This window comes from Halobacillus litoralis (assembly GCF_020524085.2).
In the GTDB taxonomy this organism is placed as follows: domain Bacteria; phylum Bacillota; class Bacilli; order Bacillales; family Halobacillaceae; genus Halobacillus; species Halobacillus litoralis_E.
Map to the genome: position 1 here is coordinate 3,025,996 of NZ_CP129016.1, position 57,671 is coordinate 3,083,666.

The following is a 57,671-nucleotide window of genomic DNA, read 5'->3' on the forward strand; positions in this document are numbered from 1 at the left end:
GACATCAGGCCGTAAGATCTCCAGCTTATCCAGACAGTCTTTTCCGTTCCTCGCCGTGCCAACCACTTGAATCCGATAGTCTTTTTCTAATATATCTGTCAAAATACGCCTCATAAAGGCAGAATCATCGACAATTAAAACCCTAATCTGTTTCATCTCTCTACCTCTCAAAAACAAATCTCTTTAATTTATCTACGAACGAAAAGGCGGACGCCTGGACATGACTCTCGTTTAAATAAACACGCACCAACTCCTCAAGGGAGCGACTCACTTTACTTTTAGGACTGTCTATCACAAACGGCCGCTGTTTATTGACGGCTTCAAGTACTGCCCTGTCATCAGGTAAAATACCTAATAAATCGACGTCTGCTTCTAAGAATCTCTTGACCACAAGCGACATTCGCTCGAAAGTAGCCCTGCCATTTTTCTCATTAAGCGAACGGTTCACAAGAATTTTTATCGTGAGACTTTTGTCTTTATGTACAAGATGCTTGATCATTGCGTAACCGTCCGTAATTGAAGTTGGTTCAGGAGTAGTGACTACGATCGCCTCATGTGCTGAGCTGATAAAATGCAAGCTGTCTTGGGTGGCTCCAGCGCCCATGTCGAAGAGGATATAATCGAAGGACTGGCTCAGTTCTTCAAACTCGCTTTGAAAATAGGCAAACTTCTCTTGATCGAGTTCAAATATGTGAGATAGTCCCGAACCACCAGCAATATAAGATAAGGATTGTGGTCCTAGTTCAATAATATCACGAATCGACAGCTCTTCCCGATATAAGTCGACAAATGTCCTTTTTGGTGATTTCCCCATTAAAATATCGATGTTTCCCATGCCGATATCCAAATCAAAGATCAAAACCTTCTTGCCTTTTTTGATAAGCTGCAGTGCAAAGTTAATGCAGAAATTCGACTTCCCCACTCCACCTTTTCCACTGGCAATGGCTATGGTTTTAGCCTGTCGTTTCCCTTCTATTTTCTGCATTCGCCTGCGAAGGATTTCAGCTTGATCGTTCATCTGCAAACCCCTCCGTCACTTCTCTGGCAAGACCCATAGCCGAGGCTGCTTTAATGTCATCTGGTACATTTTGACCATCTGTTAAATATGCGACTCCTATACCATGTGTAAGGACCATATTTACGGCATTGCCCTTCCGTGCGGTTTCATCGGCTTTGGTGAAAATCAGCTGATGGATGGGTATTTCTTTGAATTGTGCGAGAATCTCGTTCATGTCGGTATATTTACTTGTCAATCCTAAGACGAGAAAGTTTTCCGAGCTCTCATCAAAATCAATCACCTTTTGAAGTTCGCCGATGAAAGCCGAATCCCTGAAATTCCTTCCTGCCGTATCGACAAGGACGAGGTCGAAATCTTGAAAACGTTCTTTCGCCCTTTTGTAATCCTCCATGCTATATGCAACTTCAAGAGGGATATCCAAAATTTCAGCGTATGTCTTCAGCTGATCTATGGCGGCAATTCGATAAGTATCTGTTGTAATAAAACCTACGTTCAGCTGATGATTTAAAGCGGCATCCGCCGCAAGTTTTGCTAGCGTAGTCGTCTTCCCAACACCCGTCGGTCCGACTAAATGGATAAATTTCTTATTAAAAGCAGGTTTCCCAAATGTCTTTTGTTTCATAGATTCATACAGTTCCAGTCTCAGGAGGGTCTCAAGCTCCGTAAAATCTTCAAAGCTGCTCCCCTTCTCTAATAGACGTTCAATCACATTCCCCGCGACATCTTCCGTCACTTCCTGACCTAAGAGGAACTGATAGGCCCTTTCAAGATTTTCAGGATAGGCTTCTTTACGATTTTGGATTATGGACCTTAGCTGTTTCAATTCCTCCATAATCTCATGATTTGGGTTGATTCGCGTTAAAGGGTCTTCCTTCTTCTCCATGGCTTTCGTCGCCTCAGGTACCCTTTGTTGGTGCTCATCAGAAGGGTCAATGGCAGCGATAACTTCTGTGATGTCTTTTTTGAAAAGCCCCAGAAATCCACCCGACTTTTTCACTTTGGAATTAAGGATCACAGCATCTGTTCCCAATTCAGTTCTTACTTTTTTCATAGCTTCCGGCATTGTCGCTGCTTGGAACTTTTTCACTCTCACGCTACATTCACCACCCCTACACTCTGGACTTCGACCGTTGGATCTAATTCGTTATAAGACAATACAACCACTTGCGGAAGGAAACGATCGAGAAGTTGTTTCACATACATCCGTACCGCTGGTGAGCATAGAAGAATGGCCGTCTCTTCTTGTAAGGACATTTGTTCCACTTGTTCTGCAATGGCTGTAATAATAGTCTGCTGACTTTCAGGATCAAGGGCTAAATAACTACCATGCTCTGTCTGCTGAATATGATCGGCAATGATTTTTTCGACTTTTCCAGAAACAGTAATGACTTTTACTAATTGACTATCATTTTTATACTGGTTTGTAATTTGCGCAGACAAAGCTTGTCTCGCATATTCAGCTAACAGCTCTGTATCATTGGTCATTTTGGCAAAATCAGCGAGCGTTTCAAAAATGACAGGCAGATTTTTCACAGATATATTTTCCCTAAGTAATTTTGCAAGTACTTTTTGTACATCTCCGACACGTAGCGGATCTGGCGTCACTTCTTCTACAAGAATTGGATAAGATTCTTTTAAGTGGTCGATGAGCTGCTGTGTTTCCTGCCTTCCGAGCAGCGCATGAGCCTGCTGTTTAATGACTTCGGTAATATGTGTCGATACGACAGATGGAGGATCCACCACCGTATAACCAGATAGTTCTGCTTCATCTTTCTGATCTTCGGTAATCCATTTTGCCGGAAGACCAAAGGCAGGTTCATGGGTTTCAATGCCCTCGATTCCATCACCATCACCTGGGCTCATCGCTAAATAATGGTCCAATAAAAGCTCTCCTTGAGCCACTTGGTTTCCTTTCACTTTAAGGCGATACTCATTAGGATTGAGCTGGATATTGTCTCTGATTCTTACTACAGGGATGACGATTCCAAGTTCAATCGCTAGCTGCCTCCGGATCATGACGATTCGGTCCAGGAGGTCGCCTCCTTGGTTCGTATCCGCAATCGGTATCAAGGCATATCCGAATTCAAACTCAATCGGATCCATGCTGATCAAGTTCACTACGCTTTCTGGCGATTTCATTTGATCGCCCTCCGCTTCATCCATTTCTTCCGGCTCATCAAATTCCGGCTCATTATCTTGTCGGGATAACCAATACCCACCAAAAGCCAGAACAGCTGAAATCAGAGTTGTCAGGAAAAATGGAATCGGAGTCAAACCAAGCAGGAAGATGGTTGCTGCAGCAATATAAAGCAACTTCGGATACCGGAGCAACTGACTGGTGACATCTGAACTCAAATTCCCTTCAGAGGCCACTCTCGTGACGACAATACCTGTCGCTGTCGATATGAGCAGGGCAGGAATCTGACTGACAAGCCCGTCTCCTACCGTCAGACGCATGTAGGTATCGATCGCTTCGCTGAAAGACATCCCCATCTGAACCATACCGATGATCAAACCAAAGATGATGTTGATCAAAACGATGATGATTCCAGCAATGGCATCTCCTTTAACGAATTTACTTGCCCCGTCCATCGCTCCATAGAAATCGGCTTCATTTTCAATTTTCGCCCTGCGTTCTTTTGCCTGGTGTTCATTGATCATTCCTGCATTAAGGTCTGCATCAATGCTCATCTGTTTCCCTAGCATCGCGTCCAATGTGAAACGTGCGGCAACCTCAGATACCCTCTCGGCACCTTTTGTGATGACGAGAAATTGGATAATGACTAAAATGACAAACACTACGAACCCGACAAGTGGGTTGCCGCCAATGACAAATGTTCCAAATGTCGCAATGACTCCCCCCGGCTTCCGCTTCTGAGAGAATGGAACGAGTGGTTGAAACGTTCAACCCAAGGCGGAATAAAGTAAGTAATAGTAACAAAGTCGGGAAGACGGCAAACTGAAGTGCCTCATCCATGTTCATAGACACAAGGATGACAATAAGGGCAAGGGTAATATTGATCAGTATGAAAAAGCTAAGGAGCCACCCAGGCAACGGTATGACAAGCATGACGATTATTAGAATCACGCCGATAAGTACAGATAGATCTCTTGCTGACATAAGGGTTTACTCCTTTCTTACATTTTTCTTTCTAATTGATAGACATAAGCCAATACTTCAGCTACAGCTTTATAAAACTGTTCATCAATCGGCTGATCGATTTCGGAATGCTGGTACAGTGCTCTTGCCAATGGTCTGTTTTCTACGGTGACTACATCATTCGATTTGGCCACTTCCTTGATTTTAAGTGCGATAAAATCCACACCCATGGCGACAACGTATGGAGCGTCTGACTTCGCTTCATCATATTTGATGGCGATGGCGTAGTGTGTGGGGTTGGTAATGACAACATCCGCATCCGGAACCTCACTCATCATTCTCGCAGCAGACATCTGCCGCTGCTTTTCCTTGATCTTAGCTTTAATTTGAGGATCACCTTCCATGTTTTTATGTTCATCTTTGATGTCTTTTTTTGACATGCGGATATTTTTTTCATGATCATATTTTTGGTAGGTATAATCAAGGACGGATAAAATCAACAAAGCTAAGGCTGAGGCCAGCCCCATAATGGTCGTAATCGTACCGAAGAATGACAGCGCATCTTCCACCGATTTTTGTGACATCATCATCATTTGGTCTTTGTTGACCCAAATGATGGCAAAGGTGATGACACCGACCATACTGATTTTCAAGAGCGATTTCAGAAGCTCAACCAATGCTCTTGCTGAGAAAATTCTTTTTGCCCCTTTGATAGGATCCAATTTTTTTAAATCCATTTTCAAAGGTTCTCCTGTAAACATAACCCCCACTTGAAGGAGGTTCGAAGCAATCCCAGCAACGACCGCTACACCCATGATCGGTGCGATGATTTTTGATATTTCCACCGTCATTTCTACAAACATAGCATGAGTCTGTTCTTGAGAAAGGTCTTTATGTATGTACTCATTGAAGGCCACTTTGTACATTCCCTTCAGTGTCCCCTCCATATAATCACCGAGCAGGAAAAGCGTTCCGAATATGAGGATCAGCAAAAATCCCGTATTCACATCTTGGCTTTTCGGGACCTGCCCCTTTTTTCTCGTATCTTCACGTTTCTTTGGTGTCGCTTTCTCTGTTTTTTCATCCGCAGCAAAATACTGGAGATCAAGCTTTAACCAAACCATTATCTTCAACCTCCAAATACATGCATAAGATCACGCATCGTTGTCAGCATCGTCTCAAATAGATTGCTTATGAGCATGACGTAAAATGTCATAGCAATGACAAGCACAGACAAGGCTACAAATATCTTCAAAGGCAAACCAACAACAAAGACATTCAGCTGAGGGACGGTTCTCGCAATAATTCCAAGCGCGATATCCACTAAAAACAGGCATCCTACAATCGGTATGGCCATGAGAAAGGCGATGACGAACATTTGATTAAAGGATTGAATAACGAAAATGATCCAACCTTCTTCTCTTAACGGTAAAAATTGATCGATAGCGATCAATTCATAGCTGTAAAACACACCGTCAATCATCAAGTGATGACCATCAACCGCTAAGATAAATAAGAGGGTTATGATATATAAGTACTGTCCAATCAATGGACTTTGAGCACCCGTCTGCGGGTCAATCACGTTCGCAATGGCAAAACCCATCTGAAAATCTATAAACCCTCCAGCGATTTGTATCGCGGAAAGAATGATGTATGCTAATAGACCGACACCGATCCCCACAGCCATTTCTTTGAACAATAAAAGAAAGTACTCCCCGTCAATGATCAATTCAGGTGCGGGAACCGTGAAATACATGATAGCAGCTAAGAAAAAGCTGAAAGCGACTTTATGTCTCGTCGGAACGGTCCGATATGAAAAAAAGAGGCAACGTAACAAAGAAAGACGTCACCCTGACTAAAATAAGTAAAAACGCTGGCACATTGGCCCATTCTATTGTATCCAGCATATTATCCCACCAGGATATTTAAGTTGTTAAAAATATTGGCTGTGAATTCAACCATATTGGTAAGCATCCAAGGGCCAAAGACAATGAGACCAATCATAACCGCTACGATTTTCGGTATGAAGGCAAGTGTCTGTTCCTGAATTTGCGTTGTAGCCTGAAAGATACTGACAAGTAATCCGATGGCTAGCGCCAAAACCAATAATGGGCCAGAGATAAGGAGAACGGTATAAATGCCTTCTTTAGCAAACGTGATCACCATATTACTGTTCATTCTTTAATCCTCCGTTCTTAGAAGCCTTCCAATAATGATTTTGATATTAAATACCAGCCATCGACTAAAACAAAGAGCAGAATTTTAAATGGCAGGGAGATCATGACCGGTGGCAGCATCATCATTCCCATGGACATAAGGACACTTGCGACAGCCATATCAATGACGAGAAACGGAACGAAGATCATGAACCCCATTTGAAATGCCGTTTTCAATTCACTGATGGCAAAGGCCGGGACAAGAGTCGTCAGCGGGACATCCTGGATGCTTTCAGGTGCTTCCAACCCTGAGTAATTCATAAATAAAGCAAGATCTTTTTGTCTCGTATGTTTTCCCATGAATTCTTTCATAGGTTCACTCGCTTCCTCGTAAGCTTCATCCAAAGTAATTTCTTCATTAAAGAGCGGTGTCAATGCTTGTTCGTTCACTTCCTGAAAAGTAGGAGCCATTATGAAGAAAGTGAGGAATAATGCTATACCAATGAGGACTTGATTGGGGGGCATGGATTGAGTAGCCAATGAAGTCCTGACAAAAGACAACACAATCAAAATTCTTGTGAAGCTTGTCATTAAAATTAAAATGCCCGGGGCCTGGGATAGGACCGTCAGCAGTAAAAGCAACTTGACCGAAGTTGCTACGCTTTCCGGGTCGGAACTTGAGAAGATATCAATGAATTCATTCATGCTCAGAATCCCTCCTCTTCTCATCCATGACTTTCTTCCTTTTACCTTTCATTTCGTTCAATTGATTTTCAAACAGCTGTTGAAATTGTATGGAAGAATCACTTCCTGATTCTTGCCTGTCTTTCCATTTTTCTGTCCATTTTTTTATGTTCAATTGAGGAGGAGATCCTCCATTGTTATCTTGATTCATCAACGTCTGCTTCGTCTCTTCTTCCGTAATTTCTGTAATGATCTGAACCGTTTCCCCCACTCCCAAAATAAAGACCTGTCCTCCAATACGAACGGCCTGGATGGAACGGTTCGGACCCAGGTTCATTCCTCCAAGATTCTCCATCGTACGGTTTTGGCTGAACATTTTATTTTTTTGGTTAAAGAATTTAAGCAGACCATATAAGAGAGCTACCACAAAAATCAATGCAAAGATCAACTTGACCACATTCCAGACTAGACTGCCCCCGGCATCCATTTCTACAGGGGAATTTGATGTTTGTTGATCCTCTTTTTGCCCACCTTCAGATGAAGGACAACCCTCAAGTTGAGGGTTCTCCAAACATTCAAAGGCTGTGGGCTGCGCAAGTCCCTGGACAGGAAATGCACTCATCATCAAGATGAACAGGATAACTGCAACTGTCACTCTTGTTGTATAAACCATGGGCACTCCTTCTTAACTCAACGCTTTTTGGATAGCCTCGATCACTCGATCAGCCTGGAATGGTTTAACGATAAAATCTTTCGCTCCAGCTTGAATGGCATCCACAACCATGGCTTGCTGCCCCATAGCTGAACACATAATGACTTTGGCATCCGGGTACTGGCCTTTGATTTCTTTCAATGCCGTAATTCCATCCATCTCAGGCATCGTGATATCCATCGTGACCAAATCCGGTTGCTCCTCTTTATATAGTTCTACTGCTTTCTTGCCGTCTTCCGCTTCTCCAGCAATTTCGTAGCCATTTTTCGTTAAAATATCTTTCACCATCATTCTCATAAATGCCGCATCGTCTACGATTAAAATTCTTTCTGCCATGTTAAATCCTCCCTAGTAATCCATTGTTTATCGTAATTTTGTCAAACGTTCTTTCGGACTCAAAATATCTGTCACCCGCACGCCGAAGTTCTCATCTATGACGACAACTTCTCCTTTGGCCATCAATTTTTCATTGACATGGATGTCCACGGGCTCTCCCGCTAATTTATCAAGTTCCAGCACTGAGCCTGATGATAATTCCAGTATTTCTCTGACAGAACGCTTCGTACGACCAAGCTCTACCGTTACTTTCAACGGAATGTCCATCAACATATCCAAGTTCTTTTGTTCAGACCCGTTCAATTGAACAGGGGCGAAACTTTGAAACTCTGCGGTTTGGACATTTGCGTCTTCAGCTGTCTGGCCGGATGGTCCTCCAACGTATTGTGGAGTATGAGAAGCCTCTGTTTTAGTAGAAGATTCATAGAATGTGTTGTCAGGCAGGCTGTGTCTCTGTTCTTCTTGTTTCTGAGAAGAAGACTGCTCTTGGACCGGTTCAGGTTCGTTCTTTGAAGAAGGTTCTTCTGAAGTCTTGAAACTCTCCTCAGCCGCGGTCTCTTCCTGCTGTGGATTCATTAATTCTTCCACAAGTTCTTTCGCAAAACTCACTGGAATGAGCTGCATGATATTTGAATCGATTAAGTTCCCTACTTGGAGCTGAAAGGAGACTTTTACAAGCACTTCCTCATCAGGAATCTTATGAGTACCTTCATCTTCCTCCAGATCCAGCACATCAATAGCCGGGGGTGAGATGTCCACTTTCTTGTTGAAAATTGTTGACATACTCGTAGCCGCGGAACCCATCATTTGATTCATCGCTTCTTGCACAGCACTCAATGCAATTTCATTCAGATGCTCATCCGGGTCAGTCCCGTCACCTCCAAGCATCAAATCTGCAATGATGGCGGCATCCTTCGTTCGTATGACCAGTACATTTTGCCCTGAAAAGCCGTGTGTATAGGTAACACCTACCGCTACATGCGGCTTCGGGAATTCATCATGTAAGTCTTTCCTTTCTAAGACTGAAATCTGCGGCGTTGTAATATCAACCTTTTGATTTAAAAGAGAAGATAGTGCAGTCGCTGAACTTCCGAAAGAAATGTTGCCAATTTCACCTAAGGCGTCTTCCTCCAACGACGAAATCGTTTCATCTCCTGTAAATTTCGAGAGGCCCTCTTCGTTGTCTTTGTCACCCCCGCCGTTCAAAAGCGCATCAATTTCATCCTGGGATAACATATCATCACTCATTTTCTCCGGCACCCCCTTGATATTCCTCTAATACTTGCACAGCCAGCTTATTCTTTGATTTCCCTGGCTGTATGTGAAATTTAACTTCATCATCCACCTTCAATTTCAGCGGTTGGTCGATAGGCTGGTCAAGCCGGATGACATCTTCTTTACTCAATCCTAAAAACTGTTCGATGCTCATATCAGCTTCTCCCAGGAGTGCCCGAACATCCAACTCCGCTTCCTTGATCGTATGGCTGATGGCTTGGACTTCTTCAGGGTCCCGTTCTTTCGGCTTTTCTTTTTGCATCCAGTAGTGGACGGATAACCTCGGGATAATAGGTTCTAGAACGACATGCGGAATGCATATATTGATCATCCCGCTTGTCTCTCCTATGGTTGTGTTCAATGAGACGACAACCACGGTTTCATTTGGTGAGACCATCTGAAGAAATTGCGGATTCACTTCAAATTCTTCCAGTAAAGGATCAATATCAACAATCGACCCCCACGCTTCTTGATAATTCTCTAAAGACCTTTCAAATAGATGAGACATGATCGTCGTTTCAATTTCTGTCAGGTTCTCTATTTTATTGACACTGCTTCCTTTCCCCTCCAAGCACACGATCCATCATGGCATAAGAAACGTTCGGGTTTGCTTCTAACAGGATCCGTCCTTCAAGGGGAGGCACGCTGAAAATATTCAAGATTGTCATCGTAGGAATCGATCGGATAAATTCTTCATAAGGTAACTGATCCACCGAGGCCACTTCAATGTTCACATATGTTCTCAGCTGTGCTGAAAAATAGGTAGTCAACAACCTGGAGAAGTTTTCGTGTATACGTGTTAAACTTCTGATTTGATCCTTAGAAAAGCGGAGTGCTCTCTTAAAATCATAAACTCTAACCTTCTTTTCCTTCTTTTCATTCTTTAGCTCTTCTGCATCCATCTCCCCTGTAGACAGGGCTGAAAGCAATGAATCGATCTCATTCTGCGAGAGAACCTCTTCTGCCAAAACCTCACCCCCCCTTTCTTCTTCTCTATTATTGAAGGACTTTGTTAACCGTGTAGACGTCTGTCACTTCTCCTTCAGACATGAACTCATTCAGTTTCAACTTGACCTTCGCTTCCAAGTCAGATAATCCAGATTGAAACGTCTCAGAATCCATGGCTGATAATTCTTTCAGCAAAATATTCTGCATTTGAAAGTCTCTTTTTTTCAATTCTTCCATAGATTCTTTACTGTCCGTCACAACACGGAAGCTGATGCGGACATAATCTCCATTTTGCAAGTCTGTTGTGATTTCCTCTGTTGAAAAAGAGGCTTCACGAATATCATCGATGGATCTTTCTCCACTCGCTTCGCTTTCTCCATTAAAGTTGAGCACAAGCACAAGCGCTACGACACCGATGACAGTCAACGTACTTAGCGTAATCACCATCACCTTAAATCCATTCACTTGTCTTCACCTTCCTTGTCTGACGCCCTGACGATACCGATTTCTTTGTAAAAACCAGTGATCTTTTCAACAACCTGTTCCTCACTCTCTTTCACGAGGAACGTCCGTCCGGTAGTTGTCATCACTGTCGTATCAGGGTTCGATTGGATTTGCTCTATGTAAATCGCATTGAAGGTAAAAGGTTGGCCATTTAATTTAGTTAAAGTAATCATTCTTATATAGAGAGGGGCATTGATTCAGACCCCTCTATCCCCTTTTATCGTTTCAAGTTGACGAGCTCTTGTAAGATTTCATCCGATGTGGTGATGATCCTTGTGTTTGCCTGGAACCCACGTTGAGCAGTAATCATTTCAGTGAATGATTCTGCAAGGTCGACGTTGGACATCTCCAGGGCTCCGGATACCATCTGGCCCGTTCCGTTTTGTCCAGCAATAAGCAGGTCATCAAATCCAGCAATAGGTTCTCCAGCATTTTGAGTATACTGGAAGCTATTCCCCCCTAACTTTTCCAATCCACTCGGGTTCGGAAAGTTTGCTAATAAGACCCGTCCGGCCACTTGTGGGTTTCCGTTTTCATCAACGTAGTTAACCGTACCATCTGTTTGAATGCTGAAACTTTGCGCACTTTCAGGAATGGTAATAATCCCAGCAGTTTCTTCACCTGCAGCATTAAGTATGGGTTCTGAGCTCGTAGTATCATTATCATTTGTAATAGATTCATAAGGCTGCCCAATCAGATACTTTCCTTCACTGCTCACAATCGCTCCATCAGAATCGAGATAGAAATTACCTGCACGTGTATAACTCTGATTGACACTTCCTAAGTCAACCGTTTTTACAGTTGGGTCAATGAACCCGTCCCCCGCTTCAGCGAGTACGAACATCCCATCACCCTCAAGAGAAAGGTCGAGTGGACGATTGGTTGTTTGTCGGTTCCCTTGTGTGTGTATCGTATCGATCGAGCCTACCTGTGAACCTAGACCGACTTGTGAAGGATTGAGTCCACCTCTTACATTTCCACCATCTCCGGCAATCGGTCCTTGAGCTGCAGACATCGTCTGACTCATCATATCCTGGAAGGTGACTCTTCCTTTTTTGTAACCATAAGTGTTGACGTTTGCGATGTTGTTTCCAATTGTATCGAGCTTTGTCTGAAAACCTTTCATACCAGAAATCCCAGAGTACATTGAACGTAGCATATTGACGACATTCCTTTCTTTTGTTGGATTCATCTGCATCAATCGGTCAGCAGATGTTCAAGGCCTCCCACTCAGGGTCCAGCCTATTCGTTTATAAAAATCGTTCCATTGATGTTCGTGAATATTTGAGACTGTGCTTCGTTGCGATCCATGGCTGTTACGACCGTTCGTTTTTTTGAGCTGACTACAAGCGCCGCATCGTTGAGCACGACCAAGGATTGGTCCACCCCTTTTTTACTCGCTTCGGTCATTTTCTCTCCAATTTTTGACCAGGTTTGTTCCCTGATCTCTATCTTGCGGTCTCTCATCCGCTCCATCGCATGCTTACTCAATTTAATTTCTTTTGCTTCGTGAAGGAACTGTTGAAAGGAGACGTTAGCTTTTTGGTTCAGAGGTCCCTTTCTCGGTATGGGTAATGGTCGATGTATAGATTGTATACGCGGGTCCATATTATTCCTCATTGACTGTGTTCTCAGTTTTACCGTCTACTTCTCCCACTTTGGTAATGTATTCCACTGAGATTTTCTCCCCTGATTCGAGTTCTAAGTAAGTTTCAGCCCCATTCTGATTGACAGCTTGGACGATATCCGATTCCATTCGCTCAAGTAATCCTGTTTCCTGGTCATAAACAGGATAAGAAACTTCTTTGCCGATCAGTCCACTGTATTGAATAAGGGGAGGAAGGTTTTGACTGTCCATAAACCTTTGGAAGGACTGCGACATATTGGTCATTTGTTCCAGGCTTGAAAACTCTGTCATTTGTGAAATAAACTCTTTGTCTTTCATAGGGTCCAACGGATTTTGGTTTTTAATTTGTGCCATAAGGATTTTCAAGAAGTCATCCTTACCGAGTGTGCTGCTTCCAGTACCTCGAACCTGTTGATTTTTCAAATATAGAGAAGGGTCAATACTTGTCATACCATCACCTATACTTTCTCATTCATTAATATTTCTTGGAAACTGAGTTCTTCGTTTTCCGGATCTTTCCCTTCGTCTTGTTCATAATCATGATTGTGATCCCGTGGTTGACCCCGGTCTTTATTGCTGCTCTCCATCTGCTCTTGGAGATGTTGCTGGACGGCAGAGGCTTCGACCTTCTCTATCACCACTTGCTGTGGTGAAAACATATGTCTTAATTGAGTTTTGTTCCCTTCAAGCATTTCTTTCGCAGCTTGACTCGTGACCAGTATTTTCACTGCCATTTCACCATTGATTTGAGCAAATTTCACAGTAAGATCTCCCAGGTTCCCTGGTTTCAACTTGATCAGCATTTCCATGTTGCCTTTTGGATTCGTGAACATACGACTAGATTGTATGATTCTCTCCAGCTCGTGGATCACCTGTTTTTGTGAAGATGAGGCCTCTTGACTTTGGTTCAAATGAATGACGTACTGTTCCACTTTTGTCATGGGCATCGTTGATCCATTGGATAATGGCTGATTCTTAGAAGCTTGAAGTTTAGCATCCTGCTGAACTTCTTCTCCCAATGCCTGCTTTACCCATCTAACAACTTCCTTCCCTGTTACCGGTGTCTGTTGATGATAGGTTTTTGGAACTTCCATTCGGTTTTGATACATCTGGATCAACTTATTGAACACCTTTTGTTCTTCATTAGACGCTTTTTTCATAACCCTTTCCAGTACATCCTGCCCCACACCGTTTTCTTTGTTCGTCAAAGAATTAACGAGTTGCATGAATTTCTGCATCAACTCTTTCATATCTTTACCAGCTTTATGAGATAGGTGTGGCGAGGGGTCCTCTTCAATAAAAGTCTGAATGGTTTTCCTCATTACCTGCCATGTCTTATGTAAGTTTTCTTCTATGTTGACAGGATTGGAAGAGGATAAGGTTTCTTTCCCATTGAAAGATGAAGGAAGACGTAACAATGAGCTTTCATTTTTCCCAGTAACTGTGGTCATCAGGGATGTCAGTTCCTTGAATGCCAGCCCCAGATTTTGTTTTTCAACGGTTAAATCAGAAAAATTGTCTTCCGGTATGAATCTCTGTCCCAACTGGACCATAGGTGAAATAATATTTGAGAAGAGTCCTTCAGAAGCCGCTTCTTTAGCTCGTTGGATCGTTTCTCTCCAATCCAACCCTTCTCCACCAGACCATTCCCCTTGTTCGACTAGGTTCGAAATTAACGTCTCGATTTCTTCAATGAGCTCTATGATTTTCTCTGTATTTTCTTCTATTTTGACTTCTTTTGAGTCAGTCAATGAGGTCATCCCTTGAAATTCGATGAGTAGGGACCCAAAGAGAGCTCCTTCCAACTTGTCTTCACCTTTTTGTTTCGTATTAGGGTTCATGACCATTTTTTGAGAATTTCCTAAAATCGTCATCATACCTGTATTCACTTTTCCACCCCCTTTCAAGGAAGCCTCAGTCTTCAATAAGAATACTCGCGATGTTGGCTGCTGTTTCCGCATCCATCTGACCAAGGATTTCTCCTCTTTCCTCACTAGCTACATCACTTAAGACTTGCACCGCTAAATTTTCATTCATACTTTCAAGAATCGGGGCAGCCTCTTCCGGCTCCATTTCCTGAAAAGATCGAGCCATATCTGCCGCTTTTGAATTGTCGCTCTCACCCTCTGATCTTGCGTCTTCCAAATCAGCTTTCAACTGCACCACCTGTTGTTCCAACTCATTCATTTGATGCTGTTTACGATCAGATTCTGATTGCAGTTCTTCCATCTCCGCTTCTTTGTTGGCAATAATGGCCTTCAACCGGTCCACTTCGCCAGCTTTTGTATCTTCACCTTCAGATGAAACTGCAGTGGATAGTCCTGGAATACGACTGGCATACTTCTCAGCCTCTTCAAAAACATTGACGCCACTTAACGTGAGGACGATCAAGGTCAGCGTAATAATGAAAATCAGTGGAGTGAAAATGGCAGCGATGATTTTTAAAAAAGATTTCTTGTTTTTTTTCGTAGGATCACTCTTCGCCATTTCATCACCTATTCTGGAAATTTAAGTATTGTTGCATGGATAGTTCATCCATCTGCTTATTTTCTTCACTTTTCATAAGATGCCATTGCTCATCCCGCTTATGCTCTACAATTTTTTCAAATTTTTTCACTTCCATATGGGCTTGAGAAAGTTTGGCTTGTTTTTGTTGCATATTTATCCTTGCCTTTTGGACAACGGGCTGAAGGTGATCGATCGTCTCCTGTAAACCTTGTATGTATCGCTGATGTCGGACGATGGCGTCTGCTCTCACCGTGTGGTATTTCATTTCCTGCTCAAAGCGTTTTTCCGCTGTTTCCTTCTTCTTCAGACATTCATAAAGTTCTTCTGCATGTTTTTCAAAATGATTGACAGCTTCCTGATATAACTTCTGGGTCTTTTGCTTCTCTCGATCTCGTAAATCTCTAATTCTTTGGAATGTTTGAATATCAGCCATATCTAGCGGCCTCCTAAACGAACAGATTTCTCAAATCTTCCACTGACTTCTCAAAGCTTGCCGGCTCGTGAATCCCTTGTCTTAAAAATTGAATGATGGCAGAGTGATAGGATATCGCTTGATCGATTTCCATACTCGATCCCTTTTTGTAAGCTCCAATTTGGATCAGCTCACTATTTTCTTCGTAAGTAGCTAAAAGGGCGCGCAGCTTCTCAGCAGATTCTTTATGGTCGGGAGCAGCAATTTGCTTCATCACGCGGCTGATCGATCTTAAGATATTGATAGCTGGAAAGTGACCCTGCTCTGCGAGTTTCCGATCGAGAACAAAGTGACCATCGAGAATTCCCCGTACGGTATCAGAAATTGGCTCATTCAAGTCATCGCCGTCAACTAAAACCGTATAAAAAGCAGTAATCGTTCCGTTAGTACTTGACCCTGTCCGTTCTAAAAGTTTCGGTAATAGAGCAAAAACAGATGGCGTATAGCCTTTTGTGGTGGGTGGTTCGCCTGTAGCGAGACCGATTTCACGTTGAGCCATAGCAAAACGTGTGACGGAATCCATCATCAAATTGACGTTGTACCCTTGGTCACGAAAATATTCACTAATGGCTGTCGCTGTGTATGCACCTTTCACTCTCATTAGAGCAGGCTGATCTGAAGTGGCAACGACGAGGATGGAGTTTTTCAACCCTTCTTCACCAAGGTCATTCTCAATAAACTCTCTCACTTCTCGCCCTCTTTCACCGATCAGAGCGATCACATTCAAATCGGCGGAGCTATTTCGAGCGATCATCCCCATCAATGTGCTTTTACCAACTCCACTCCCTGCGAAAATACCGACTCTCTGTCCTTTTCCGACAGTCAGCATCGTATCGACAGCTCTCACACCGACTTGAATGGGTTCATGTATCGGTGGCCTCATGAGAGGATTAGGAGGGTTTTGATCTGTCGGATACCCTTTTAAACCGAGCGGCATTGACATTCCATCTAACGGGTGCCCGGTCGCATCAAGGATCTTTCCAATAAGGCCCATTCCGACTTTAATTCGCATAGGTTCACCGGTTGCCTCAACAATGCTACCTGGACGAACTTCTTTCACTTCCCGAAAAGGCATCAAGAGGATGTTTTCATTGTTGAAACCGACGACCTCGGCTGCAATCTTTTCTTTTTGTTCAGACGTATGGATATAACACAAATCCCCGACAGAGGCTTCCGGGCCTTTTGATTCAATCATGAGTCCGACAACTCTATGAATTTTCCCATACCTTTTCATAGATTCAGCATTGGAAATCGCATCAAAATAACGCTGACTATTCATTTCCCATCTCCTCATTCGCAATAGAGAGCAGTTGTTGTCTGAGTTCTGATAACTGTGTATCTATACTTCCATCAAGCCTTCCAAACTGTGACTCCACGATACAGGCGTTAGATTCTAACTCTTCATGTGCATAGATGCTTAGATAAGAAGATGGTGTGACCAGCCGTTCAAGTTCGTCAGACTGTTTATGGACGAGGTCGTATTTTTCTGGATGAACATACAAAGCGACTTCAGGTTGGCCTTTAACCTCTTCAATCACTTTTTTGACCAATGGTATAAACAAAGTCGATTCTTCTTCAAGTTTCGCATGAAGGATTTTCTCAGCTGTTTTCATGGCCACTTCTACAATGGTTCTTTCACTATTTGTAACCGTACGGTCATGCGAAGCTTTCGCTTGCTGGATGATATCGTTAGCCTGGGATAGTCTGGTTTGTAAGGCGTCGATTCCCTCCTCATGACCTTTTTGAAAACCTTCTTTCAACCCTTTTTGGAAGGCTTCATTTTCAATCACTTTTCTCTCTTCTTCCCAAGTAGCTTTAAGAGACTTTATTTCTTGTTCCGTGGATCGAATCAACTGTTCTCTTTGACTCTTTGCTGCTTCTAAGTCTCTTTGGGCTTGTTCCAGCTCTTGATTGATTTGCAGACTTTTTTGCTCCTGTTCATTTTCCTGAGCGCTCGGTCCTTGAATATGAACGGGCTTTAAGCCGATGACTCGACCATTTGATGAAGGTCTACCTTTAGACAATGATGTCATCTCCTCCACCTCTTGCTATCACAATTTCACCAACATCCTCTAAACGGCGAATGGTAGAAACCACTCTCGTTTGAGCTTCCTCCACATCCCGAAGCCTGACGGGTCCCATGAACTCCATCTCTTCTTTAAATGTGGTCGCCATCCGTTCAGACATATTACTGAATACGATGTCTTTAACTTCTTCACTGGACACTTTAAGCGACAAACGCAGATCATCATTTTCCACATCACGGATGATTCTCTGGATCGCCCGGTTATCAAGAGCAACGATATCTTCAAAGACGAACATCCGCTTCTTAATTTCTTCCGCCAGTTCAGGATCCTGTATTTCAAGGGAGTCAAGAATCGTTCTTTCTGTACTACGATCGACACCATTCAAAACTTCCACAACGGCTTGAATGCCACCCGTTTCTGTATAATCCTGTGTTACTGTGGTCGATAACTTTTTCTCAAGAATTTGTTCAACCTGACTGATCACTTCAGGGGAGGTCGAATCCATTGTGGCAATTCTCCGAGCCACATCTGCCTGAAGTTCTTGTGGAAGTTCTGATAAGATCTGTCCGGACTGTTCAGGGTCGAGGTAGGACAGAACGAGCGCTATCGTTTGTGGGTGCTCGTTTTGAATAAAGTTCAGAATCTGGTGAGCATCTGCTTTTCTAGCAAAATCAAACGGCTTCACCTGCAAAGACGAAGTGAGACGTCCGATGATGTTAGACGCTTCATCGGAACCGAGCGCTTTCTCAAGAATGGTTTTGGCATAACCTATCCCCCCCTGAGAAATGTAATCCTGAGCTAAAGCAATTTGATGGAACTGGTCCAGAATTTCTTCTTTTTCTTTACTATCCACTTTTTGAACAGAAGAGATTTCCAACGTCAATTGTTCAATCTCTTCTTCATCTAAATGTTTGTACACTTGAGCAGCGACATCCGGCCCAAGGGAAATCAACAGGACAGCCGCTTTCTGCTTACCTGTCAACACTGACTTTCTCAAGGCCATACAGAGACCTCCTTAATCTTCCGCAATCCATGATCGCAATAGTTTCGCAAAATCTTCCGGTTTTTCTTTCGCCATTTTTTCCAACTGTTTCCGTTTACGTGTTCCTTCATCTTCACGTTCTTCTATAGAAGGCACTTCCTGAGGCTTGGATTCATGGACCTCTTTTTCAAACATCATGTACTCTTCGTCATTATCTTCCTTAGCTCTCTTTCTGCGAGTAAGAACGATGAGAAGGACGATAATTGTAAATAGGAGTAAACCTCCTATTACATAAGCCCAAAGTGGGATGCCCTGACCTGAATCAGGGAACTCAGGTTCTCCGTTGAACTCTTGGAAAACAATCGATACTTTTTCTTGTGTGTCTATTTCTCCGTACTGGCCATTAATCGATGTTGTAATCATTGAATCCACAATGGACTGTACGCTCTCTTGAACAGTTTGTTGCTCCGCAGCAGTCAGGTATTCGATTTCTCCCTCTGGACCCACACTTTTCGTATTATCGATGGCTACTTGAATCCCCTAGGTCCCTTACCTTATATGGGCTTTCTTCGATATTCTTTTTTATGCGGTTGAACTCGTTGTTAATGGTTTCGCGATTCATTTCGTAATCGCCACCTGAGCCTTCTGTGCCAGCGGGGTATTCAGGTATGTCCCCTTCTTCCGTGCCTACAGGACCACCCTCAGGCACACCACCTTCGTAGGTCTCTTCAATTCTTTCTACACTTACAGGCAGCCCTTCCATCGTTTCAGGATCTACCGGTTCTACCAGTTCTTCTACGCGGTTTTCTTTTGTGAAATCTATGTCCGCAGTTACGGTAGCGATTACTTTTTGTTGACCGATCATCATTCCAAGCATGCGTTGCAAACGCTGCTTAATGTCTCTTTCAATGTCTTTTTTCACATTCTGCTGATATGTATAAGCATTTTCTGAGCTACCTAACGGTGATTCATTTATATCAAAATAGTTAAAATTTTGATCCATAATGACGATATTATCTTTAGGCAGGTTCGGTACAGACTTGGAAGCTAAATTATAAAGAGCTTGGATTTGACCATTTTCGATTTGATACCCAGGCTGTACATTCAGCACAATTGAGGCTGAAGCCGGTTGCGCCGATTCAGAAACAAAAACCTGCTCTTCAGGCATGTTAATCATGACCTGAGCGTCCTGAATGCCTGTGATGCCCTTCATTAAATTTGCAAGTTCAGTCTGCATCGCATCCAGCTTGATGACATCAAACTCATTATCCGTCATCCCCCAAGAAGTATTACCACTGAAGAAACCATAATCGATCGTTCCACTATTGGGCAGCCCGGCGGCTGCGAGATCCACAAGCAAACCTTCTGCCTGTGTGTCTGGAACAAGGATGGTTGAACCTCCCTGTTCAAGTTCATATGTAACCCCTCTTGTTTCAAGTTCCGTTTTGATTTGACCAATTTCCTGTAAAGTAAGATCCCTGTATAAAGGGACCATCTTCGTACTTGAAGCGAAGACACTTGTTAGGACAAGGATGAAAATGATAGCAGCTATTCCGCCAATCATCCAACCCTTTTGCGATTTTTTCCGCTCTTTCCAAAAGGTTGTCATTCTTTCTTGATATTTTTTTATTTTTTCTTTCATAGTTGCCCCCAAAAAAAGCACGACCTAAGCGAATGGTTTAGTGCGAATTAAATATAGTAGAGTCACACTTGCATACGCATGACTTCTTTATATGCTTCTACGACTTTACTCTGCATTTCCACAGCTGTTTTCATAGTGATGCTTGCCTTTTGTGAAGTAATCATCACATCATGCAAATCATTGATTTCTCCTTGAGCAAGAGCCTTTGTCTTATCATTAGATGAAATTTGCGCTTCGTTCACCCCTGCAATTGCATTCTTTAACTGACTGGCAAATGCAGCGTGAGCTTCACCTGGAGAAACATTTTTCTTCCATTGCGTTTGAGAAGGTTGGCTTAAGGGGATGGTGTTAACTAGATGGTTTGACATTGTAAATTCTCCTTACCTTATCTTCCGATTTCCAATGCTTTCATTAACATACTTTTCGATGCATTGACGGCCGTAACATTCGCCTCATAAGAACGAGTGGCACTCATCATATCGACCATTTCTTTTAAAGGATCGACATTCGGTAGTTCTACATAGCCATCCTCGTTCGCATCCGGATGATTCGGGTTATACACAAGTTTAAACGGCTCATCATCTTCAACGATTTCGGTTGCTTTCACACCACTTCCTTGCGATGAATCAGTGGCTGCTTTATGTAAAAAACTTTTGAAATTGTTTTGAGACGGCTCGAAAACAACCATTTTGCGCTGATAAGGCTGCCAGTCTCCGTTCTCATCAAGAGTGGCACGCGTTGTGTTAGCGTTCGCCATATTCGATGAAGCCACATCCATTCGTAAGCGCTGAGCTGTGAGAGCGCTAGCACTATTATTCATAGCATGAAAAATACTCATCCGTTAATTCCCTCCTCTGATTACGGACTCCAGGCTACGGAATTTCCCACTCATACGATCAACCAGAGCCTGATATTGAATTTGATTTTGTGCTAGATCATTCATTTCTTTATCAATGTCCACATTATTTCCATTATGATTGTATACCGTATTCGTTTTTGTAAAAGTCCGATACGGTTCACCAGAATCATTTTTGAAGGGTAAATGCCGTTCATTCGTCCTTTTTGCTTGCAGGAACGAATGTTCTTGATCTAACACATCCTTAAAAGCGACGCCTTTTGCTTTATACCCTGGCGTATCTACGTTGGCAATATTATTAGAGATCGCTCTATTTTTCGCTGATGAATAGTCTAAAGCATTCTCTAAACTTGTAAAAGTACTACTGAAAAGAGTCATTACTCCACCTCTATTCGACAATTTTCTATACTCACAGACATAATTGTAAAAAAATTCACGTACTTCTGTCTATACAAAATTCCACTTTTTTACGAGAGTATTACAAACACCCCAAAGGAACCTGGGACAATTTCCTTACTTTTTGGCTTTTGTTTCCATGTGTCGAAAACTTTCCCATAATGAACATTATTACATAACTTTTTGTCGAATAGTGAATATATTATGGATATTTTTAAAACACGACATAAGATAGTGAAAATAGGTTAAATCTGTTAAAAAAACACTCTGTTACATGCATGGATTGGTTACTAGTCATTATAATAAATGACAGGATTGTGGAAGCATGAATGTCGAGGGGGGGCCTTTTAGCTTAACGGCAGAGGAAAAAGGTTTTCTTACCACATGGACTTATACGAGTTGTGGTGGTTCGATGTTGGCACAAATATGCCGAATATAATCGAACTTCCTTTATCCTTTTGAGCCTACTCAGCCTTTATCCTGTAAGGTCTCAGCTTTCCAGGGTCCCCAGAGGAGTTAAAGCCCCTTTGCCATATGAGGTTCTCAAACTCCCCTGCAAACTCATTCATCAAGTCCGTCTAAAAACAAAATACGTGAGGGAAGTAGAATTAAAAAATCCTCACAGAAAATAAATTTAAACGTAAAAAAACGCCACTTTTATATAAAGTGGCGTTTTTTTCTTAATTGGTACGAAGTTTTTGAAGCTCTAGTAGGAAATTATTATTCAATACTTTAATATATGTTCCCTTCATACCTAAAGAACGGGACTCGATGACACCAGCGCTTTCCAGTTTTCTCAACGCATTAACAATCACTGACCTTGTGATTCCAACACGATCGGCAATTTTACTTGCTACAAGCAGTCCTTCGTTCCCTTCCAGCTCTTCGAAAATGTGTTCGATCGCTTCAAGTTCACTGTAGGATAGAGAGCTGATCGCCATTTGTACGACAGCTTTGCTTCGTGCTTCCTGCTCAATTTCCTCTGTTTTTTCATGAAGAATTTCCATACCAACTACGGTAGCACCGTATTCCGCAAGAAGTAGGTCATCTTCATTGAAATTGCTGTTTAGACGGCTTAAAATTAGCGTACCTAGACGCTGTCCACCACCGATAATCGGTACGATTGTCGTCAGTCCATTCTCAAACAGTTCACGATTTTCTACAGGGAAAGCTGTGTATTCACTGTTAATATCTATATCCGGTGTTGTTTCTTCTATTTTGAAAAGGTTTTGTGTGTACTCTTCCGGAAATTGACGCTCTGAAAGCATGGCCTTCATTCGCTCATTTTCAATTTCCTGATTGATGGCAAAGCCTAAAAGCTTTCCTCGGCGGCTTAATACGAATGTATTCGCCTCAATCACATCTCGCATCGTTGCGGACATATCATTAAAGTCCACCGATTTTCCGGTTGTTTTTTGTAGCATTGCATTGATTTTACGTGCACGGTCTAATAGTTTCATGTTCATTTCCTCCTTGTTGTTCACCCTATAAAATAAATCGACTCAAATCTTTGTTTTTTACGATTGATGATAGTTTGCTGTCTACATACTGTGGTGTGATTTCAATGGTTTCCATCGTAACGTCAGGTGCTTCAAAGGATAAATCCTCCAGCAGTTTTTCTAAAATCGTATGCAACCTCCGCGCCCCGATGTTGTCTGTTTCCTGATTTACTTCATGAGCGATTTCTGCGAGTCTAGTAATAGCATCGTCAGAAAATTCAACCTTTATACCTTCTATTTCAAGTAATGCCTTATATTGTTTCAAAAGAGCATTTGAAGGCTCTGTTAAAATGTTCTTGAAGTCTGAAACACTGAGTTTATTCAACTCTACGCGAATCGGAAACCTTCCCTGCAGTTCTGGGATTAAATCCGATGGCTTAGCCATATGAAACGCACCCGCAGCAACAAATAGAATATGGTCAGTCGCTACTGGTCCATATTTCGTCACAACCGTTGAGCCTTCGACAATCGGAAGGATGTCTCTCTGTACACCTTCACGGGAAACATTCGCCTGGTTATCGCCCTTCGCCGCAACTTTATCGATCTCATCAATAAAGATCATTCCTGCCTGTTCTACTTTAGCGACGGCATCCTGACCGACTTCGTCCATATCCACCAACTTGCCTGCTTCTTCCTGTGTTAATACTTTTCGTGCTTCGGAAACAGGAAGTTTACGTTTCTTTTTCTTCTTCGGCATGAATTGACTGAATGCATCCTGCATGTTCATACCCATCTGTTCCATACCGGAGCCTTGCATCATATCAAACATGGAAGATTGAGATTCTTCCACTTCGATGGTTACCATTCGGTCTTCCAGCTCACCAAGATCCAATTGATGACGAATACGGCTTCTTTTTGTCTCTATTTCCGCTTCTTCACTCTTCTCATCAGGATCCACTTCCTGCTGACTGCCTTGATTAAAGATCATCTCAAATGGATTTTTGAAGTTATTGGACTGCTTTTTCTTAGAAGGAACGAGTAGTTTTACAAGCCGTTTGTTTGCTTGTTCTTCCGCTCTGTCTTTCACAGCTTCCATTTTTTCTTCCTTCACCATACGTACGGCCATTTCCACCAAGTCGCGTACCATAGATTCAACATCTCGACCAACGTATCCGACTTCAGTGAATTTCGTGGCTTCCACTTTTACAAAAGGAGCCCCGACTAGTTTTGCCAACCGACGGGCAATTTCAGTTTTCCCTACTCCCGTAGGACCCATCATCAGGATATTTTTCGGTACGATTTCATCTTTCAAATCATCCGTCAGCTGCATGCGACGATATCTGTTCCGAAGAGCAATGGCTACAGATCGCTTGGCGCTTTCCTGGCCAATAATATATTGATCGAGTTTTTCAACAATTTGTCTAGGAGTCAAGTTTAATGACATTCATGGTCCCCCTTAATCGAGAACTTCCGGGATTATTTGATCATTGGTAAACACACAAATCTCTCCTGCAACCTCAAGAGCTGCTCTAGCAATTTGAGAAGCAGATTGTTCCGGTGAATAACGTTTCAAAGCTCGCCCTGCACTTAAAGCGAAGTTTCCACCTGAGCCGATAGCAAGAATACCATCGTCCGGTTCTATTACTTCCCCAGTACCCGATACAAGAAACATATTTTCTTTATCCATAACAATCAACATCGCTTCTAATTTCCTTAGAACACGATCACTACGCCACTCTTTGGCAAGTTCCACAGAAGCTCTTGCCAAGTTTCCGTCATAGCTTTCCAGTTTTCCTTCAAACTTCTCAAAAAGAGTAAAAGCATCGGCCACAGAACCAGCGAAGCCTGCTAATACTTGATCATTAAATAGTCGACGAACTTTTCTTGCCTTATGCTTCATCACTACTTGATTACCTAATGTTACCTGGCCATCTCCGCTCATCGCACACTCTCCATTGTGCTGTACGGCAAAGATCGTTGTTGCATGAAATTGCTGCTCCATTGTTTTCACCTCTTATTCGCTCGGGGATGACTGTTCATATAAACATTTTTTAACCGATCTTTTGATACGTGTGTATAGATCTGAGTTGAAGAGAGTCGTTCATGCCCTAACAATTCTTGTACTGAGCGCAAATCTGCTCCTTCGTTTAGCAGATGGGTAGCAAATGAATGCCTCAATTTATGGGGATGAATATCGACTGTCATTGCTGCCTTTTCCACCATCTTTTTCAATATGAGCCTGATTCCATCAGCTGTTAGGGGCCCACCTTTAGCATTCAAAAACAATCGTTTACTCGATTCATTTTTCTTAGAAGCCAATTGTTTTCTGCCATCATTTATATATGTCTGAAGTGCTTTTGCAGCAAACTGCCCGTAAGGAACGTAACGATCTTTACTTCCTTTCCCATGAACAAGTGCTGTGTTCAATGAAAAAGGTCAGGGAGTTCCATTTTCACGCATTCACTAACACGTACACCCGTTCCATAGAGAAGTTCGATAAGAGCCTGGTTTCTCTGTCCTAAAAGGCGTATGCAAATCACTCACTGTGAAAATTTTCTCCAACTCTTCTTCATAAAAGAAGTTGGGAATAGGACTTTCCTTCTTTGGCAATACCACATTCAAAAATGGGTTTTGAACGACAATTTCTTCTCGTTCCAAGAAACGGAAATAGCTTCTCAAACTTGATATTTTTCTGGAAACTGTCCTTCTTGAGTACTGCGCTTCATATTGCTTAGATAAAAAGATTCGGATGACAGGATATTCACATTCCAGAATCGTTAATCCTTCTGATGTGAGAAAGGATTCAAATTCTTCTAAATCCCTTCCGTAGTGTTTTAATGTAAGAGGCGAAGCGTTTTTCTCAATTTGAAGGTATTCCATAAAAAGCTCTTTGTAAGACTGCATAATTCCTTCCACCTCTCAAAGGCGTCTAAATTTTATCACAACATTCATTGACATAACAATGCATTTAATAAAAATGTAACAAAATTCTGAATTGTTTCCAACTCTAATGAATCAAGTATTTAAAGAAATCGTACTTTAGCAGGATCAAGTGTCAAGTATGTATACTTACCAAAGCGTAATTATAGCGCCCCACATTATTGCTGTCAATCAAAAAATAGCGTCCCTTTAAAACACAACACTCATTTACATAAACTCTCCCTATTATGGAAAATTCAGTGCCGAGATAAATAGCGAATGTTGACTCGTTAATTGTAGAGGACTAAGAAATAAGGCTTTCCCCAAGAGGGATTGTTTTCTACTATTCCCATCTAATAAGCGTAAAGTTTACTATACCAAGCTATTTTAATCCAAAGACCTGACGAGGATGTTTAGTACCCCGCTTTTATAAGATGGATACCCGTTGTAGTTTTAAGACACTTGTTTTGAACCATTTCCTTCAGCCCTCAAACTCATTCAAACATCTCGAAATCGCGGCTTCCGCAATCCTGCCTTGTCCTTTAGTCATGAATAACATCAGCGTTAAATAAAACCCAAAAGAAAAAGAGTCTACAACTAAAAGGATAGTCATAGACCCTTGGTTTTATAACTCGATCATGATTGAGGCTCTTCTTTATAGTCACATTCGGTACACTGAATCTGTGTCCCCTTCTTCGACTTCTTCTCCACAAGCAAAGATTCACATTTCGGACATGGCCTACTAATTGGCTTATCCCAGGAGATGAAGTCACAATCAGGATAGTTCTCACAACCAAAGAACTTGCGGTTTTTCTTACTCTTCCGTTCGACGACTTCTCCATCCTTACATTTCGGACAAGTGACTCCGACTTTTTTAAGAATGGGTTTTGTATTGCGGCAGTCTGGGAAATTTGAGCAGGCAAGGAACTTTCCATACCTTCCCATTTTATATACCATTTCATGCCCACACTTTTCACAGTCAATTCCTGCAGGCTCATCTTTAATTTCAATTTCTTCCATTTCTTTTTCCGCTTTTTCTAAGCGAGGCTGAAAGCCCTCATAGAAATGACTGATGATATTCACCCAGTCCTCTTTTCCATCCTCGATCGCATCAAGGTCATCTTCCATGCCCTTCGTAAAGTCGACATCGATGATTTCCGGGAAGTACTCTCGTAGTTGTTCAAGGACGATTTCTCCAAGCTCCGTTGGTATAAAACGCTTATTATCAAGGGCAACATAACCGCGACGCTGAATGGTATCAAGGGTGGGTGCGTAAGTGGACGGCCGACCAATCCCTAGCTCCTCAAGCGTCTTTACAAGACGTGCTTCCGTGTAGCGTGGTGGAGGTTGTGTAAAGTGCTGGTTCGGTTTGATTTCTTCTGCTTTAACGGTCATCCCTTCTTCAAGATGAGGCAGAAGCTTGTCTTTCTCTTTTTTGTTATCATCCCGACCTTCGATATAAACCTTCATAAAACCTTTGAATTTCACTTCAGAACCTGTAGCTCTGAACTCCACACCTTCGTTATAAAGGTGGACCGTCATCGTATCCAACACTGCTGGAGCCATTTGGCTGGAAATGAACCTGTCCCAAATCAATTTGTATAGACGATATTGATCACGGGATAATATACTCTTCATTGCTTTTGGATCACGGTCTGCACCCGTTGGCCTAATGGCCTCGTGAGCGTCCTGGGCCCCTTCTTGCTTTTTAGTTCCTTTACTTTGTCCAAGAAACTCTTTCCCGAAATTACCTTCGATGTACTGCTTAGCATCCTCTTTGGCTGAATTCGAGAGTCTAGTGGAATCCGTACGCATATACGTAATCAAACCAGTGGTTCCTTGCTTCCCTCCAAGGTCAATACCTTCATAAAGCTGTTGGGCAATCATCATCGTTTTCTTCGCACGGAAATTTAATTTACGTGCTGCTTCCTGTTGTAGTGAAGAAGTGGTGAAAGGAAGAGATGGATTCCTTTTTCTCTCTCGTTTGTTTACTTTATCTACAGAGAAATCTTTCCCTTTCATCCGCTTTTGAATTTGGTCGACATCGTCCTGCGTTTTTAAATCCTTCTTCTTACCATCAACACCATAAAAAGAACCTTCGAATGTCTCTTTATCTTTTAAGAAATCTCCTTCAATCGTCCAATATTCTTCTGGCTGGAATTTTTTTATCTCATTTTCACGATCAATAATGATTTTAACAGCCACTGATTGAACACGGCCTGCACTTAAGCCTTTTTTAACTTTTTTCCAAAGAATTGGGCTAATGTTATATCCCACAAGGCGGTCAAGAATCCGGCGAGCCTGTTGGGCATCAACCAGGTCTGAATCGATCGATCTCGGTTGTTTAAATGAATCTTTAATGGCTTCCTTAGTGATTTCATTGAAAACAACTCTACAATCTGATGTATCGTCAATTTCCAAGCTGTGGGCTAAATGCCAGGCAATTGCTTCCCCTTCGCGGTCGGGGTCGGCAGCAAGATAAACTTTTTTTGCTTTTTTGGCTGCTGTCTTTAGTTCTTTTAAAACAGGACCTTTTCCCCTGATGGTTATATACTTAGGGCTGAATTCATTCTCTACATCCACGCCCATTTGACTTTTAGGCAAGTCACGCACATGACCAAGAGATGCTTTCACTTTATATTTCTTTCCAAGGTACCGTTCAATTGTTTTTGCTTTCGCTGGTGATTCTACTATTACCAGATAATCTGCCATATATGTTCCTCCCATAGAGGTGTTTTCTCTTTATGTTTCATACACTCTTTTTATATTCTCGTTTTTAATTTACCTTTTGCTGTTTAACTTTATCTAATGAAAAGGAAGCTTAACCTGTCCTATATCCAAAGAGAAAAAGTCGCTCTAACATCGTTTTTTTTCATGTAATTGGTTGAGTTTGCTTTTTATAAAATAAATCTTCCCTATTATTAAATACAATGAAACCGTTTGTCAAACATATATTTTTCAAAAAAGTCTCAAATTGGTCCAATCTCACCCTTGAATGTAACACCTTTGTAACGGATTATTCAAATTTTTCTAACCAATCTTCCAAAATGTCATGATACGTATGAACTAATTTTGCGCCTTCATTAATCATTTTATGACAACCTTCACTCGTTATCCTACCTGCAGGTCCCGGTAGTGCGTAAACATCTTTGCCTTGTTCTAAAGCTTGATCCACAGTAATTAATGTTCCGCTTTTCAGTCGTGCTTCGATGACAAAGGTACTGGGGGTCAATCCCGCGATCAGTCGGTTACGCTCAGGGAAATGATATTTTTTCGGTGCACAGTCTGGAGGATATTCACTTACGACCAAATGTTCTTGAGCCAAAGTATTATATAAAATAGGGTTGTTCTTAGGATAAATATGCTGAAATCCCGAACCGAGAACGGCAATTGTTTTTCCATTATATTCAGTTGCTAACTTGTGAGCAAGCTGATCGATTCCCTGAGCCATACCACTCACAATAGTAAACCCGGACTGGATAAGTGGGACAAGGACTGATTTCATAGCCGGAAATGCATAAGGAGAAGGCTTACGAGTGCCGACCACACTGATGGAAAGCGGTGTATGCAATAAAGATACATCCCCTTTCGTGTAAAGGACATAAGGAGGGTCTGGAATCGTTTTTAAATACAAGGGGTATGTGTGATCGAACACGGTTACAATTGTATATTTTTGGTCATATATGTCGAGTTTCTTCATTATATTAGGGTCCGTTATATGTCGTAGGATGGATTGAGCTCTTAAAAGGGGAATAGATAGGTCTTTGGATAACTGTGCAGGGGGATTTGAAAAGGGGTAAAGTAAAGAAGCATCGACCTGCAGTAATTTTCTAAGGAGAGGTCTCGTCATATGAGGAGAATCGTGAAGGAGGAGTAAGCGTGTTCTACAGTCTTTCATCAGGCACCTCATTTACATAGTTTAGAGGCCGTACCTGTTCAACGATACGGCCTCTTTCTTCATTTATTTAGTGTGTTTTACATTTTTCAAATAGATCCTGGTCTCTCAGGACTTGAATCAATGTTTCACCCATAACTGAAGGTGTTTCAGCCACTTGAATTCCACATTCATTCATGACACGAATTTTTTCATCAGCGGTCCCTTTACCACCAGAAATAATCGCACCAGCATGACCCATACGTTTTCATGGAGGAGCTGTACGGCCGCCAATAAAGCCTACAACCGGTTTGCTCATATTCGCTTTCACCCATTCAGCTGCTTCCTCCTCGGCTGTTCCGCCGATTTCACCAATCATGATGACAGCTTCTGTATCAGGATCTTCATTGAAAGCTTTCAATACGTCTATGAAATCGGTCCCATTCACAGGATCTCCACCAATGCCGACCGCTGTGGATTGACCGATTCCAGCTTCAGATAGCTGATGAACGGCTTCGTATGTTAGCGTACCAGAACGAGAAACAACGCCGACATGACCTTTTTTATGGATGTAGCCAGGCATGATGCCGATTTTACACTCATCAGGTGTAATGACTCCAGGACAGTTAGGCCCAACGAGGCGTGTTTTCTTTCCTTCCATATAACGTTTTACTTTGATCATATCCAATACAGGGATATGTTCTGTAATGCAAATGGCAAGATCCATTTCTGCATCTGTCGCTTCCATTATAGCATCCGCTGCAAACGGTGCAGGGACATAAATGACGGAAGCATTCGCTCCTGTTTTTTCTACAGCTTCCGCAACTGTATTAAATACAGGAATTCCCTCAACTTCGGTGCCGCCTTTACCAGGTGTGACACCGCCCACGATTTGTGTCCCATACTCAACCATCTGTTTTGTATGGAAAAGTGCTGTGGAGCCTGTAATACCTTGAACAATGACTTTTGTGTTCTTATCAATATATACACTCATCTGATTCCCCGCCTTTCTTACTTGACTAGTTCAACGATTTTTTGTGCGCCTTCTGCCATAGAATCTGCAGAAGTGATGTTCAAGCCTGATTCATCAAGAATTTTCTTCCCAGCATCTACGTTCGTACCTTCTAAACGAACAACGAGCGGCAATGTGAGTCCGATTTGTTTCGTTGCTTCGACCACACCTTCAGCGATAACATCACACTTCATAATGCCACCGAAAATGTTAACGAAGATTCCTTTGACATTTTCATCAGAAAGGATGATCTTGAAAGCTTCGGTTACTTTTTCAGTTGTAGCGCCGCCTCCGACATCCAGGAAGTTAGCAGGATCTCCATTATAGTGTTTGATTGTGTCCATCGTAGCCATCGCAAGACCTGCACCATTGACCATACAGCCGATGTTACCATCGAGTGCGATGTAACTAAGATCATATTTAGATGCTTCTACTTCTTTAGGATCTTCTTCTTCAAGATCACGAAGTTCAGCAATATCTTTTTGACGGAAAAGGGCGTTATCGTCAAAGTTCAACTTGGAGTCAAGCGCCAGTACGTCCCCATCACCTGTTGTAACGAGTGGATTGATTTCTGCAACAGAGCAATCCTTTTGTACAAAAACTTCATAAAGGCCAAGCATAAACTTAACCGCTTTTCCTAAAGATTCTTTCGGAATATTAATATTGAATGCAAGTCGACGCGCCTGGAATGGTGTGAGACCTGTTACAGGATCGATGACTTCTTTGAAGATTTTTTCAGGAGTCTTTTCTGCGACTTCCTCAATCTCAGTTCCACCTTCTTCAGATGCCATCATCGTCACACGGCTTGTCGCGCGATCGAGAACAAGACCGACATAGTATTCGCTCTTAATATCGCAACCTTCTTCGATAAGTAAGCGCTTTACTTCTTTGCCTTCTGGTCCAGTCTGATGGGTTACAAGAGTTTTTCCTAGTATTTCGTCAGCGTATGTACGCACCTCGTCAAGATTTTTAGCAATTTTGACTCCGCCGGCTTTCCCGCGGCCACCTGCGTGGATCTGCGCTTTGACAACTGTGACATCGCTACCTAATTTCTTCGCTGCTTCGACAGCTTCATCTACGGTATATGCGACGTGTCCATTTGGCACAGATACGCCAAAATCACGCATGATTTCTTTTCCTTGATACTCGTGAATGTTCATGTTTCATCCTCCCATCAAATTTCACTGCATGTACATTGTATAAAAAAACGCTATCAATTGTCCATACTAAGCTAGATATCTGTCGAAAAATTCACTAGATTAACAGGTATAATATTATGTAAACTAGTTTTGTAGTGTCTTGTTTCCTCTATTCCATTCCTTCACAAACTCTCCCGATTTCCGGTGCCTGGTTGATACTCAGGGGTGGCTGGGAAGCTACTCATCTAGCTCCATCGCCCGGACACTCGCGTCATAAGCCGAGCAGCAACGGAATAAAAAAACACATTCCTTTGCTGCTCGGCTTATGCCAGTCGTGTCTATCCGGGCGTTTCCGCATTTGAACACTTTCCTGTGGGGTGCGCCGAGCTTCCTCGCACTGCGTCCTGCGTGGATCCCGCCTATCTCCTTCTCCCACGGGAGTCTCGTACCTTCCCAACCACCCATTCGATGTAAGAGAGAAACGAACCCCTCTACCGCGAAGGTTTGTATTCCACGATCACTACAACTTATGTGTAAAGCGCACGACATCAAGATTTTAGGCTTTAAATGCTAGCTATGAATACAATTACTTAACCACTTTCCTTAAGTGTGGATACTGATTATCCCAATAATGATCCGAGAACCTTTTATGGCAAAGGGCGGAGGGGAATGACGAGACTCCTGCGGGAATAGAGTGCTTGGTGAGACCCCGCAAGGCGTTAGCCTGAGGAGGCTCACCGCGCTCCCGCGGAAAGCGAGTTATTCACCGTAGCCCCAATCCACTCAACAAAAGCTTCGAAATCGAGCCTTCCACTATCCTGCTATATTCTTCAAGGAAAATTATTTCTTATCTTGCTGGTCAACGTTGTAAATGAAGGCGAAAACTTCAGCGACGACTTGGTAAAGATCTTCCGGGATTTGTTCGTTGATGTTCAACTCTGATAGCAATTCGACGAGCGTGGCGTCTTCTTGTACGGGTATTTGGTGCTCCTCTGCGGCTTTTAGGATATTTTCAGCTATGATGCCCTTCCCTTTGGCCACTACCTCAGGAGCAGCCGCTTTTTCGGATTGATAGGTCAATGCAATGGCTTCTTTTCTTTTTTCATTCATATTCTGATATCCAGCCCTTCTTCCACCGCCATTTGGTTGTTAGCACTAGAGGTTTTTGAAACTACACTCGTGACGCGTGCCTTTATAGAGTTCAGTTTATATCCGACGTTTTCCAAACCCTCTTCTAACTTCTTCTGATACGGCTGAAAAAGCTTTTCAAGTTCTGGGTTTTCATTATATACGACGATAGATACACGGCGTTCAACAATATTTAAGTCTATGATGGTTTCCTCAAGCTGAGAAAGGTGTAAGTAGAACATCACATGACAATAGTCAGAATCAATCTGCCCATCGTCATTTTTCCGCCCTTCCATGTTCATATGTACATCCTTTAGAGCCCCAATGAAATCACCCGGGAATTGAAGCGCTATTTGTAAGGTTTCGGAATTATCCGAGTAGGAAGCGAGTTGAGTGCCATTTATTAAGTTTATCAGCCGATTTGCCGTCTCTGCTTTCACCTCTGAACCTTCAGTTAAACCCTTTAACAGCAACGATTTTAATGAGTTTTCTGTCTGGGCGGATGCATCTGTCAGTTTGGAGGAGCTTGAAAGAAGATCATGCTCGTCATTGAATCCTAGCTCATTCATCATTGTTCTCATGTGGAGCCACATTCTATCTTTGTCAGACAGCTGTATGTTTTGGCTTAATGACTGCAGCAAATGAACGAGGAGCTTTTGTTGTACATGAGGAAGTTGTTTTCCTAACAAATCTTGAATATCAGAATGATAAGACTTGAATTCAGCTTTTGTAAAAGGGTATGTATCTCTCTTCTCATTACCTAATAGAGTGACGGCTTTTTCAATAAAAAGCTTTGTGGATTCCTGAAAATACGGGGTTAAACGTTCCAATATCTTTTGGTTCACTACTTTTTTGAAAGTCTCCGTCCATTGTTTACGTGTTTGTTCAGACAATGTTGAAAAATCAGGATTTGAAGGTTGTTGAGTCCAGAGCGACAGCAGTCTTTCCGACGTATGAGCCCATTGTTTGATCGTTTGATTTTCTGATGGGGATATTGGAAGTTGATTTTGTAACAGCTCTTGTAAAGAAGCAGCTACTTGTTCTTTAGTGAATGGTAATCTTTCCATACTGGGATTTAGACGAGACCAATTTTGCTTGAACGATGAATAGGTATCCTTGGTATCTATGATTCCGGATTTCTTAAATAGCTCAAAAGTAGTGCTCGATCCATTCGCTAAGTCGGATTTTATTTTTTTTAGAATCATACCTTCAGCGTTTTGATTTTGTTCTGCACGCAATGTCTGGACCATAGATTTAATTTTTTCATCGGAAGCAGAAAGTGATTTTTCTCCCAATTGCTGCGTAACATCTGATAAAACTTGAGAATATTCGGCTGTGTATTTAGCAGATAGCGCAGAATACACAGAAGGTTGAATGGGCATTTTCCTGCTAATCATATGTAGCAATATATCACGTGAAACTCGTTGATTGGCCGAAGACTGAACCAACTTGAACACTCGGGCTAAATCTTTTTTATCTAATGGCACTTTCAAGTCAACGATCGCTTTCATCAGTGAGAGGTTGTCTTTGTTCTCTTGTACTCCTATTTGCTTTAAAAGCGATGATAGACCCAATGGTCCCGAACGCTCTTCAGAAACCGTTATGGGCCGTAATACGAGATCAGGTTCTACCTGTTCTACTTGAAATAAGTAGGAGGAACCTTTGACCAACGGTTGATTCACCTTAGCTTCCACACTTTTCATGCCCATGCTCACCACAAATTTGTTGTATTGTAGGGACTGTATGACTTTCCCTTTTATCAGTTGGCCTGATTTCGGTTTAACAGGCAGGGCTGAATGTGTAGACAAGCGAGTAAGACTATTGATCAAATGGTTCATCTCTAATCCATCCCTTTCTTAAAGCAGATCTTTTACAGGGGCAAATGTTTTTCTATGAACTGGGGAGGGCCCATAAGCTTTTAATGCTTCCACGTGTGGCTTTGTTCCATATCCCTGGTTATTACGGAATTGATAAACCGGATACTGCTCATCTAATTCTGCCATCATCCGGTCCCTCGTCACCTTGGCGATTACACTAGCAGCAGCGATTGAAACACTTCTCTCGTCCCCTTTAATAAGTTTTGTTTGAGGACTTCGTATCGCGTCCAATTCCATCGCATCAATCAGCAAATGCTCCGGTTGGCCAGAAAGATTTTCGACAGCTCTCTGCATGGCAAGTTTTGTTGCTTGATAGATGTTGATTTGATCAATCTCTTCATTTGTGACAATCCCTATACCCCAGTCAGCATCTGCTTTGATCCGATCAAAGTAGGCTTCACGACTTTTTAAAGAAAGTTTCTTCGAATCATTCAGTCCTTCTAAGTAATAATCACGAGGTAAAATGACAGCACCTGCCACGACAGGACCTGCAATCGGCCCTCGCCCAGCTTCGTCTATGCCTGCTACATCGGTAAAACCACGGTGAAAGAGATTTTCTTCAAACGTCATCATCATCTCATACTGCCTTTTCAGCTCTTGTTTTTGCTTGATCTCCTTATCGTAACGTTTCATGAGCTGTTGGACACCTTTTCTGGAATCCTCTTTAAACACAGCTAACTCATGAGCGCTCAATTCATCGTCATTCAGTTTTTCTTTTACCTGGGCTACAGTCAATTGGGTCATGAAACATAAACCCTCCATTTCTTATCATATCGGACGTTTGTCATCATTCTAAAATCAAATTTCACTTGTTTTTCTATCCCCATCACTTTTCATCCTTAGAGGTGTGTCCCTTAGGTGGCTGTCACATACACCCCTCTATGATACTTCAGATGAATGGAAGAAATAACCTCACAAAGAAAGCGCAAGGGGCAAGGGCCTCTTTGCGCTTTGGTTTATGAGTCAGGGCGTTCAAGGGTAATCATTCCGAGCTTCCCTGTCCTTAAGTCTTGCAAAATAATATCAGATACTTTTTCAAAATTAATGCGGCCTCCACTTTCGAGGCAACCTCGTTTTTTCCCGATGGTCTCAAAAGCCTCCAACATGTCATCCACATTCTCAAGACTAAACCTCTCTTCAAGTCGATCCGGGTAGGATTGATGGAGGAAATTAAGGACATAAGCTGCTACATCTTCTTTAGGAAGGATTTGATCTTTAATCGTGCCAATCGCTGCTAAGCGATACCCCACTTCCTCTTCCTCAAATTTCGGCCATAGAATCCCAGGTGTATCAAGCAATTCGAATTCTTTCTTCACCTTGATCCATTGTTGCTTCGTAGTAACGCCGGGTTTATCCCCTGTTTTAGCCATTTTCTTGTTAGCGAGTCTATTGATCAATGTAGACTTACCTACATTCGGGATTCCTATGATCATCGCCCGCGAAGCTCTTGGGCGGATGCCTTTCGCTTTAAGTTTGTCCATTTTTTCTTTGCCTAACTCTTTCGCTAGCTGGACAACTTTTTGCACATCCTGTTTGTGATTCGCTTCAATCTCCACGGCCGGAATTCCTTTTTCTTTAAAATGTTCAATCCATTCACTGGTGATTTGGGTGTCGGCGAGATCTTTTTTCATCAGCACCATCATTTTGGGCTTTTCTTGTAAAGTATTATGAAGCATAGGGTTCTGAGAAGAGAGTGGTGCACGTGCATCAACGAGTTCAATGACAAAATCCACGAGCTTAAGCTTCTCAGCGACTTCCCTTTTTGCTTTGGCCATATGGCCTGGGAACCATTGAATGGTCATGTAGATCCTCCTAATTCACAAGCTGGATGCGATTTAATGGCCAGTAGGAAACAACAGCTTCCCCTACCATCTGGTCTTGATCAATCATGCCAAGCATCCGGCTGTCTGTCGAGTTGTTGCGGTTGTCGCCAAGTACGAACAATTGTCCTTCAGGCACTTCTTCGTACTCACCTGGTAAATTTTCCAAAGTGAAGTCATCAGTCAAAGGCCGGCTTCCGCTTAATTGTTGTTTTCTTTCATTTAGAAATGGCTCTTCCACAGGTTCTCCATTCACATAGAGTTGATCATCTTCATAGGCAATATGATCTCCAGGAAGTCCAATCACGCGTTTAATATAGTCTTTACGTTCTGTTGCATGAAATACAACAACATCAAAACGCTCCGGCGATCCAATCTTATAATTGAGCTTACTGACAATCAAGTGATCCCCGCTATGTAAGGTGGTCAACATGGAAGGCCCTTCAACGACGACCGGTGCAAACAAGAACACTCTTACGATCACAGCCAAAACGCCGGCGATAAGAAATGCTTTCAACCAGTCCAACCATTGTTGTTTCATCATTATCCCTTCTTCCTTGAATGAAGGAGTCTGGAGCGGCAAAACCATAGTGTACGGGCTGTAGTAGGCACAACCTTTTTTAAAATATATGGTTACAATTGCTGCTAAACGCTCTCATGTTTTATCTTCGTCTTTCAAATCATATCATAAAATTCTTTACCCTTGTTTCTATTTCCGTTTAGTCCCCTATGGTTGAAAACTCAGTTCTGTGATGTTTGTGTGCGTTTAAGGGCTCTTGGAAATCTATGAAACGGGAACTTTATTTTTGTGAAACCTCTAGATAAGTAGAAAAAAGGAGCTTGGCATCGCAAGCTCCTTTTGACTGAAATTAGATAATTTCTTTAATACGTGCAGCTTTACCGCGTAGGTTACGCAAGTAGTAAAGTTTCGCACGACGTACTTTACCACGACGAGAACGCTCAATCTTAGCGATACGTGGAGAATGAACTGGGAATGTACGCTCAACACCTGTACCGTAAGTAATCTTACGAACAGTGAATGTTTCGCTGATTCCGCCGTTCTGACGCTTGATGACAACACCTTCGAATACCTGGATACGTTCACGTGTGCCTTCGACAACTTTCACGTGTACTTTTACAGTATCACCAGGACGGAAATCTGGGTGATCCGTACGAAGTTGTTCTTTTGTAATGTCATGAATCAATTGTTGCATGATTTTCACTCCTTTTTAACTAATGCTCTTGTCTTCTAAGAGGCAGCGGAACATCGTTTTCCACTTAAACCGTACGTTTAAGCACAAAATTTAATATACCATATCTAGAGACAAACATCAACAATACTCAGCTATTTTTCCACTCTTCCAACCACGATTGTTCTTTAGCCGATAATTCTCTTCCTTCGAGCAGATCCGGTCTTCTTTCGAAAGTACGCTTCAATGACTGATAGTGACGCCACTCATCAATTTTGGCATGATTCCCTGATAAGAGGACATCCGGTACTTTGCGCCCTCGAAAATCAGCCGGTCTCGTATAATGGGGATGCTCTAGCAAACCGTTTGAGAAAGAGTCCATCGGTGCCGACTGTTCATTTCCGAGAACCCCCGGAAGAAGACGAACAACAGAATCGATGACCACCATGGCACCGAGCTCTCCACCAGTAAGGACATAATCACCGATGGAAATTTCATCGGTCACCAATTCCTGTCTGATCCGTTCATCATATCCTTCATAATGGCCGCAAATAAAGACAAGATGATCTTCTTCGGAAAGTTCTTCCGCTTTTTGCTGGGAGTAGGGTTCTCCCTGCGGGCAAAGAAGCACGACACGTGGAGGTTTTTCCGCTGAATCTTTGATGGACTGAATGCTGTCAAAGATGGGCTGCGGGGATAGAACAAGCCCCGCTCCTCCACCATAAGGGTAATCATCAACTTTATTGTGCTTGTTTTCAGTGTAATCACGGAAATTGACATACTGATGTGAAAAGGCGCCTTGTTCCTGAGCACGCTTCATGATGGAATTCTGCAGTACACCATCAAACATTTCTGGAAAAAGTGTCAGAATATCAATATGCATTAGTCTAGCAGCCCCTCTATTGGATCGATGATGATTGTCTTCCGCTCCGTATCCACTTCTTTAACGACAGGTTCGATATACGGAATGAGAACATCCGGTTGATTTTTCCGCTTCACAACCCAAACGTCATTCGCGCCAGGAGTAAGAATTTCTTTGATTTCACCTAATTCTTCCCCTGACTCTAAAAATACGGTACACCCGATGATTTCATAAAAATAGAATTCATGGTCACCAAGCTCTTCTTGATGCTCTTCTGATACCATCAGCTTTCCATTCTTGTATCCTTCGACATCATTAATCGTAGGATGATCTTCGAAGCTTACAAGGTCGAAACCTTTATGAATTCGGTGTGTTCGAATTACGAGTGGCTTCGGATCCTTTTTATCACTTACCCAATACAAAAGCTGACCTGGTTCGAAACGTTCATCAAAATCTGTAACGCGATGAACTTTCACTTCTCCTTTGATGCCATGTGTGTTAATAATTTTACCAACATTGAATAACTGTTTCTCCATGAATGCAATTACCTCGCTCGTATGACTTTTCCGTCTTCCACGACGATTTCTCGATCCTGAATGACTTCTTCCCATTGATCGCCTTCTTCAACTTCAATCAGCGCCTGTACTTCGTCCGTTTCAAGCTCACTTCCATCAGGCAGGATATCCAATTGTCTGCGCTGATATTCAAGCCACTTCAGTTGATCTTTTCTGCGCCCGATTTCCTTTGAAAACCGGCGCTCCACTTCCTGTCTTGAGACCCCGGGCTTGCGTTCCAATTTTTTCTGCTCAAAGGAAAGCTGCCTGCATTCCCGGTCCAGACGTTGATATCTTTCATCGAACTTTCCCTTAATCTGCGCACGACTCGTCTCTGTCAAAATCTGTTTGACAGGTACTGTTCGGATGATCTGCATCTTTTCGCCCGCCCCTCTGCCGTTCCTTGAGAATAGTAAAAAAGGGAAAAGGTTTCCCTTCTCCCTTCTTACACCAATAAAATTAGTTCTCTTACATGATATCCAAATAGATTCGTTTTTCAGAATCTGAACCTGCCGCATAAACGACAGTCCGAATCGCTTTCGCAATCCGCCCGTTCTTACCGATTACTTTCCCTACATCATCCGGGTGGACCGTAAGATGATAAACCACTTTGTGATCTTCTTCTTTCTCATCCACCACGATGTCATCTGGATAATCGACAAGCGGAGTTACGATCGTTTCGATCAAGGTTTTCATGGAATCACCACTACTTTATGATTTATTGGTTTTTCTTATCGTGGAACTGCTTCATGATGCCTTCGTTAGAGAATAGGTTACGAACAGTGTCGCTTGGCTTCGCGCCGTTTGACATCCAGTCGATCGCTTTCTCAGCATCAAGTTTAACCTCTACAGGGTTAGCAACTGGGTTATATGTTCCGATTTGCTCGATGATACGTCCATCACGAGGAGAACGAGAATCAGCAACTACTACACGATAAAATGGGTTACGCTTAGATCCCATACGTTTTAGGCGAATTTTTACTGCCATTTTTAACAACCTCCAAATTTCTTTAATGTTTCACACAGATTTAGATTTTAGCAGAACTTCAAGGGTGTGTAAAGGTTTTTTCCATTACATAAAAGGAAATTTCATTCCTTTGCCTTTTTTCCCTTTGGTATTGCTCATTTGTTTCATCATTTTCTTCATTTCTTCAAACTGCTTCAACAGTCTGTTGACCTCTGAGACAGAGGTTCCTGAACCTTTAGCAATCCGCTTCTTACGGCTTGCATTCATCACAGAAGGGTCCTGTCGTTCATTTTTTGTCATTGATTGGATAATCGCTTCAACATGAACGATCTGCTTGTCATCGAAGGACACATTCTGAAGACCTTTCATTTTGTTCGCACCAGGAATCATGTTCAAAATTTCATCCAGTGGTCCCATGTTCTTCACTTGCTCCATCTGTTCAAGGAAATCCTCAAAAGTAAAGGACGCATTACGCATTTTCGACTCCAGCTCTTTCGCCTGTTTCTCATCGACTTGCGTTTGTGCTTTTTCAATTAATGTAAGCATGTCGCCCATTCCAAGGATTCTTGAGGCCATACGCTCGGGGTGGAAGGTCTCAAGCTGGTCGAGCTTTTCCCCCATACCCGCGAATTTAATCGGTTTACCTGTCACAGCTTTGATGGATAATGCAGCACCACCACGGGTATCTCCATCTAGTTTTGTGAGAAGCACACCGGTGACGTCAAGCTGCTCATCGAAGCTCTCTGCAACATTCACCGCATCCTGCCCCGTCATAGCATCGACAACAAGGAAGATTTCATCAGGGTTGACGGCTTCCTTAATCTCTTGCAATTCACCCATCAAGTCGCCATCAATATGCAAACGGCCAGCGGTATCGATGAGCACATAATCATGGTGCTCCTCTTTGGCCTTGGCAACCGCATTTTTGGCAATATCGACAGGATTCGCTTCGGTGCCTTCCTCATGGACAGGCATATCCAGCTGTTTACCAAGTGTCTGTAATTGCTGGATGGCAGCTGGTCGGTAAACATCGGCTCCTACGAGTAACGGCTTCCTGTTGTAGCTTTTGCGCAACAGGTTCGCAAGCTTACCGGTCGTCGTCGTTTTACCTGCACCCTGTAAGCCGACCATCATGATGACCGTCGGAGGACGCTTGGCGACAGCGATTTTACTTTCATCGCCACCCATTAGCTCTGTGAGCTCTTCTTTAACAACTTTGATGACCTGCTGTCCAGGGGTCAGGCTTTCCATGACCTCCTGACCGACGGCACGTTCACGTACGCGCTTCACAAAATCTTTAACGACTTTAAAGTTTACATCGGCCTCAAGGAGGGCGAGACGGACCTCCCTGGTCATCTCTTTTACGTCTTGTTCGTCTACCTTCCCTTTGCCTTTGATTTTCTTGATCGTTTCCTGCAAACGGTCGGATAAACCCTCAAATGCCATCGAAGATCCCCTCCTATTCTAATTCTTGTAATTCGTGCAGCCATGATTCATAAGGGGCTGGCAGCTCGTCTTTTTTAAACTGAGCTTCCATCTCCTTAATCACTTTCTGGCGTTTTTCAAACTTCCCATATAGATGAAGCTTTTTTTCATATTCTTCAAGCATCGTCTCTGTCCGGCGAATATTATCGTACACCGCTTGTCGTGAGACATCAAAGGTTTCCGATATTTCACCAAGAGAGTAATCTTCGAGATAGTATAACTCCATGTAATTTCTTTGCTTAGGAGTCAACAACGATTGATAGAAATCAAAGAGATAATTAATTCGTGTCGTTTTTTCAAGCATGCTTGAAGCACTCCTTGTTAAGTGAAATACCTTTACACATAAATACTAAAGGAACATGTACCTACATGTCAAGGCTTAAGAAAGTTCTTCTTCTTCCTCATACTCTTCAATCATATCTGCAAACAGTCCATAAACAAAGGCATGAGCATCAAAGGCTTCAAGATCGGTCACTTTTTCACCAAGGCCGACAAGTTTCACCGGGATTTCCAATTCATTTCGAATCGCAAGAACAATCCCGCCTTTCGCTGTTCCATCCAGTTTTGATAGGACAATGCCGGATACATCCGTTGCTTCGGAGAATGTTTTCGCCTGGCTCATAGCATTTTGCCCTGTTGTAGCATCGAGGACAAGGAGAACTTCATGAGGAGCACCAGGGACTTCACGCTCAATCACACGTTTCACTTTGGAAAGTTCGTTCATCAGGTTCACTTTATTTTGCAGACGCCCGGCAGTATCACAAATGAGAACATCCGCATTCTTCGATTTTGCCGACTGGATGCCATCGTAAATGACAGCAGCTGGGTCGCTTCCTTCACTATGCTTTGTAACATTCACACCAACACGTTTGCCCCACTCTTCCAGTTGTTCTATCGCACCTGCACGGAACGTATCTCCTGCGGCAAGTGTGACGTTCTTACCTTCGCTTTTCAGTCGGTGGGCGAGTTTACCGATGGTCGTCGTTTTCCCTACCCCATTCACACCAACAAACAGGTAGACTGTCAAACCATCTGGGTTTTCATTCAACCCTTCGATCTCTTCAGCCCGGTCATCACCATAGTAGATTTCTACAAGCTTTTCGGAAATGATTTCTTTTACTTTTTGAGGGTCCTGAACGTTCCTGCGCTTCACTTCCATCTCAAGCTCCTCAATCATTTCCATCACGGTCGTAACCCCGACATCAGCAGAGATCAACACTTCTTCAAGTTCTTCGAAGAAGTCTTCATCAACGGTCCGGTAGCGTGCGACGAGATCATTGATCTTAGTCGAGAATGAATTCCTCGTTTTAGCCAGACCCATTTTAAACTTGGAGGCAATCGAAACTTTTTCATCCTCTTCATGGCTCTCTAGATGATCATCTTCTGTCATAGATTCATCACGAGCTACTACATTCTCCTCGTCATCATCAAACACAGATGATTCTACAGACTCTTCTTCTTCCACTTCTGGTTCAGCTGCGTCTTCTCCATCCAAGGAGTCTTCCGTTTCTGGTATTTCTGTTTCTCCCTGAAGGTCTGTCACCTCTGGATCTGCACTATCTGAGAGTGGTGCATCCGATTCCAGAGAATCTTCCCTATCGTCAGAATCCTCTGTTTCATGGACCTGCTGTTCCTCTTTTTCTTCTTCCGACTCAGGACCTTTCACGAATTTTTCTTTCAGTTTCTTAAAAAAACTCATCGACTCATCCTTCCTATGCTTCCAATAATTCCGGTGTTTCTTCTAGTCTGACGGATACAAGTTTAGATACGCCTGACTCTTGCATGGTGACCCCATAAAGAACATCCGATTCTTCCATCGTCCCTTTTCTGTGGGTGATCACAATGAACTGTGTCTTCTCACTGAATTCTTTCAAAAACTTAGCAAAACGATCCACGTTCGCTTCGTCCAATGCCGCTTCCACCTCATCAAGGACACAGAATGGGACGGGCCTGACGCGTAAAATCGAGAATAACAAAGCGATTGCTGTCAGAGCGCGTTCTCCGCCGGATAACAAACTCATATTTTGCAGTTTCTTCCCCGGAGGCTGGGCAACAATATCGACCCCTGTTTCTAACATGTCATCCGGGTCAGTGAGTTGCAGATCGGCTCGCCCTCCACCGAACAAGGTACGGAAAACTTCACCGAATTCAGCACGGATCTTCGTAAAGGTATCTTCGAATTTCCGCTTCATTTCACCATCCATTTCATTGATGACCGTATGAAGTGTTTGCTTCGCTTCAAGTAAGTCATCCTGCTGCCCTTTCAAAAATTCGTAACGCTCTTTAATCCGATCATACTCATCGATGGCACCCAGATTTACGGTTCCAAGCTCTTCAATGGCCCGCTTGATCAGCTTGACCTTTGTCGATGCTTCATCAATATCGTCTACACCAGGGTAGTCCCTCTTCGCTTTCTCAAACGTCATCACATACTCTTCCTGCAAGTATTGAAGCATATTCTCAAGCTCTACATCCAGCCGGTTGGCCTTGACTTCCTTTTGCTGCAAGTCTTGTATGAAGTTTTGATGCCTGCGCTTCCGTTCCTTCAATTGTTGTTCGGCTTGCTGAATGTCCGCAGCCAGCTCTTGACGCTCTTTTCTCTTCGTTTCAATCGACGAAGTGGTCTCTTCCTTTGCCGATCTCATACTTTCTATTTGAGCCTGAATTTCATCTTCTGTCTGATTCGACTCCTTGACTTCCATCAGCTGTTGATAAGAAACACGGTTCCCCCGTAATTCCTGCTCGATAAGATCTTTCTCCTGCTGATAACGGTCCGCTTTTTCTTTTTGGTTGTTTACCGCTGACTCTTGCTCGGCTAATTGTATTTGGAGCTTCTGTCTGCGTTCCTGCAAGTTAGCCTCGTCTTCTTTTTGACGTTCTTTTGTTGTCGTCAACTCTTCGATCTTTGTATTAATAGAAACGAGTTGCCCCTCAAGGGTAAGCAAGGTATCGTCAAGCTCGTTCAACTGCTGATCTGCGTGATGAGAATCTTGATCGTACTGGGCCTGATCTTGGTCAAACAATTGAAGCTGATCATTCAAATGGTCCAGTTTCAACTGTACTTCCCTTTGATCAGACTGCTTTTCGTACTCTTCTCTCTTTAACTCAGAGAGCTTTACATTCCACTGTTCTTTTTCCTCTTCTTGCTCAGCTAAGGTCGTTTTCAGCTTTTTCACTTTACTCTCAACATCCAACGCCTTCGCCTCGTAAGCGACGATTTTCTCACTAAGTTCCTGCAATTCCTTTTCTCTTGTGAACAAAGATTGTTTGGATTGTTTTTTCGCTCCTCCTGACATCGAACCACCAGGATTGACGACATCTCCATCAAGTGTTACAACCCTGTACTTTCGATTCAATACACGGGCAATTTGGTTTGCATGTTCTAACCCTTCAGCAATGACGATATGACCTAGGAGGTGCTGGATCGGTTTTGAATGGGCCGCATCATATTGGATAAGATCTGCTGCCACTCCTACATACCCTTCTTGCTGTGAGAGCGATGCACTCCCATGGACAGAACGAGGTTGAATGGAGGTAAGAGGAAGAAAGGTAGCTCTTCCTTTATTGTTCGATTTCAACCAGTGAATCGCTTGTCTTCCGGTTTGTTCGTCCTCCACGACAATATGCTGGGCCTGTGCACCAAGTGCTGTCTCAATCGCTGTTAAAAGGTGGGAAGGTATATCAATCAATTCGAGCACAGCTCCATGAATCCCCTGTAACTGGCCTTTTTGCGATGCCTTTAATACTTCACGAACGCCATGGAAATAACCTGAGAAGTCTTCCTTCATCTCTTCAAGCATTTCCTTCTTCGATCGCATATTTTCCAAATATTGATACCCTTTATAAAGCTTCTCCTGCCACTCTTGATACGTCTGTTTATTCTTTTCGTATCTTTTGCTTAACTCTTGGACTTGAGACTCCAGGCTTTCCCGCTGTGTGGTCAGGTTTTCCAACTCATTTGTCATAGAAGTCAACTGCTCTTCAAGCTTAGCACGTTCACTTCTAAGATCTTTGAATTTGTCAATTTGACTGCCTTTTTTGGAGTGAATTTGGTCCAGCTGTTTTTCTAAGAGTTGTTTCTCATTCCGTTTAGCTGCCTGCTTATTCAGCAGTTCAATATATTCACTCTTCAAATCTTCGATCTCATCTTCGATCAAATGAAGGTCCTGTTTTAACGCCTGTGTGGTTTGGTTTAACTCTTGTTTCGTATGTTCTCTTTTTTCTTTGATCTGTTTTAACTTTTGAGCTTCTTCTTCGGCAATCGTCTTTAAATTCACCAGTTTGTCAGAGAGGTCTTCATAGGCTTCTTCCAATTTGGATTTGTTTTCTTCAAAATGCTTATGGCGCTCTTTCATCAGTTGCTTTTTCCCCTCAAGATTTTCGAGGTCTCTCGTTAGTTCAAGCAACTTCGCCTGCATATTTTCTATAGAAGTATCCAGACTTTCCACATGATCCCTTTTACTTTTCAATGAAACCTCATCAGACTCGATCTTCTCACTCAACTCGTTTTCCTGGCTTTTAACTTCTTCCAGATCTTTGAGAATTCTTTCCCATTCTCCGTGAACCTGCTGTATTTGAGTGATCAATAAAGAGATTTCCACGTTTTTAAGCTCATCTTTTTTCTCTAAGTAATCTTTTGCAACAGCCGCTTGCTCTTTTAACGGTTCAAGCTGACCATCAATCTCCCATATGATATCTTCCACACGGTTCAGATTTTCCTGTGTTTCCGACAACTTATATTCCGCTTTTTTCTTCCGCTGTTTGTATTTTAGTACTCCCGCGGCTTCTTCAAAAATGGACCGGCGATCTTCTGCTTTTGAGCTGAGGATCTCTTCCACTTTTCCTTGGCTGATGATAGAGAATGCTTCTCTGCCGAGCCCGGAGTCCATGAATAGATCGACGATATCTTTCAAACGGCAAGTCTGATTATTTATATAGAACTCACTTTCACCAGAGCGGTAAACACGTCTCGTCACACTGACTTCATGGTAATCCAAAGGCAGAGCCTGATCCGTATTATCAAGAGTCAACGTCACTTCTGCCATATTCAAGGGTGCCCTGCTCTCACTACCTGCAAAAATGATATCTTCCATTTTACTACCGCGGAGCGACCGGGCTGATTGTTCACCTAATACCCAACGAATCGCATCCGTTATATTACTTTTTCCACTACCATTCGGCCCGACGACAGATGTGACTCCAGAAACAAAATCAACAGTCACACGTTCGGCAAATGATTTAAAACCTATCGTATCTAATTGTTTGAGGAACATATTCATCCTCCTGTATTTTCACAAATCTTTCATTCACTCAACTTATATATTTTATCATAAAGAAAGCCCCTACGGTAGGAACCGAGAGCTACTTTTATAACACCATGGTAAATCTCCTTGTTCCATAAAAGCTCCCTTTTCTTGAAGACTCGATTTCTAGATGCTTTTGGGTTTCGTTGCCGAGGTTGAGCGTCAGGGGTGGCTGGGAAGCAACTCGCTTTCCTGTGGGGGAGTGGCGAGCTTCCTCGGGCTAACGCCCTGCGGGATCTCGCCGATCTCCTTTCTCCCACGGGAGTCTCGCAGCTTCCCAACCACCCCATTCGATATAGGTGAGAAACGAACCCCTCTACCAAGAAGGAGGGCTCCCATTATCCCCTCCCAAGCAGGACCAAAGAGCTTTGTATCAATCATTTACGCTCTAAATCCCCGCTGGCGAGAGTTAATATCATCCACTTCCCACAATCATATAAGCTGATTTTTCCAGTAGCAGTTTCGAGAATCTTCCTTGGTAAAGGGGCGGAGGGGAATGGCGAGACTCCTGCGGAAAAAAGTGCATGGTGAGACCCACAGGACGCAGTCCGAGGAGGCTCACCGCGCTCCCGCGGAAAGCGAGCTATTCCCCATAGCCCCGATTCACTCAACAAAAGCCTAGCAATCGTGTCTTCCACAATCCTGCCATTCACTTTAACAAACTATAATATTAATGAAGGGTTTCAAAATTCGGCAAAGTCCTTTATCATATGTAATAGCCTAGATAACGAGCCTTGAAGGAGGATTCATTTTTGAGTTTACAAGAAGCTAACCAAGAAAACTTAGAAGTCATCATCAATGATATGGCAGAAAAACTGCAGGTCGTGAACCGTTCCCTTATGGACCCAGAGGACTACGATCTCAACAAATATGAAGAAATCAAATCTCTTCACGACATTATTGAAATGAAGGGTTCACTGAGTGTTTCTGAAATCCAGGTATTCGTTCAGGAACTTGGACAATACAGAAAATAACCAATTGCTACTAAAAAGACCGTTTTCGAAGGTTTCCTCCGAAAAACGGTCTCTTTTTGATTCTTTTTAATGGCGGATTATAAATGGGCTCCTTGGTTTTCCAATGCTTGCTGAGCCGCTTTTTGTTCCGCTTCTTTCTTTGTACGGCCTACACCAATCCCGCCAATCTCATCCTGGATCAATACATGCGCGATAAACTCACGGCTGTGTGCAGGTCCTCTCTCTTCAACGATTTCATATTCAATTTTGCTGTTCTTATCCCGTTGAATAAATTCTTGTAGCTGACTTTTGAAATCCATCGCATGAGAAAAAGCACCTTTTTTCACTTTTGGATACACATACGTTCTTAAGAACTGTATAACTGCATCATAACCCTGGTCTAAATAAAGAGCTCCGATAAACGCTTCAAAAACATCAGCAAGCAATGCTGGTCGGTTGCGACCTCCTGTCAGCTCTTCTCCTTTACCAAGTAAAATCAGGTCTTGGAAATTCAGCTCATTTGCAAATTCCACTAATGAGACTTCACACACAATCGAGGCTCTGAACTTCGTAAGCTCTCCTTCAGCCATGTCCGGGAACTCCCGGTACAAATACTGAGAGACTCCTAGTTCAAGAACGGCATCTCCCAAGAATTCCAGCCGTTCATTATCCTCCCGATCGGTTTTCCGATGCTCATTCACATATGATGAATGTGTAAAAGCCTGTTCCAGTAACGAGATATCATTAAATTGTAAGTTTATCTTTTTCTGGAAACTGGAAAAATCATCCATAAATCACCTTGTCCTTTGCAATGAATTTCTTGAAAAATATAGGAAAGGCTGCCCGAAGAAAACGGACAGCGATCCTATTACGACTGGCTGCTTATGTAATTCACAGCGTCGCCTACTGTATTGATTTTTTCAGCTTCTTCATCAGAAATTTCCATATCAAACTCGTCTTCAAGCTCCATTACAAGCTCAACGACATCAAGAGAGTCTGCTTCTAGATCTTCTTTGAAGGAAGCTTCCATAGTCACTTTAGACTCATCAACATCAAGACGATCGACGATGATTTGTTTTACACGATCAAATGTTTCTGCCATTGGAACCTCACCTCCCTTCAGTAATTATAGTAATGTGTAGTCAAAAGCGCAAGAGGCTGTTTTGCTCCGACTTCCAGCAGAAATCGTAATCTCTTTGATTCAATAGAGATCAGCGCCTAATAAGAGCCATGTTTTACATGACCATACCACCATCGACATGTAATGTTTGACCTGTCATGTATGCCGCATCTTCAGAAGCTAGGAAACGCACAACGCGTGCCACATCCTGTCCTTCTCCTAGACGCTTCAGCGGAATCAGGGCAAGCATCTGCTCACGCTGCTCGTCTGTAAGGGCATCTGTCATATCTGTAGCGATATATCCCGGGGCAACCGCGTTTACCTGGATGTTTCTAGCTGCCAATTCTTTAGCGTTCGATTTCGTCATCCCGATTACACCAGCTTTAGCAGCGACGTAATTCGCCTGCCCTGGATTCCCGGAAACACCTACGATTGAAGCCACATTGATGATACGTCCATATTTCTGCTTCATCATCTGACGTGTCACCCCTTTAGTACAGAGGAAAACGCCTTTCAAGTTCGTATCAATCACTGAATCAAATTCTTCTTCTTTCATTCTCATCAAAAGATTATCCTTCGTAATCCCTGCATTGTTGACAAGGATATCCAGACGTCCGAATTCATCAACGACTGTTTTTACCATACGTTTGACATCTTCATCATTAGAGACATTGGCCTGTATTTTGATGGCCACACCGCCCTGTTCATGAATTTCCTGAACAACTGCCTCGGCTTTATCTTCGCTTCCCGCATAGTTGACGGCAACTTTAGCTCCTTGTGCAGCAAGTTCAAGAGCAATAGCTTTTCCGATTCCTCGAGATGCTCCTGTTACGAGAGCCACCTGGTCTTGTAACATTACGATTCCTCCTTATACCAATCGATGAATGTTTCCAGTGAATCTGGGTCTTGCACGCTGAACGTTTTCATGCGACGTTTCACTTTTCTAACAAGGCCACTCAACACTTTCCCTTGTCCAACTTCTACAATAGCTTCGACATCTTCCTCGACAAATGCCTCAAGGATTTGTTGAAACCTTACAGGTGAGTAAAGTTGCTCCACGAGAAGCTTTTCTATTTCTTCAGCATTTGTCACTGGCGCTGCCGTTACGTTCGCATACACAGGGACATCAGCGTCATGGATGGTCGTTTCAGACAAATGGTCAGCAAAATCATCACTAGCTGATTTCATAAGACGGGAATGGAATGGACCACTGACATTGAGTGGAAGTACACGCTTCGCCCCTGCCTCTGACAATTGCTCAGAAGCCTTCTCCACGCCTTCCTTTGTACCAGAAATGACAATTTGACCTGGACAATTGATATTGGCAAGGTCCACGGCCAGCTCCCCGTCAAAGTCACGCAGAACTTCTTCTATTTCTTCTTGTGACAGACCAAGTACAGCCGCCATCGTTCCCATCCCTGTTGGATATGCTTCCTCCATCAACTTTCCACGGACATGAACAAGCTGAACAGCTTCCATTGGATCCAGTGCTCCCGCTGCAACCAAAGCACTGTACTCTCCAAGACTGTGACCTGCCGTCATAGCAGGAGCCACCCCTTCTTGCTGTAGTACTCGTTGAATGGCTATACTATTCAATAGTAATGCCGGCTGAGCATTTTCTGTTTTTGTTAATTCTTCTGAGGGTCCTTCGAACATTAAACGAGTCAAAGAATAACCAAGGGCTTCATCCGCTTCATCAAACAATTGTTTCACCGCAGGATAAGCCTCATACATCGCCTTCCCCATTCCTACTTCCTGAGACCCTTGCCCAGGAAAAACACATGCGATTCGCTTCATGATTCATCCTCCTCTTTGTTCATTTTAGAAAGTGTTGCGGAAATTGTATTCGTTACATCAAGCTCAATCATGTGGCAAGCCTGACGGATCGCATTCAATACAGCTTGATCATTGGAAGAGCCGTGTGCTTTAATAACAGGCGCGGCCAAACCAAATAACCCCGCTCCGCCATATTCACTATAATCGAGTTGGGCTTTTAAATTCCGCAAATCATTTTTTGCTAAGCCAGCTGCAATTTTAGTTTTAAAGTTACTCATAAATGTTTGCTTGATCATCGAAAACATCGTCATTGCCGTTCCTTCAATCGTCTTCAAGGTTACATTACCTGTGAACCCATCAGTCACGACTACATCGGCTACACCTTCAAGTAAATCACGAGCCTCGACGTTTCCGACGAAATTGATTGGAGCTTCCTTCATCAGATCAAACGCTTTTTTGGTCAAGTCACTACCTTTGCCATCTTCCGTACCGACATTTAAAAGACCGACCCTCGGTTGTTTGATTTTGCGTACATTTTCAGCATAGATACTTCCAATCACTGCATATTGCAATAAGTGATCAGGCTTGGCATCCACGTTCGCCCCGACATCCAGCATAAGGAATCCTTTGCCATCTGATGTTGGAAGGGTTGGACTGAGGGCAGGCCTATCCACACCCTTCATGCGACCGACGACAAACAACCCTGCACTCATCAAGGCCCCTGTATTTCCAGCGGATATGCAACCATCCGCCCGTCCTTCTTTCACTTCAGTTGCAGTGAGAACCATAGAGGACTGCTTCTTTCTCCTTACGGCTCTTACCGGTTCATCATCTGCTGTAATGACTTCTGTTGTATGTAATATGGACACATTCGACTGCCCTGTTAAAAAAGGTTTGATTTGTGCTTCATCACCTACAAGAGTGATTTCCAAGCCGTCAATTGTGTCTGCGGCCTGGACGGCTCCTTTTACGATCGCTTCAGGAGCGTTGTCACCGCCCATAGCGTCAATGGCTAGCTTCATTCTCGATCCATCTCCTTCTGTTGGTTCGAACGATACATCTCAAACGTACCCGCAAATACTTCTTCGTTACCTACGTAACTATGCACATTCACAAGTGTTCGCCCCTTTTCATCTTCCCCTTTGACCGTCGCTTTGGCCACCACTCGTTCTCCAAGCTTTACTGGCCGTGTGAATGTAATCTCCGACTGCGCAGTAAGCGCGAGTTCATCATTGATCAAGGCGACGGCAAGAGAGTTTGCCTGTGCAAATAAATAGTGGCCTCTGGCGATATGGTTTCTGGAAAAAACATGTTCCGGGCGGATGTCCAAAATCGAAATGGCACGGTCGTCCAGTTCCAGGTCGACCACTTCTCCGATGATTTCTTCCACAGGCAAAGCTTTCACTGTTTCATTCCATTCCTGCGTGGCGACCGACTTGATCCTTTGCCGTAATTCCGGAATTCCGAGTTCCATTCGATCGAGCCTTATCGTCTGAATGCTGACCCCGAATGTCTTTGCTAGTTCTTCGTCTGTAATGAAGGGGGTATGGTCTATTTTCGCTTTCAATTCTTCCTGACGTACTTTTTTAGACTTCTTCATACATATGCCACCGTTCATTTAGTCATAATGTCATCACCTTATGACTAGGTACTAATAGTAATATATAATACCAAATTCAATTACGCAAGGATTTGCTTAGGATTCCCTATTTTCTTCTCAATAGTAACCCCACTCCATTTTCTCACTTAAAAGAGTTTGTTCGGGAAATGAAAAACACCCGGCCCATATGCCGAGTGCTTTGTAGTTAGTCCAACACATTGCCGAGAAGGTGCCGGTCACTATATACGTGTTTTTTTTAGTGATTGATATCGTTCGTCATTATCCAGCGTGTTCTCCATAATCATTTCAGCAGCATCTTTTCTTGCCGTTTCGAGAGCTCGGTAATCGTGGACCATGTCACCGACCCTAAATTCAGGCAGACCGCTTTGTTTTTTGCCGAAAAAGTCACCAGGACCACGAAGCTTCAAATCTTGTTCGGATAATTCGAAGCCATCATTTGTTTCGGTCATAATTCTCATCCGTTCTTTCCCAACGTCTCCCTTTGGATCACCAAGAAGTATGCAGTAACTCTGATCGGCTCCACGCCCTACTCGTCCTCTTAACTGGTGAAGTTGAGAAAGACCGAACCTCTGTGCATCATAAATGACCATAACGGTTGCATTTGGTACGTTCACCCCTACCTCGACAACCGTTGTAGATACGAGAATTTTCAGCTCATTTGCAGCAAACTGTTGCATAACGCTCTCTTTTTCTTCGTTATGGAGGCGACCATGCATCAACCCGACTGATGTGGAAGGTTCAAAAACAGCGCTAAGCTGATCATAGAGGTCGATAGCATTTTGAATATCAAGTTGGTCCGACTCTTCGATCAATGGACAAATGACGTAAGCCTGGTGCCCCTGATCAATCTCTTTCTGGATGAAGCTCAACACGCGGTTGGTCATTTCCCCTTTAACCCAATACGTATCTACAGGCTTTCTTCCCGCAGGCATTTCATCAATAACACTTACATCCATATCTCCGAATGCCGTAATCGCGAGTGTTCTCGGGATAGGTGTTGCTGTCATAAATAGGACATCCGGGGAGAGACCTTTATCCCGTAATGACCTGCGCTGTTCAACCCCAAACCGGTGCTGTTCATCAACGATGACGAAGCCAAGATTTTTAAAAACGACCTCGTCCTGAATGAGCGCATGGGTGCCGACCAAGATATCGATCTCCTCCTGCTCGACGGCTTCAAGAATTTCTCTTCTCCGCTTCCCCTTAATAGATCCTGTCAGCAAAGCAACTCTGGCACGTCCTTCAAACATTTCTTTCAAGGAATGGTAATGTTGTTCTGCCAAGATTTCTGTCGGAACCATGAGAGCCCCTTGATGACCTGCTGTAATCGATGCGTAAAGAGCAATCGCGGCAACAGCTGTCTTTCCTGATCCAACATCCCCTTGTAGTAAACGGTTCATTCTGTGTGGACTTTTCATGTCGTTTAAAATTTCTGCCAGGGACCGTTTCTGCGCAGAAGTCAATTCGAATGGCAGTGATTGAACAAAAGCTGTCAACTGATCGTTATTATACGTTTGAACAATTCCTGATGTCGATTCACGGTTATGCTTCCTTAACAACTGCATCTTCAATTGAAATAGAAGAAATTCTTCATAAATAAAGCGACGTTTTGCATGCTTCAGCATGACCCTGGTCTCCGGATAGTGCATTTGATTCAAAGCTTGAGGACGCTCTGGAAGCTTATACGCAAGAGCCAGATCTTTAGGAAGAATGTCGGGAATATCCTCACTGTAGTCTTCAAGGGCGTTTTTAATCACTTTCCTCAATGTGTTGAGGTTCACCCCTTCTTTCAACGTGTACACAGGCTGGATAGGTTCCTGACTTTTGGACTCTCCTTTTTTTAAATTGGCTGACCGTTATTTGGAGTCTTTGCTGATCCCATTTCCCTGTCACCGTAACCGTGTCCCCCTGATTCAATTGCTTCTTTGCAAAAGCACGATTGAACATGACAGCTTTTACCGCAAACTGATCGACTTGAAGGGTAAAAGTCAGCCTTGATTTCTTCCTGCCATAAAAACTTAAAGCAGGTTCAGAGACGATTTCCCCTTCGATGGTCGCCTTCTCATTGTGCGTAAGTTCAGTAAGAGGCTTCACTTCATAGGAATCATAACGGTGCGGAAAATAGAATAATAGATCCTCTACTGTAAAGAGTCCAAGCTCATTTAATTGTGATTGTAGTTTGTCCCCTACTCCTTTGACTTCACTGATCGTTTGCTGCAACACGTCATTCACTCTTTCTTCAACGATATTCCGTACACTTTGGCTTCTAATTCACGTCCTGTTGGTGTTGCTGCAAGTCCTCCTTGTGCGGTTTCCCTGAACGCTGACGGCATGCGCTGTCCGACTTTGTACATCGCATCTATAACCTCATCACAAGGAATTCGACTCGTCACACCCGCAAGAGCCATATCCGCAGCTACAACTGCGTTGGAGGAGCCCATAGCATTCCTCTTCACACACGGCACTTCTACCAGGCCTGCAACCGGATCACAAATAAGTCCGAGCATGTTCTTCAAAGTAATAGCCATCGCTTCGGCAGATTGTGAAGGAGTTCCCCCAGCCATTTCAACGATTGCAGCAGCAGCCATTCCAGCAGCTGAACCGACTTCTGCCTGACAGCCTCCTGCCGCTCCGGAGATAGAAGCATTATTGGCAACCACAAATCCAAAGGCACCTGAAGTAAACAAGTAACGAACCATTTGTTCACGTGTAGGGTTCAGTTGATTTTTTACAGCAAATAGGGTTCCGGGAACACAACCTGCGCTTCCTGCAGTAGGAGTAGCACAGATGGTTCCCATTGCTGCGTTTACTTCATTAGTTGCAACAGCTTTACTGACTGCATCCATAAGAAGGTTTCCGGATAATGGGGTATGGTTTTTCATGTAGTTTTGGATGAGTACCGCATCTCCACCTGTCAATCCACTGTGAGATTTAACACCTTTCAAGCCATCCTCAATCGCTTTTTCCATAACATCGAGGTTTCTTTCCATTTGAGAGAACACTTGCTCCCTCGTTAGTTGTTTCACTTCCATCTCCTGACGAATCATAACTTCAGAGATTTGGATATTTTCACTTTCTGCTAATTCTACGAGTTCAGCGACATTTCGAAACATGCGACCTCTCCTTTCATTTTAGTCCGATATTTTAGCTACTTGCGTAATGTGATCCGCTCGCTCTAGTTCATCGAGAATGGAATCATCAATATTCTGGTCCACTTCAATGACCATCAAGGCCTGTTCGCCCTGCGCTTTGCGCGATACTTCCATGCGTCCGATATTAATTTCGTTTTTTGCTAAAATGGCCGTTGCCGAGGCAATCGCACCATAGCGGTCATTGTGAATAAGCAGGATTGCCGGGTGACTTCCAGATAAACGAAGTTCAAAACCGTTCAACTCTGTTATTTCTGCTTTCCCTCCCCCGATGGAGATTCCGACTAACTCGAGCTCACCATTATCATCACCGATTTTAACTCTTGCTGTATTGGGATGATCCGTATGAGCATCCTCTTCATGAAACCTTATCTTCATTCCATTTTTCCTAGCCGTAACAAGTGATTGACTGATGCGTTCATCATACGTATCATAGTCGAGCAGTCCACCAATTATAGCTACATCTGTTCCGTGACCTTTATAGGTTTTCGCAAAGGAACCATACAAATGGATATGGGCATATTTTGGTTCCCTTCCAAATAAATGGCGTGCGGCACGCCCGATTCTGGCCGCCCCAGCGGTGTGGGAACTGGATGGTCCAATCATGACGGGACCAATAATATCGAATACTGAACGATATTTCATGAGAATCACCTTCCCTTTTCATCTATATATAAAGAAAGAAAACGCTTTCTACTATATTATAATCCTTTTATATCTTAACACAAACTGTTGTTCTACACCTCATTTTTTACAAAAAGCGAACAAATTAGGTTGATAGATTCTCCATTTACAAGTAAAATAAACGTTTGTGGGTTACTCGGTAACCGGGCGGGAGAGGGATAAATTTCATAGAGGAGATTCAAATGCTCAATCAGCATCATCAAAAAGTGAGCTGGAAGAAAGAAGGATTGGCTGGGTTAATCGGTTATTTCACGACCGTCTACATCGTGGCCGTAAACAGTCAGATCCTTCATAGTGCAGGTCTGCCGCTTGAGAGCGGTATGATTGCAACGATTCTTGCCAGCGCACTCGGCTGTTTGATCATGGCCATATACGCCAATGCGCCTATGGTTCTCATTCCAGGAATGGGTGTCAACGCTCTATTCGCTTACTCCATCGTTGAAGGTTCGGGAATGACTTTTCAGGAAGGGCTGGCTGTTGTATTCGTCGCCTCCCTCATCTTTCTAGTCACAGCTTTCACCAAACTTGGGGACTGGTTGAAACATGCGATACCCGCTTCCCTGAAACATGCGATTACAGTTGGTCTTGGATTGTTTTTGACGTTGATCGGATTAGAAAAAGGCGGCCTTGTTGTAAGAGGAGAACATTCTTTGATTACTCTAGGCAATCCTTCTTCTGCGATTGTCATCACAAGTATCCTCACCTTGTTTATTGGGATTTTCCTTTTCACCAGAAACGTCCCTGGTAACTTCTTGGTGACGATGATTGCAGGGACCATTATCGCTCATTTCACAGGAGTATTGGGTGAACGGGGAGATTCTCTCGCACTCAGCGAACAATCCTAGGTTTTCATGCCGGACTTCACAAGTGTGACCGGCTTCGGGTTCTGGATGGCTGTTTTCCCACTTGCGATTGTTCTCATTTTTGAGAATATGGGTCTCATCCATGGACAATTGGATATGCTGGATCAACAAAACAAATTCAAAAAGTCCTATCAGGCCTCTGCCTTTTCGGCATTAAGTACGGGATTCCTCGGTACATCACCGACGGTTTCTTCAGCTGAGAGTGCAGCAGTCATTGCCTCCGGAGGAAAGTCAGGACGAGCAGCACTAACGATGGCTGTCTTATTCATTGGCACCATCTTTTTGATTCCTTGGATTTCCATGGTTCCATCTACCGCTATCGCACCGATCCTCATCATCGTCGGAGCTTTGATGGTACAGAACATTAAGGAAATTCCACTGGATCAATTATCTGAAGCGATGCCAGCCTTCTTGATTATTGTGATGATTCCATTCACCTACTCCATCGCTGATGGAATGGCTTTTGGATTTATCGCTTACCCGATTGTAAAGTTCGCCATTGGAAAGCAAAGAGAACTAACTACGCCAGTCGTACTCATCGCCATGGTCTTTCTCATTGAATTTATCATGCGTTCGCTTGGTCATTAATATTTAGTAGCAATACAATAAACCCCGTACATCCAGGATGTACGGGGTTTATTGTATTCTCCACCTTAGAACAATAGTTAACTGACAGCACTCTACCTGTTGATT

56 protein-coding genes and 7 pseudogenes (2 of these 63 only partly in view) are annotated in these 57,671 nt (G+C 43.1%); 2 read left to right on the top strand and 61 right to left on the bottom strand.

Annotation, left to right across the window (positions count from 1 at the left end; all coding sequences use genetic code 11):
* From LC065_RS15470 to smc, 51 genes and pseudogenes are all read right to left on the bottom strand, one after another.
* On the bottom strand, positions 1–156 hold the start of the coding sequence (locus LC065_RS15470) for a protein-glutamate methylesterase/protein-glutamine glutaminase (protein ID WP_226589414.1). It extends 894 nt beyond the left edge of the window; only the first 156 of its 1,050 coding nucleotides appear in the window; its start codon is at positions 154–156; its stop codon lies beyond the left edge, outside the window.
* A gap of 4 nt (positions 157–160) precedes the next feature.
* The gene (locus LC065_RS15475) at positions 161–1,018 is read right to left on the bottom strand and encodes a MinD/ParA family protein (protein WP_226589412.1); all 858 of its coding nucleotides are present in this window, start codon (positions 1,016–1,018) and stop codon (positions 161–163) included.
* Positions 1,002–2,111 carry a flagellar biosynthesis GTPase FlhF gene (gene flhF, locus LC065_RS15480; RefSeq protein WP_226589409.1) on the bottom strand — a complete coding sequence of 370 codons (1,110 nt, stop codon included), beginning with the start codon at positions 2,109–2,111 and terminating at the stop codon, positions 1,002–1,004. Before flhF ends, LC065_RS15475 begins: the two co-directional genes overlap by 17 nt.
* Positions 2,108–4,139, bottom strand: a pseudogene (gene flhA / locus LC065_RS15485) (flagellar biosynthesis protein FlhA). Before flhA ends, flhF begins: the two are co-directional and overlap by 4 nt.
* 17 nt (positions 4,140–4,156) lie before the next feature.
* Entirely contained in the window at positions 4,157–5,242 is a 1,086-nt protein-coding gene (flhB, locus tag LC065_RS15490) for a flagellar biosynthesis protein FlhB (RefSeq protein WP_226589403.1), read from the bottom strand.
* A gap of 5 nt (positions 5,243–5,247) precedes the next feature.
* Positions 5,248–6,025 (bottom strand): annotated as a pseudogene (fliR, locus tag LC065_RS15495) (flagellar biosynthetic protein FliR).
* 1 nt (position 6,026) lies between these two features.
* The gene (gene fliQ, locus LC065_RS15500; protein ID WP_226589397.1) at positions 6,027–6,296 is read right to left on the bottom strand and encodes a flagellar biosynthesis protein FliQ; all 270 of its coding nucleotides are present in this window, start codon (positions 6,294–6,296) and stop codon (positions 6,027–6,029) included.
* A gap of 17 nt (positions 6,297–6,313) precedes the next feature.
* The gene (fliP, locus tag LC065_RS15505) at positions 6,314–6,979 is read right to left on the bottom strand and encodes a flagellar type III secretion system pore protein FliP (RefSeq protein ID WP_306163544.1); all 666 of its coding nucleotides are present in this window, start codon (positions 6,977–6,979) and stop codon (positions 6,314–6,316) included.
* Positions 6,972–7,631, bottom strand: coding sequence for a flagellar biosynthetic protein FliO (locus tag LC065_RS15510; RefSeq protein WP_226589395.1), 660 nt, complete (start codon positions 7,629–7,631; stop codon positions 6,972–6,974). The genes fliP and LC065_RS15510 overlap by 8 nt, the downstream gene beginning before the upstream one ends.
* A gap of 12 nt (positions 7,632–7,643) precedes the next feature.
* A complete protein-coding gene (locus LC065_RS15515; RefSeq protein ID WP_089652406.1) occupies positions 7,644–8,006 on the bottom strand; it encodes a response regulator in 363 nt (120 codons plus the stop codon).
* 27 nt (positions 8,007–8,033) lie between these two features.
* Positions 8,034–9,254, bottom strand: coding sequence for a flagellar motor switch phosphatase FliY (gene fliY / locus LC065_RS15520; protein ID WP_226589393.1), 1,221 nt, complete (start codon positions 9,252–9,254; stop codon positions 8,034–8,036).
* Positions 9,247–10,249: pseudogene (fliM, locus tag LC065_RS15525) on the bottom strand (flagellar motor switch protein FliM). The gene fliY and the pseudogene fliM overlap by 8 nt, the downstream one beginning before the upstream one ends.
* Positions 10,250–10,277: 28 nt before the next feature.
* Positions 10,278–10,694, bottom strand: a complete 417-nt coding sequence (gene fliL / locus LC065_RS15530) for a flagellar basal body-associated protein FliL (RefSeq protein WP_226589389.1) — start codon at positions 10,692–10,694, stop codon at positions 10,278–10,280.
* Entirely contained in the window at positions 10,691–10,906 is a 216-nt protein-coding gene (locus LC065_RS15535) for a flagellar FlbD family protein (RefSeq protein WP_226589387.1), read from the bottom strand. Before LC065_RS15535 ends, fliL begins: the two co-directional genes overlap by 4 nt.
* Before the next feature lie 44 nt (positions 10,907–10,950).
* Complete coding sequence (gene flgG / locus LC065_RS15540) at positions 10,951–11,892, bottom strand: flagellar basal body rod protein FlgG (RefSeq protein ID WP_226589385.1); 942 nt, start codon at positions 11,890–11,892, stop codon at positions 10,951–10,953.
* Positions 11,893–11,975: 83 nt separating this feature from the next.
* Positions 11,976–12,341, bottom strand: a complete 366-nt coding sequence (locus tag LC065_RS15545; protein ID WP_226589383.1) for a TIGR02530 family flagellar biosynthesis protein — start codon at positions 12,339–12,341, stop codon at positions 11,976–11,978.
* Between the two features lies 1 nt (position 12,342).
* On the bottom strand, positions 12,343–12,810 hold the full coding sequence (gene flgD / locus LC065_RS15550; RefSeq protein ID WP_226589380.1) for a flagellar hook assembly protein FlgD: 468 nt from the start codon (positions 12,808–12,810) through the stop codon (positions 12,343–12,345).
* Positions 12,811–12,818: 8 nt separating this feature from the next.
* Positions 12,819–14,249, bottom strand: a complete 1,431-nt coding sequence (locus tag LC065_RS15555; protein WP_226589378.1) for a flagellar hook-length control protein FliK — start codon at positions 14,247–14,249, stop codon at positions 12,819–12,821.
* Positions 14,250–14,274: 25 nt separating this feature from the next.
* Positions 14,275–14,847 (bottom strand): MotE family protein, encoded by a 573-nt coding sequence (locus LC065_RS15560; RefSeq protein WP_226589375.1) that lies wholly within the window; start codon positions 14,845–14,847, stop codon positions 14,275–14,277.
* Between the two features lie 4 nt (positions 14,848–14,851).
* Positions 14,852–15,301 (bottom strand): flagellar export protein FliJ, encoded by a 450-nt coding sequence (gene fliJ / locus LC065_RS15565; RefSeq protein ID WP_226589373.1) that lies wholly within the window; start codon positions 15,299–15,301, stop codon positions 14,852–14,854.
* Positions 15,302–15,314: 13 nt separating this feature from the next.
* On the bottom strand, positions 15,315–16,619 hold the full coding sequence (gene fliI, locus LC065_RS15570; protein ID WP_226589371.1) for a flagellar protein export ATPase FliI: 1,305 nt from the start codon (positions 16,617–16,619) through the stop codon (positions 15,315–15,317).
* On the bottom strand, positions 16,612–17,364 hold the full coding sequence (gene fliH, locus LC065_RS15575) for a flagellar assembly protein FliH (protein WP_226589369.1): 753 nt from the start codon (positions 17,362–17,364) through the stop codon (positions 16,612–16,614). The genes fliI and fliH overlap by 8 nt, the downstream gene beginning before the upstream one ends.
* The gene (fliG, locus tag LC065_RS15580; RefSeq protein WP_226589367.1) at positions 17,357–18,370 is read right to left on the bottom strand and encodes a flagellar motor switch protein FliG; all 1,014 of its coding nucleotides are present in this window, start codon (positions 18,368–18,370) and stop codon (positions 17,357–17,359) included. The genes fliH and fliG overlap by 8 nt, the downstream gene beginning before the upstream one ends.
* Before the next feature lie 12 nt (positions 18,371–18,382).
* A complete protein-coding gene (locus tag LC065_RS20550) occupies positions 18,383–18,772 on the bottom strand; it encodes a hypothetical protein (protein ID WP_371933348.1) in 390 nt (129 codons plus the stop codon).
* A 94-nt stretch (positions 18,773–18,866) separates the two neighbouring features.
* Complete coding sequence (fliF, locus tag LC065_RS15585) at positions 18,867–19,991, bottom strand: flagellar basal-body MS-ring/collar protein FliF (protein ID WP_371933349.1); 1,125 nt, start codon at positions 19,989–19,991, stop codon at positions 18,867–18,869.
* Between the two features lie 62 nt (positions 19,992–20,053).
* Positions 20,054–20,359, bottom strand: a complete 306-nt coding sequence (gene fliE / locus LC065_RS15590) for a flagellar hook-basal body complex protein FliE (RefSeq protein WP_226589362.1) — start codon at positions 20,357–20,359, stop codon at positions 20,054–20,056.
* A 17-nt stretch (positions 20,360–20,376) separates the two neighbouring features.
* Positions 20,377–20,829 (bottom strand): flagellar basal body rod protein FlgC, encoded by a 453-nt coding sequence (flgC, locus tag LC065_RS15595; protein ID WP_226589359.1) that lies wholly within the window; start codon positions 20,827–20,829, stop codon positions 20,377–20,379.
* 3 nt (positions 20,830–20,832) lie between these two features.
* On the bottom strand, positions 20,833–21,225 hold the full coding sequence (gene flgB, locus LC065_RS15600; RefSeq protein WP_226589357.1) for a flagellar basal body rod protein FlgB: 393 nt from the start codon (positions 21,223–21,225) through the stop codon (positions 20,833–20,835).
* 698 nt (positions 21,226–21,923) lie between these two features.
* Positions 21,924–22,703 carry a GTP-sensing pleiotropic transcriptional regulator CodY gene (codY, locus tag LC065_RS15605; RefSeq protein WP_160913181.1) on the bottom strand — a complete coding sequence of 260 codons (780 nt, stop codon included), beginning with the start codon at positions 22,701–22,703 and terminating at the stop codon, positions 21,924–21,926.
* Positions 22,704–22,728: 25 nt separating this feature from the next.
* Positions 22,729–24,126: an ATP-dependent protease ATPase subunit HslU gene (gene hslU / locus LC065_RS15610; protein ID WP_226589355.1), complete on the bottom strand. Its 1,398-nt coding sequence runs from the start codon at positions 24,124–24,126 to the stop codon at positions 22,729–22,731.
* A gap of 12 nt (positions 24,127–24,138) precedes the next feature.
* A complete protein-coding gene (gene hslV / locus LC065_RS15615; protein ID WP_306163545.1) occupies positions 24,139–24,684 on the bottom strand; it encodes an ATP-dependent protease subunit HslV in 546 nt (181 codons plus the stop codon).
* Positions 24,685–24,689: 5 nt separating this feature from the next.
* Positions 24,690–25,586 (bottom strand): annotated as a pseudogene (xerC, locus tag LC065_RS15620) (tyrosine recombinase XerC).
* A gap of 651 nt (positions 25,587–26,237) precedes the next feature.
* Complete coding sequence (topA, locus tag LC065_RS15625; RefSeq protein ID WP_226589349.1) at positions 26,238–28,313, bottom strand: type I DNA topoisomerase; 2,076 nt, start codon at positions 28,311–28,313, stop codon at positions 26,238–26,240.
* 304 nt (positions 28,314–28,617) lie between these two features.
* Positions 28,618–29,301: a DNA-processing protein DprA gene (gene dprA, locus LC065_RS15630; RefSeq protein ID WP_226589346.1), complete on the bottom strand. Its 684-nt coding sequence runs from the start codon at positions 29,299–29,301 to the stop codon at positions 28,618–28,620.
* 265 nt (positions 29,302–29,566) lie between these two features.
* Positions 29,567–30,469, bottom strand: a pseudogene (gene sucD / locus LC065_RS15635) (succinate--CoA ligase subunit alpha).
* Positions 30,470–30,486: 17 nt separating this feature from the next.
* Complete coding sequence (sucC, locus tag LC065_RS15640; RefSeq protein WP_226589342.1) at positions 30,487–31,647, bottom strand: ADP-forming succinate--CoA ligase subunit beta; 1,161 nt, start codon at positions 31,645–31,647, stop codon at positions 30,487–30,489.
* Positions 31,648–32,466: 819 nt separating this feature from the next.
* Complete coding sequence (locus LC065_RS15645; RefSeq protein ID WP_226589340.1) at positions 32,467–32,736, bottom strand: EscU/YscU/HrcU family type III secretion system export apparatus switch protein; 270 nt, start codon at positions 32,734–32,736, stop codon at positions 32,467–32,469.
* Positions 32,733–34,592 carry a hypothetical protein gene (locus LC065_RS15650; protein ID WP_226589338.1) on the bottom strand — a complete coding sequence of 620 codons (1,860 nt, stop codon included), beginning with the start codon at positions 34,590–34,592 and terminating at the stop codon, positions 32,733–32,735. The genes LC065_RS15645 and LC065_RS15650 overlap by 4 nt, the downstream gene beginning before the upstream one ends.
* A gap of 18 nt (positions 34,593–34,610) precedes the next feature.
* Positions 34,611–35,375: a ribonuclease HII gene (locus LC065_RS15655; RefSeq protein WP_226589336.1), complete on the bottom strand. Its 765-nt coding sequence runs from the start codon at positions 35,373–35,375 to the stop codon at positions 34,611–34,613.
* Positions 35,376–35,587: 212 nt separating this feature from the next.
* Positions 35,588–36,433 (bottom strand): ribosome biogenesis GTPase YlqF, encoded by an 846-nt coding sequence (ylqF, locus tag LC065_RS15660; RefSeq protein WP_226589334.1) that lies wholly within the window; start codon positions 36,431–36,433, stop codon positions 35,588–35,590.
* A 10-nt stretch (positions 36,434–36,443) separates the two neighbouring features.
* Positions 36,444–36,992: a signal peptidase I gene (gene lepB, locus LC065_RS15665; RefSeq protein ID WP_226591633.1), complete on the bottom strand. Its 549-nt coding sequence runs from the start codon at positions 36,990–36,992 to the stop codon at positions 36,444–36,446.
* Between the two features lie 328 nt (positions 36,993–37,320).
* Complete coding sequence (gene rplS, locus LC065_RS15670) at positions 37,321–37,665, bottom strand: 50S ribosomal protein L19 (RefSeq protein ID WP_027954188.1); 345 nt, start codon at positions 37,663–37,665, stop codon at positions 37,321–37,323.
* A 127-nt stretch (positions 37,666–37,792) separates the two neighbouring features.
* A complete protein-coding gene (trmD, locus tag LC065_RS15675; protein WP_226589332.1) occupies positions 37,793–38,524 on the bottom strand; it encodes a tRNA (guanosine(37)-N1)-methyltransferase TrmD in 732 nt (243 codons plus the stop codon).
* Positions 38,524–39,039: a ribosome maturation factor RimM gene (gene rimM, locus LC065_RS15680; RefSeq protein ID WP_226589329.1), complete on the bottom strand. Its 516-nt coding sequence runs from the start codon at positions 39,037–39,039 to the stop codon at positions 38,524–38,526. Before rimM ends, trmD begins: the two co-directional genes overlap by 1 nt.
* Positions 39,040–39,047: 8 nt before the next feature.
* Positions 39,048–39,434, bottom strand: coding sequence for a YlqD family protein (locus LC065_RS15685; RefSeq protein ID WP_226589327.1), 387 nt, complete (start codon positions 39,432–39,434; stop codon positions 39,048–39,050).
* A gap of 91 nt (positions 39,435–39,525) precedes the next feature.
* A complete protein-coding gene (locus LC065_RS15690) occupies positions 39,526–39,753 on the bottom strand; it encodes a KH domain-containing protein (protein ID WP_226589325.1) in 228 nt (75 codons plus the stop codon).
* A 22-nt stretch (positions 39,754–39,775) separates the two neighbouring features.
* Positions 39,776–40,045 carry a 30S ribosomal protein S16 gene (gene rpsP, locus LC065_RS15695; RefSeq protein ID WP_089652441.1) on the bottom strand — a complete coding sequence of 90 codons (270 nt, stop codon included), beginning with the start codon at positions 40,043–40,045 and terminating at the stop codon, positions 39,776–39,778.
* Between the two features lie 84 nt (positions 40,046–40,129).
* Positions 40,130–41,470: a signal recognition particle protein gene (gene ffh / locus LC065_RS15700; protein ID WP_226589323.1), complete on the bottom strand. Its 1,341-nt coding sequence runs from the start codon at positions 41,468–41,470 to the stop codon at positions 40,130–40,132.
* A gap of 13 nt (positions 41,471–41,483) precedes the next feature.
* On the bottom strand, positions 41,484–41,813 hold the full coding sequence (locus LC065_RS15705; RefSeq protein WP_115824939.1) for a putative DNA-binding protein: 330 nt from the start codon (positions 41,811–41,813) through the stop codon (positions 41,484–41,486).
* A gap of 75 nt (positions 41,814–41,888) precedes the next feature.
* Positions 41,889–43,208 (bottom strand): signal recognition particle-docking protein FtsY, encoded by a 1,320-nt coding sequence (ftsY, locus tag LC065_RS15710; protein WP_306163546.1) that lies wholly within the window; start codon positions 43,206–43,208, stop codon positions 41,889–41,891.
* A 13-nt stretch (positions 43,209–43,221) separates the two neighbouring features.
* Positions 43,222–46,782: a chromosome segregation protein SMC gene (smc, locus tag LC065_RS15715; protein ID WP_306163547.1), complete on the bottom strand. Its 3,561-nt coding sequence runs from the start codon at positions 46,780–46,782 to the stop codon at positions 43,222–43,224.
* 782 nt (positions 46,783–47,564) lie between these two features.
* Here smc and LC065_RS15720 point away from each other — a divergent pair.
* Positions 47,565–47,786 carry a DUF1128 domain-containing protein gene (locus tag LC065_RS15720; protein WP_226589317.1) on the top strand — a complete coding sequence of 74 codons (222 nt, stop codon included), beginning with the start codon at positions 47,565–47,567 and terminating at the stop codon, positions 47,784–47,786.
* 77 nt (positions 47,787–47,863) lie between these two features.
* Here the strand turns inward: LC065_RS15720 and rnc are convergent, their stop codons facing one another.
* The 9 genes and pseudogenes from rnc to sdaAB all read right to left on the bottom strand — a co-directional run bounded on the left by rnc (position 47,864) and on the right by sdaAB (position 56,076).
* Positions 47,864–48,556 (bottom strand): ribonuclease III, encoded by a 693-nt coding sequence (gene rnc, locus LC065_RS15725; protein WP_226589315.1) that lies wholly within the window; start codon positions 48,554–48,556, stop codon positions 47,864–47,866.
* 77 nt (positions 48,557–48,633) lie between these two features.
* Positions 48,634–48,867: an acyl carrier protein gene (gene acpP / locus LC065_RS15730; RefSeq protein WP_035505393.1), complete on the bottom strand. Its 234-nt coding sequence runs from the start codon at positions 48,865–48,867 to the stop codon at positions 48,634–48,636.
* 133 nt (positions 48,868–49,000) lie between these two features.
* Positions 49,001–49,741: a 3-oxoacyl-[acyl-carrier-protein] reductase gene (gene fabG / locus LC065_RS15735; RefSeq protein WP_146816532.1), complete on the bottom strand. Its 741-nt coding sequence runs from the start codon at positions 49,739–49,741 to the stop codon at positions 49,001–49,003.
* Positions 49,741–50,682: an ACP S-malonyltransferase gene (fabD, locus tag LC065_RS15740; protein WP_226589312.1), complete on the bottom strand. Its 942-nt coding sequence runs from the start codon at positions 50,680–50,682 to the stop codon at positions 49,741–49,743. The genes fabG and fabD overlap by 1 nt, the downstream gene beginning before the upstream one ends.
* Positions 50,679–51,683 (bottom strand): phosphate acyltransferase PlsX, encoded by a 1,005-nt coding sequence (gene plsX, locus LC065_RS15745; protein ID WP_226589309.1) that lies wholly within the window; start codon positions 51,681–51,683, stop codon positions 50,679–50,681. The genes fabD and plsX overlap by 4 nt, the downstream gene beginning before the upstream one ends.
* The gene (fapR, locus tag LC065_RS15750; protein ID WP_226589307.1) at positions 51,680–52,261 is read right to left on the bottom strand and encodes a transcription factor FapR; all 582 of its coding nucleotides are present in this window, start codon (positions 52,259–52,261) and stop codon (positions 51,680–51,682) included. The genes plsX and fapR overlap by 4 nt, the downstream gene beginning before the upstream one ends.
* Before the next feature lie 239 nt (positions 52,262–52,500).
* A pseudogene (gene recG / locus LC065_RS15755) lies at positions 52,501–54,505 on the bottom strand (ATP-dependent DNA helicase RecG).
* 5 nt (positions 54,506–54,510) lie between these two features.
* Positions 54,511–55,395 (bottom strand): L-serine ammonia-lyase, iron-sulfur-dependent, subunit alpha, encoded by an 885-nt coding sequence (gene sdaAA / locus LC065_RS15760; RefSeq protein WP_089652453.1) that lies wholly within the window; start codon positions 55,393–55,395, stop codon positions 54,511–54,513.
* A gap of 18 nt (positions 55,396–55,413) precedes the next feature.
* Positions 55,414–56,076 (bottom strand): L-serine ammonia-lyase, iron-sulfur-dependent subunit beta, encoded by a 663-nt coding sequence (gene sdaAB / locus LC065_RS15765; protein ID WP_226589303.1) that lies wholly within the window; start codon positions 56,074–56,076, stop codon positions 55,414–55,416.
* Between the two features lie 221 nt (positions 56,077–56,297).
* Here sdaAB and LC065_RS15770 point away from each other — a divergent pair.
* Positions 56,298–57,566 (top strand): annotated as a pseudogene (locus LC065_RS15770) (NCS2 family permease).
* Between the two features lie 48 nt (positions 57,567–57,614).
* On the opposite strand, the gene LC065_RS15775 reads toward LC065_RS15770, so the two are convergent.
* Positions 57,615–57,671: the 3' end of a YuzC family spore coat inner layer protein gene (locus LC065_RS15775; RefSeq protein WP_226589299.1), read on the bottom strand. 324 nt of this gene lie beyond the right edge of the window; only the last 57 of its 381 coding nucleotides appear in the window; its start codon lies off the right edge, out of view — the gene reads right to left on this strand; the stop codon is at positions 57,615–57,617.

Excerpts from the sequence above, each read along its gene's own strand:
- hslV (WP_306163545.1), bottom strand. The coding sequence starts at position 24,684 with ATGGAGCAGCAATTTCATGCAACAACGATCTTTGCCGTACAGCACAAT.
- fabG (WP_146816532.1), bottom strand. The coding sequence starts at position 49,741 with ATGTTACAAGACCAGGTGGCTCTCGTAACAGGAGCATCTCGAGGAATC.
- sdaAA (WP_089652453.1), bottom strand. The coding sequence starts at position 55,395 with ATGTTTCGAAATGTCGCTGAACTCGTAGAATTAGCAGAAAGTGAAAAT.
- rpsP (WP_089652441.1), bottom strand. The coding sequence starts at position 40,045 with ATGGCAGTAAAAATTCGCCTAAAACGTATGGGATCTAAGCGTAACCCA.
- fliQ (WP_226589397.1), bottom strand. The coding sequence starts at position 6,296 with ATGAACAGTAATATGGTGATCACGTTTGCTAAAGAAGGCATTTATACC.
- LC065_RS15685 (WP_226589327.1), bottom strand. The coding sequence starts at position 39,434 with ATGCAGATCATCCGAACAGTACCTGTCAAACAGATTTTGACAGAGACG.
- fliG (WP_226589367.1), bottom strand. The coding sequence starts at position 18,370 with ATGGCCTTGAGAAAGTCAGTGTTGACAGGTAAGCAGAAAGCGGCTGTC.
- LC065_RS15560 (WP_226589375.1), bottom strand. The coding sequence starts at position 14,847 with ATGGCGAAGAGTGATCCTACGAAAAAAAACAAGAAATCTTTTTTAAAA.
- LC065_RS15515 (WP_089652406.1), bottom strand. The coding sequence starts at position 8,006 with ATGGCAGAAAGAATTTTAATCGTAGACGATGCGGCATTTATGAGAATG.
- flgC (WP_226589359.1), bottom strand. The coding sequence starts at position 20,829 with ATGAGTATTTTTCATGCTATGAATAATAGTGCTAGCGCTCTCACAGCT.
- plsX (WP_226589309.1), bottom strand. The coding sequence starts at position 51,683 with ATGAAGCTAGCCATTGACGCTATGGGCGGTGACAACGCTCCTGAAGCG.
- ffh (WP_226589323.1), bottom strand. The coding sequence starts at position 41,470 with ATGGCATTTGAGGGTTTATCCGACCGTTTGCAGGAAACGATCAAGAAA.
- dprA (WP_226589346.1), bottom strand. The coding sequence starts at position 29,301 with ATGAAGAAACTCGACATATATGACCAAAAATATACAATTGTAACCGTG.
- sdaAB (WP_226589303.1), bottom strand. The coding sequence starts at position 56,076 with ATGAAATATCGTTCAGTATTCGATATTATTGGTCCCGTCATGATTGGA.
- flgG (WP_226589385.1), bottom strand. The coding sequence starts at position 11,892 with ATGCTACGTTCAATGTACTCTGGGATTTCTGGTATGAAAGGTTTTCAG.
- fliE (WP_226589362.1), bottom strand. The coding sequence starts at position 20,359 with ATGTCAAACCATCTAGTTAACACCATCCCCTTAAGCCAACCTTCTCAA.
- codY (WP_160913181.1), bottom strand. The coding sequence starts at position 22,703 with ATGAAACTATTAGACCGTGCACGTAAAATCAATGCAATGCTACAAAAA.
- flgB (WP_226589357.1), bottom strand. The coding sequence starts at position 21,225 with ATGACTCTTTTCAGTAGTACTTTTACAAGTTTAGAGAATGCTTTAGAC.
- rplS (WP_027954188.1), bottom strand. The coding sequence starts at position 37,665 with ATGCAACAATTGATTCATGACATTACAAAAGAACAACTTCGTACGGAT.
- flgD (WP_226589380.1), bottom strand. The coding sequence starts at position 12,810 with ATGACAAGTATTGACCCTTCTCTATATTTGAAAAATCAACAGGTTCGA.
- lepB (WP_226591633.1), bottom strand. The coding sequence starts at position 36,992 with ATGAAACAACAATGGTTGGACTGGTTGAAAGCATTTCTTATCGCCGGC.
- fliF (WP_371933349.1), bottom strand. The coding sequence starts at position 19,991 with ATGAAAGAAAAAATAAAAAAATATCAAGAAAGAATGACAACCTTTTGG.
- LC065_RS15475 (WP_226589412.1), bottom strand. The coding sequence starts at position 1,018 with ATGAACGATCAAGCTGAAATCCTTCGCAGGCGAATGCAGAAAATAGAA.
- fliP (WP_306163544.1), bottom strand. The coding sequence starts at position 6,979 with ATGAATGAATTCATTGATATCTTCTCAAGTTCCGACCCGGAAAGCGTA.
- LC065_RS20550 (WP_371933348.1), bottom strand. The coding sequence starts at position 18,772 with ATGATTACAACATCGATTAATGGCCAGTACGGAGAAATAGACACACAA.
- acpP (WP_035505393.1), bottom strand. The coding sequence starts at position 48,867 with ATGGCAGAAACATTTGATCGTGTAAAACAAATCATCGTCGATCGTCTT.
- LC065_RS15705 (WP_115824939.1), bottom strand. The coding sequence starts at position 41,813 with ATGCTTGAAAAAACGACACGAATTAATTATCTCTTTGATTTCTATCAA.
- rnc (WP_226589315.1), bottom strand. The coding sequence starts at position 48,556 with ATGGATGATTTTTCCAGTTTCCAGAAAAAGATAAACTTACAATTTAAT.
- hslU (WP_226589355.1), bottom strand. The coding sequence starts at position 24,126 with ATGTCATTAAACTTGACTCCTAGACAAATTGTTGAAAAACTCGATCAA.
- LC065_RS15650 (WP_226589338.1), bottom strand. The coding sequence starts at position 34,592 with ATGAACCATTTGATCAATAGTCTTACTCGCTTGTCTACACATTCAGCC.
- LC065_RS15655 (WP_226589336.1), bottom strand. The coding sequence starts at position 35,375 with ATGACCCAATTGACTGTAGCCCAGGTAAAAGAAAAACTGAATGACGAT.
- ftsY (WP_306163546.1), bottom strand. The coding sequence starts at position 43,208 with ATGAGTTTTTTTAAGAAACTGAAAGAAAAATTCGTGAAAGGTCCTGAG.
- LC065_RS15535 (WP_226589387.1), bottom strand. The coding sequence starts at position 10,906 with ATGATTACTTTAACTAAATTAAATGGCCAACCTTTTACCTTCAATGCG.
- flhB (WP_226589403.1), bottom strand. The coding sequence starts at position 5,242 with ATGGTTTGGTTAAAGCTTGATCTCCAGTATTTTGCTGCGGATGAAAAA.
- fliI (WP_226589371.1), bottom strand. The coding sequence starts at position 16,619 with ATGAATAGTCAGCGTTATTTTGATGCGATTTCCAATGCTGAATCTATG.
- LC065_RS15690 (WP_226589325.1), bottom strand. The coding sequence starts at position 39,753 with ATGAAAACCTTGATCGAAACGATCGTAACTCCGCTTGTCGATTATCCA.
- sucC (WP_226589342.1), bottom strand. The coding sequence starts at position 31,647 with ATGAACATTCACGAGTATCAAGGAAAAGAAATCATGCGTGATTTTGGC.
- rimM (WP_226589329.1), bottom strand. The coding sequence starts at position 39,039 with ATGGAGAAACAGTTATTCAATGTTGGTAAAATTATTAACACACATGGC.
- trmD (WP_226589332.1), bottom strand. The coding sequence starts at position 38,524 with ATGCATATTGATATTCTGACACTTTTTCCAGAAATGTTTGATGGTGTA.
- LC065_RS15510 (WP_226589395.1), bottom strand. The coding sequence starts at position 7,631 with ATGGTTTATACAACAAGAGTGACAGTTGCAGTTATCCTGTTCATCTTG.
- smc (WP_306163547.1), bottom strand. The coding sequence starts at position 46,782 with ATGTTCCTCAAACAATTAGATACGATAGGTTTTAAATCATTTGCCGAA.
- fliJ (WP_226589373.1), bottom strand. The coding sequence starts at position 15,301 with ATGGCTGATATTCAAACATTCCAAAGAATTAGAGATTTACGAGATCGA.
- fapR (WP_226589307.1), bottom strand. The coding sequence starts at position 52,261 with ATGAAGAAGTCTAAAAAAGTACGTCAGGAAGAATTGAAAGCGAAAATA.
- LC065_RS15645 (WP_226589340.1), bottom strand. The coding sequence starts at position 32,736 with ATGAATGAAAAAAGAAAAGAAGCCATTGCATTGACCTATCAATCCGAA.
- fabD (WP_226589312.1), bottom strand. The coding sequence starts at position 50,682 with ATGAAGCGAATCGCATGTGTTTTTCCTGGGCAAGGGTCTCAGGAAGTA.
- ylqF (WP_226589334.1), bottom strand. The coding sequence starts at position 36,433 with ATGACCATTCAATGGTTCCCAGGCCATATGGCCAAAGCAAAAAGGGAA.
- fliY (WP_226589393.1), bottom strand. The coding sequence starts at position 9,254 with ATGAGTGATGATATGTTATCCCAGGATGAAATTGATGCGCTTTTGAAC.
- LC065_RS15545 (WP_226589383.1), bottom strand. The coding sequence starts at position 12,341 with ATGGACCCGCGTATACAATCTATACATCGACCATTACCCATACCGAGA.
- topA (WP_226589349.1), bottom strand. The coding sequence starts at position 28,313 with ATGGCAGATTATCTGGTAATAGTAGAATCACCAGCGAAAGCAAAAACA.